The organism is Spirillospora sp. NPDC029432 (genome assembly GCF_040703975.1).
Taxonomy (GTDB): domain Bacteria; phylum Actinomycetota; class Actinomycetes; order Streptosporangiales; family Streptosporangiaceae; genus Spirillospora.
Map to the genome: position 1 here is coordinate 1 of NZ_JBEZWH010000052.1, position 55996 is coordinate 55996.

The 55996-nt window shown below is 71.3% G+C and carries 57 protein-coding genes and 1 pseudogene (1 of these 58 cut by a window edge); 23 read left to right on the forward strand and 35 right to left on the reverse strand.

The annotated features are described in order from the left end of the window. The 3 genes and pseudogenes from AB0881_RS30495 to AB0881_RS30505 form a co-directional block, all read left to right on the forward strand. A pseudogene (locus AB0881_RS30495) lies at positions 1–528 on the forward strand (2-oxoglutarate ferredoxin oxidoreductase subunit alpha); the annotation flags it as partial. Next, on the forward strand, positions 521–1603 hold the full coding sequence (locus tag AB0881_RS30500) for a 2-oxoacid:ferredoxin oxidoreductase subunit beta (protein WP_366622411.1): 1083 nt from the start codon (positions 521–523) through the stop codon (positions 1601–1603). The pseudogene AB0881_RS30495 and the gene AB0881_RS30500, both read left to right, overlap by 8 nt. Positions 1604–1730: 127 nt before the next feature. Next, on the forward strand, positions 1731–2495 hold the full coding sequence (locus AB0881_RS30505; protein WP_366622515.1) for a hypothetical protein: 765 nt from the start codon (positions 1731–1733) through the stop codon (positions 2493–2495). Positions 2496–2594: 99 nt separating this feature from the next. Here AB0881_RS30505 and AB0881_RS30510 read toward each other — a convergent pair whose 3' ends face one another. Together AB0881_RS30510 and AB0881_RS30515 are read right to left on the reverse strand one after the other, a co-directional pair. Continuing rightward, positions 2595–3422: a YceI family protein gene (locus tag AB0881_RS30510; RefSeq protein ID WP_366622413.1), complete on the reverse strand. Its 828-nt coding sequence runs from the start codon at positions 3420–3422 to the stop codon at positions 2595–2597. Positions 3423–3448: 26 nt separating this feature from the next. Then, complete coding sequence (locus AB0881_RS30515) at positions 3449–6046, reverse strand: MFS transporter (RefSeq protein WP_366622415.1); 2598 nt, start codon at positions 6044–6046, stop codon at positions 3449–3451. Positions 6047–6151: 105 nt separating this feature from the next. Here AB0881_RS30515 and AB0881_RS30520 point away from each other — a divergent pair, with 105 nt between their 5' ends. The 3 genes from AB0881_RS30520 to AB0881_RS30530 all read left to right on the forward strand — a co-directional run bounded on the left by AB0881_RS30520 (position 6152) and on the right by AB0881_RS30530 (position 10330). After that, complete coding sequence (locus AB0881_RS30520) at positions 6152–6787, forward strand: TetR family transcriptional regulator (protein ID WP_366622417.1); 636 nt, start codon at positions 6152–6154, stop codon at positions 6785–6787. Between the two features lie 121 nt (positions 6788–6908). Then, positions 6909–9455 carry an alpha/beta fold hydrolase gene (locus AB0881_RS30525; RefSeq protein WP_366622419.1) on the forward strand — a complete coding sequence of 849 codons (2547 nt, stop codon included), beginning with the start codon at positions 6909–6911 and terminating at the stop codon, positions 9453–9455. Continuing rightward, the gene (locus tag AB0881_RS30530; RefSeq protein ID WP_366622421.1) at positions 9452–10330 is read left to right on the forward strand and encodes an ABC transporter permease subunit; all 879 of its coding nucleotides are present in this window, start codon (positions 9452–9454) and stop codon (positions 10328–10330) included. Before AB0881_RS30525 ends, AB0881_RS30530 begins: the two co-directional genes overlap by 4 nt. A gap of 423 nt (positions 10331–10753) precedes the next feature. Here AB0881_RS30530 and AB0881_RS30535 read toward each other — a convergent pair whose 3' ends face one another. Next, positions 10754–11992: an aromatic acid/H+ symport family MFS transporter gene (locus tag AB0881_RS30535; RefSeq protein ID WP_366622423.1), complete on the reverse strand. Its 1239-nt coding sequence runs from the start codon at positions 11990–11992 to the stop codon at positions 10754–10756. A 112-nt stretch (positions 11993–12104) separates the two neighbouring features. On the opposite strand from AB0881_RS30535, the gene AB0881_RS30540 reads away from it, so the two are divergent. Further along, positions 12105–12617 (forward strand): GNAT family N-acetyltransferase, encoded by a 513-nt coding sequence (locus AB0881_RS30540; RefSeq protein ID WP_366622425.1) that lies wholly within the window; start codon positions 12105–12107, stop codon positions 12615–12617. Here AB0881_RS30540 and AB0881_RS30545 read toward each other — a convergent pair. After that, a complete protein-coding gene (locus AB0881_RS30545; RefSeq protein ID WP_366622427.1) occupies positions 12598–12990 on the reverse strand; it encodes a hotdog domain-containing protein in 393 nt (130 codons plus the stop codon). The two genes, AB0881_RS30540 and AB0881_RS30545, sit on opposite strands and share 20 nt — an antisense overlap. 267 nt (positions 12991–13257) lie before the next feature. On the opposite strand from AB0881_RS30545, the gene AB0881_RS30550 reads away from it, so the two are divergent. Beyond that, positions 13258–13863: a hypothetical protein gene (locus AB0881_RS30550; RefSeq protein WP_366622429.1), complete on the forward strand. Its 606-nt coding sequence runs from the start codon at positions 13258–13260 to the stop codon at positions 13861–13863. On the opposite strand, the gene AB0881_RS30555 is transcribed toward AB0881_RS30550, so the two are convergent. From AB0881_RS30555 to AB0881_RS30565, 3 genes are all read right to left on the reverse strand, one after another. Further along, positions 13836–14243 carry a DUF397 domain-containing protein gene (locus tag AB0881_RS30555; RefSeq protein ID WP_366622431.1) on the reverse strand — a complete coding sequence of 136 codons (408 nt, stop codon included), beginning with the start codon at positions 14241–14243 and terminating at the stop codon, positions 13836–13838. The two genes, AB0881_RS30550 and AB0881_RS30555, sit on opposite strands and share 28 nt — an antisense overlap. 50 nt (positions 14244–14293) lie before the next feature. Further along, positions 14294–15145: a helix-turn-helix transcriptional regulator gene (locus AB0881_RS30560; RefSeq protein ID WP_366622516.1), complete on the reverse strand. Its 852-nt coding sequence runs from the start codon at positions 15143–15145 to the stop codon at positions 14294–14296. 294 nt (positions 15146–15439) lie between these two features. Then, entirely contained in the window at positions 15440–15661 is a 222-nt protein-coding gene (locus AB0881_RS30565; RefSeq protein WP_366622433.1) for a hypothetical protein, read from the reverse strand. Positions 15662–15743: 82 nt separating this feature from the next. Here AB0881_RS30565 and AB0881_RS30570 point away from each other — a divergent pair, with 82 nt between their 5' ends. Next, positions 15744–16175, forward strand: coding sequence for a hypothetical protein (locus tag AB0881_RS30570; RefSeq protein ID WP_366622435.1), 432 nt, complete (start codon positions 15744–15746; stop codon positions 16173–16175). Further along, the gene (locus AB0881_RS30575; RefSeq protein ID WP_366622437.1) at positions 16172–16489 is read left to right on the forward strand and encodes a transcriptional regulator; all 318 of its coding nucleotides are present in this window, start codon (positions 16172–16174) and stop codon (positions 16487–16489) included. Before AB0881_RS30570 ends, AB0881_RS30575 begins: the two co-directional genes overlap by 4 nt. 34 nt (positions 16490–16523) lie before the next feature. Here AB0881_RS30575 and AB0881_RS30580 read toward each other — a convergent pair whose 3' ends face one another. Genes AB0881_RS30580 through AB0881_RS30590 form a run of 3 tightly spaced genes read right to left on the reverse strand, consistent with a single transcriptional unit; the run spans position 16524 to position 17566 of the window. Further along, positions 16524–16940, reverse strand: coding sequence for a PIN domain-containing protein (locus AB0881_RS30580; protein WP_366622439.1), 417 nt, complete (start codon positions 16938–16940; stop codon positions 16524–16526). Further along, a complete protein-coding gene (locus AB0881_RS30585; protein WP_366622441.1) occupies positions 16916–17227 on the reverse strand; it encodes a hypothetical protein in 312 nt (103 codons plus the stop codon). The genes AB0881_RS30580 and AB0881_RS30585 overlap by 25 nt, the downstream gene beginning before the upstream one ends. Positions 17228–17239: 12 nt before the next feature. Then, a complete protein-coding gene (locus AB0881_RS30590; protein ID WP_366622443.1) occupies positions 17240–17566 on the reverse strand; it encodes a hypothetical protein in 327 nt (108 codons plus the stop codon). Positions 17567–17637: 71 nt separating this feature from the next. Here AB0881_RS30590 and AB0881_RS30595 point away from each other — a divergent pair, with 71 nt between their 5' ends. Both AB0881_RS30595 and AB0881_RS30600 read left to right on the forward strand, forming a co-directional pair. Beyond that, the gene (locus AB0881_RS30595; protein WP_366622445.1) at positions 17638–18018 is read left to right on the forward strand and encodes a hypothetical protein; all 381 of its coding nucleotides are present in this window, start codon (positions 17638–17640) and stop codon (positions 18016–18018) included. Beyond that, complete coding sequence (locus AB0881_RS30600) at positions 18015–18449, forward strand: hypothetical protein (protein ID WP_366622447.1); 435 nt, start codon at positions 18015–18017, stop codon at positions 18447–18449. Before AB0881_RS30595 ends, AB0881_RS30600 begins: the two co-directional genes overlap by 4 nt. Before the next feature lie 134 nt (positions 18450–18583). Here AB0881_RS30600 and msrA read toward each other — a convergent pair whose 3' ends face one another. After that, the gene (gene msrA / locus AB0881_RS30605; RefSeq protein WP_366622449.1) at positions 18584–19231 is read right to left on the reverse strand and encodes a peptide-methionine (S)-S-oxide reductase MsrA; all 648 of its coding nucleotides are present in this window, start codon (positions 19229–19231) and stop codon (positions 18584–18586) included. A gap of 76 nt (positions 19232–19307) precedes the next feature. Between msrA and rarD the strand changes: the two genes are divergently transcribed. The 9 genes from rarD (at position 19308) to AB0881_RS30650 (ending at position 29480) form a co-directional block, all read left to right on the forward strand. After that, positions 19308–20204 (forward strand): EamA family transporter RarD, encoded by an 897-nt coding sequence (rarD, locus tag AB0881_RS30610; protein WP_366622451.1) that lies wholly within the window; start codon positions 19308–19310, stop codon positions 20202–20204. 38 nt (positions 20205–20242) lie between these two features. Next, a complete protein-coding gene (locus AB0881_RS30615; RefSeq protein ID WP_366622453.1) occupies positions 20243–20620 on the forward strand; it encodes a hypothetical protein in 378 nt (125 codons plus the stop codon). Positions 20621–21048: 428 nt separating this feature from the next. Beyond that, positions 21049–22419, forward strand: a complete 1371-nt coding sequence (locus tag AB0881_RS30620; RefSeq protein WP_366622455.1) for a cytochrome P450 — start codon at positions 21049–21051, stop codon at positions 22417–22419. Further along, on the forward strand, positions 22416–23315 hold the full coding sequence (locus tag AB0881_RS30625) for a terpene synthase family protein (RefSeq protein WP_366622457.1): 900 nt from the start codon (positions 22416–22418) through the stop codon (positions 23313–23315). Before AB0881_RS30620 ends, AB0881_RS30625 begins: the two co-directional genes overlap by 4 nt. Before the next feature lie 91 nt (positions 23316–23406). After that, positions 23407–25101 (forward strand): prenyltransferase/squalene oxidase repeat-containing protein, encoded by a 1695-nt coding sequence (locus AB0881_RS30630; protein WP_366622459.1) that lies wholly within the window; start codon positions 23407–23409, stop codon positions 25099–25101. A 213-nt stretch (positions 25102–25314) separates the two neighbouring features. Further along, entirely contained in the window at positions 25315–28050 is a 2736-nt protein-coding gene (locus AB0881_RS30635; RefSeq protein ID WP_366622461.1) for a nitrate- and nitrite sensing domain-containing protein, read from the forward strand. Next, positions 28050–28472 (forward strand): roadblock/LC7 domain-containing protein, encoded by a 423-nt coding sequence (locus tag AB0881_RS30640; RefSeq protein ID WP_366622463.1) that lies wholly within the window; start codon positions 28050–28052, stop codon positions 28470–28472. The genes AB0881_RS30635 and AB0881_RS30640 overlap by 1 nt, the downstream gene beginning before the upstream one ends. Beyond that, positions 28472–28891, forward strand: coding sequence for a DUF742 domain-containing protein (locus AB0881_RS30645; protein WP_366622465.1), 420 nt, complete (start codon positions 28472–28474; stop codon positions 28889–28891). Before AB0881_RS30640 ends, AB0881_RS30645 begins: the two co-directional genes overlap by 1 nt. Beyond that, on the forward strand, positions 28872–29480 hold the full coding sequence (locus AB0881_RS30650) for an ATP/GTP-binding protein (protein WP_366622467.1): 609 nt from the start codon (positions 28872–28874) through the stop codon (positions 29478–29480). Before AB0881_RS30645 ends, AB0881_RS30650 begins: the two co-directional genes overlap by 20 nt. A gap of 64 nt (positions 29481–29544) precedes the next feature. Here the strand turns inward: AB0881_RS30650 and AB0881_RS30655 are convergent, their stop codons facing one another. From AB0881_RS30655 to AB0881_RS30745, 19 genes are all read right to left on the reverse strand, one after another. Further along, complete coding sequence (locus tag AB0881_RS30655; protein WP_366622518.1) at positions 29545–30522, reverse strand: polyprenyl synthetase family protein; 978 nt, start codon at positions 30520–30522, stop codon at positions 29545–29547. A gap of 87 nt (positions 30523–30609) precedes the next feature. Next, positions 30610–32211: an NADH-quinone oxidoreductase subunit NuoN gene (gene nuoN, locus AB0881_RS30660; RefSeq protein WP_366622469.1), complete on the reverse strand. Its 1602-nt coding sequence runs from the start codon at positions 32209–32211 to the stop codon at positions 30610–30612. Beyond that, positions 32208–33788 carry an NADH-quinone oxidoreductase subunit M gene (locus AB0881_RS30665; protein ID WP_366622471.1) on the reverse strand — a complete coding sequence of 527 codons (1581 nt, stop codon included), beginning with the start codon at positions 33786–33788 and terminating at the stop codon, positions 32208–32210. The genes nuoN and AB0881_RS30665 overlap by 4 nt, the downstream gene beginning before the upstream one ends. Next, positions 33788–35701: an NADH-quinone oxidoreductase subunit L gene (gene nuoL / locus AB0881_RS30670; protein ID WP_366622473.1), complete on the reverse strand. Its 1914-nt coding sequence runs from the start codon at positions 35699–35701 to the stop codon at positions 33788–33790. The genes AB0881_RS30665 and nuoL overlap by 1 nt, the downstream gene beginning before the upstream one ends. 10 nt (positions 35702–35711) lie before the next feature. Continuing rightward, positions 35712–36011 carry an NADH-quinone oxidoreductase subunit NuoK gene (nuoK, locus tag AB0881_RS30675; RefSeq protein ID WP_366622475.1) on the reverse strand — a complete coding sequence of 100 codons (300 nt, stop codon included), beginning with the start codon at positions 36009–36011 and terminating at the stop codon, positions 35712–35714. Next, entirely contained in the window at positions 36008–36928 is a 921-nt protein-coding gene (locus AB0881_RS30680; protein ID WP_366622477.1) for an NADH-quinone oxidoreductase subunit J, read from the reverse strand. Before AB0881_RS30680 ends, nuoK begins: the two co-directional genes overlap by 4 nt. Next, the gene (gene nuoI, locus AB0881_RS30685) at positions 36925–37488 is read right to left on the reverse strand and encodes an NADH-quinone oxidoreductase subunit NuoI (RefSeq protein ID WP_366622479.1); all 564 of its coding nucleotides are present in this window, start codon (positions 37486–37488) and stop codon (positions 36925–36927) included. The genes AB0881_RS30680 and nuoI overlap by 4 nt, the downstream gene beginning before the upstream one ends. Then, on the reverse strand, positions 37475–38827 hold the full coding sequence (nuoH, locus tag AB0881_RS30690) for an NADH-quinone oxidoreductase subunit NuoH (protein WP_366622519.1): 1353 nt from the start codon (positions 38825–38827) through the stop codon (positions 37475–37477). The genes nuoI and nuoH overlap by 14 nt, the downstream gene beginning before the upstream one ends. A 2-nt stretch (positions 38828–38829) precedes the next feature. Beyond that, a complete protein-coding gene (locus AB0881_RS30695; RefSeq protein ID WP_366622481.1) occupies positions 38830–41319 on the reverse strand; it encodes an NADH-quinone oxidoreductase subunit G in 2490 nt (829 codons plus the stop codon). Further along, on the reverse strand, positions 41316–42614 hold the full coding sequence (nuoF, locus tag AB0881_RS30700) for an NADH-quinone oxidoreductase subunit NuoF (RefSeq protein WP_366622483.1): 1299 nt from the start codon (positions 42612–42614) through the stop codon (positions 41316–41318). Before nuoF ends, AB0881_RS30695 begins: the two co-directional genes overlap by 4 nt. Then, positions 42611–43456, reverse strand: coding sequence for an NADH-quinone oxidoreductase subunit NuoE (nuoE, locus tag AB0881_RS30705; protein WP_366622485.1), 846 nt, complete (start codon positions 43454–43456; stop codon positions 42611–42613). The genes nuoF and nuoE overlap by 4 nt, the downstream gene beginning before the upstream one ends. Further along, complete coding sequence (locus AB0881_RS30710; RefSeq protein ID WP_366622487.1) at positions 43453–44802, reverse strand: NADH-quinone oxidoreductase subunit D; 1350 nt, start codon at positions 44800–44802, stop codon at positions 43453–43455. Before AB0881_RS30710 ends, nuoE begins: the two co-directional genes overlap by 4 nt. Before the next feature lie 142 nt (positions 44803–44944). Further along, entirely contained in the window at positions 44945–45691 is a 747-nt protein-coding gene (locus tag AB0881_RS30715) for an NADH-quinone oxidoreductase subunit C (RefSeq protein WP_366622488.1), read from the reverse strand. Continuing rightward, the gene (locus tag AB0881_RS30720) at positions 45688–46242 is read right to left on the reverse strand and encodes an NADH-quinone oxidoreductase subunit B family protein (RefSeq protein WP_366622490.1); all 555 of its coding nucleotides are present in this window, start codon (positions 46240–46242) and stop codon (positions 45688–45690) included. The genes AB0881_RS30715 and AB0881_RS30720 overlap by 4 nt, the downstream gene beginning before the upstream one ends. Continuing rightward, complete coding sequence (locus AB0881_RS30725) at positions 46242–46601, reverse strand: NADH-quinone oxidoreductase subunit A (protein ID WP_366622492.1); 360 nt, start codon at positions 46599–46601, stop codon at positions 46242–46244. The genes AB0881_RS30720 and AB0881_RS30725 overlap by 1 nt, the downstream gene beginning before the upstream one ends. A 276-nt stretch (positions 46602–46877) precedes the next feature. Further along, complete coding sequence (locus tag AB0881_RS30730; protein ID WP_366622494.1) at positions 46878–48134, reverse strand: geranylgeranyl reductase family protein; 1257 nt, start codon at positions 48132–48134, stop codon at positions 46878–46880. Positions 48135–48282: 148 nt separating this feature from the next. Continuing rightward, entirely contained in the window at positions 48283–48984 is a 702-nt protein-coding gene (locus AB0881_RS30735; RefSeq protein WP_366622496.1) for a demethylmenaquinone methyltransferase, read from the reverse strand. Between the two features lie 41 nt (positions 48985–49025). Then, positions 49026–49265: a DUF4229 domain-containing protein gene (locus tag AB0881_RS30740; RefSeq protein WP_366622498.1), complete on the reverse strand. Its 240-nt coding sequence runs from the start codon at positions 49263–49265 to the stop codon at positions 49026–49028. A gap of 12 nt (positions 49266–49277) precedes the next feature. Beyond that, positions 49278–50264 carry a threonine/serine dehydratase gene (locus AB0881_RS30745; protein ID WP_366622500.1) on the reverse strand — a complete coding sequence of 329 codons (987 nt, stop codon included), beginning with the start codon at positions 50262–50264 and terminating at the stop codon, positions 49278–49280. Between the two features lie 255 nt (positions 50265–50519). Between AB0881_RS30745 and AB0881_RS30750 the strand changes: the two genes are divergently transcribed. Next, entirely contained in the window at positions 50520–50723 is a 204-nt protein-coding gene (locus AB0881_RS30750) for a BldC family transcriptional regulator (RefSeq protein ID WP_021593176.1), read from the forward strand. A gap of 190 nt (positions 50724–50913) precedes the next feature. Here AB0881_RS30750 and AB0881_RS30755 read toward each other — a convergent pair whose 3' ends face one another. Both AB0881_RS30755 and AB0881_RS30760 read right to left on the reverse strand, forming a co-directional pair. After that, complete coding sequence (locus tag AB0881_RS30755; RefSeq protein ID WP_366622503.1) at positions 50914–51186, reverse strand: hypothetical protein; 273 nt, start codon at positions 51184–51186, stop codon at positions 50914–50916. Positions 51187–51221: 35 nt separating this feature from the next. Further along, on the reverse strand, positions 51222–52217 hold the full coding sequence (locus AB0881_RS30760; protein ID WP_366622505.1) for a hypothetical protein: 996 nt from the start codon (positions 52215–52217) through the stop codon (positions 51222–51224). A 113-nt stretch (positions 52218–52330) separates the two neighbouring features. On the opposite strand from AB0881_RS30760, the gene AB0881_RS30765 reads away from it, so the two are divergent. After that, on the forward strand, positions 52331–52630 hold the full coding sequence (locus AB0881_RS30765; RefSeq protein ID WP_366622507.1) for a PLDc N-terminal domain-containing protein: 300 nt from the start codon (positions 52331–52333) through the stop codon (positions 52628–52630). A 12-nt stretch (positions 52631–52642) separates the two neighbouring features. Here AB0881_RS30765 and ccsB read toward each other — a convergent pair whose 3' ends face one another. The 3 genes in view from ccsB to AB0881_RS30780 are tightly spaced (at most 5 nt apart) and all read right to left on the reverse strand, a layout consistent with a single transcriptional unit that may run on beyond the window. After that, complete coding sequence (gene ccsB / locus AB0881_RS30770) at positions 52643–53689, reverse strand: c-type cytochrome biogenesis protein CcsB (protein WP_366622509.1); 1047 nt, start codon at positions 53687–53689, stop codon at positions 52643–52645. A 5-nt stretch (positions 53690–53694) separates the two neighbouring features. Next, entirely contained in the window at positions 53695–55404 is a 1710-nt protein-coding gene (locus tag AB0881_RS30775) for a cytochrome c biogenesis protein ResB (protein ID WP_366622511.1), read from the reverse strand. 2 nt (positions 55405–55406) lie between these two features. Then, a protein-coding gene (locus AB0881_RS30780) for a cytochrome c biogenesis protein CcdA (RefSeq protein ID WP_366622513.1) crosses the window boundary here: on the reverse strand, positions 55407–55996 show its 3' portion. 151 nt of this gene lie beyond the right edge of the window; 590 of the gene's 741 nt are visible here — the last part of the coding sequence; its start codon lies off the right edge, out of view; it ends in the stop codon at positions 55407–55409.

Consider the following 55996-nt stretch of genomic DNA (forward strand, 5'->3'; position numbering starts at 1 on the left):
TTCAAGCGCGACCCCGACACCCTCGCCCGCCCCTGGGCGGTCCCGGGCACGCCGGGGCTGGAGCACCGCATCGGCGGCCTGGAGAAGGCCGACGGCTCGGGCAACATCTCCTACGACCCGGCCAACCACGACCGGATGGTCCGGCTGCGCCAGGCCAAGGTCGACGGGATCGCGAACGACATCGCGCCGCTGGAGGTCGAGGACCCGTCCGGCGCCGCCCGGGTGCTGGTGCTGGGCTGGGGCGGCACGTACGGGGCGATCTCCGCCGCCGCGCGCCGCGTCCGCCGCAACGGCCACCAGGTCGCGCAGGCCCACCTGCGCCACCTCAACCCGTTCCCGGCGAACCTGGAGCAGGTGCTCCGCTCGTACGACAAGGTCATCGTGCCGGAGATCAACCTGGGCCAGCTCGCGCTGCTGCTGCGCGGCCGGTTCCTCGTCGACGTCATCGGCTACAACCAGGTCCGCGGCCTGCCCTTCAAGGCCGAGGAGCTGGAGAGCGTCATCCAGGATGTGATCGACAGTGAGTGAGAACGGCGTGAACGGCGCCAACGGCAACGGCAACGGCCGCACCGCCCTGTCGCTGGTGCCCAAGACCGACCAGAAGCAGACGCTGAAGGACTTCAAGACCGACCAGGAGGTGCGCTGGTGCCCCGGCTGCGGGGACTACGCGATCCTGGCGGCCGTCCAGTCGTTCCTGCCCGAGCTGGGGCTGCGCCGGGAGAACATCACGTTCGTCTCCGGCATCGGCTGCTCGTCGCGGTTCCCGTACTACATGAACACCTACGGGTTCCACTCGATCCACGGCCGCGCGCCGGCGATCGCGACCGGGCTTGCCTCGTCCCGGCCCGACCTGTCGGTGTGGGTGGTGACCGGGGACGGGGACGCGCTGTCGATCGGCGGCAACCACCTGATCCACGCGCTGCGCCGCAACGTCAACCTGAAGATCCTCCTGTTCAACAACCGGATCTACGGGCTGACCAAGGGCCAGTACTCGCCCACCTCCGAGGTCGGCAAGATCACCAAGTCGACGCCGATGGGGTCGCTGGACTCCCCGTTCAACCCGATCTCGCTGGCGCTCGGCGCCGAGGGCACGTTCGTCGCCCGGACGATCGACTCCGACCGCAAGCACCTCCAGTCGGTGCTGCGCGAGGCCGCCCAGCACAACGGCACCGCGCTGGTGGAGATCTACCAGAACTGCAACATCTTCAACGACGGCGCGTTCGAGCCGCTGAAGGACGCGTCGGTGCGCGACGACATCACGGTGCGGCTTGAGCACGGGAAGCCGATCGTGTTCGGCGCCGAGGGGCAGAAGGCGCTGCGCCGGACGCCGTCCGGCTCGTTCGAGGTGGTGAACACCGCCGACGTGTCCACCGCCGACATCGCGGTGCACGACGCGCACAACGAGGACCCGTCGCTGGCGTTCGCGCTGTCGCGGCTGGACTCGCCCGCGTTCGAGCACACCCCGATCGGCATCTTCCGGCAGGTCGAGCGTCCCTCGTACGACGAGCTGATGCGCGCCCAGGTGGAGGAGGCCGTCGAGAGCCAGGGCAGGGGCGACCTGGCCGCCCTGCTCGGCAGCGGCGACACCTGGCGCATCGACTGACCCGTCACGCACGGAAGGCCCGGCCCTCACAGGGGGCCGGGCTTTCGGCATGCCCGAAAACGTGTCAACGCTGCGGGGGCCTTCCGCGTCCTGAAAGACTGGGAGATCATGCTGCCGGGAGGTGACGATGCGGGTCATGCCGCGCCGCAACAAGGTCCGTGCGGGTACGGGAGGCACCGGGGTCCCGGAGCAGGGCCCGCCGCGCGTCACCAGGCCGCTGCCGCCCGTCGGCATCGACACCGCCCAGCTCGGCCCGGGGCCTGACGAGGAGACCAGGCGCCGCCGCGCCCGCGCCGCCGAGCGCCGCCGCGCCGCTGCCGAGGCCAAGGCCAGCCGCACGCTGAAGCGGCAGAACGCCGCCCGCCGGGACAAGGCCGCCCGGGAGCACCGCTCCTCGCTCCTCGTCATGATCGTCATGCTGGGGCTGCTGATCGCCACCGTCGCCGTCACCGGCGGGCTGATCGCGTCCTCGATGCACACCCGGCCGGTCGCGCTGGCCGCGCCCCTGCACATCTACCCGGTCACGGCGACCGTCCCGGGGCAGTGCCCGGCCGGTACGCAGGGCATCACCGGGCAGACGTCGTCCGGGATGGCCTGCTACCAGCTCAGCCAGGGCATCGCCATCCGCAAGGTCGCCGACCTGCGCGTCCAGCGGGCCCGCACGCGCGGCGCGTACGACGTCGCGGTGACGCTGCGCACCAACGACCGGCGCGCGTTCGCCACCCTGACCCGCGCGACGCTGAACCGCGACCTCGCCTTCGTCGTACGCGAGCGCCTGGTCACGGTGCCCCGCGTGGACACGCCGATCCTGGACGGCAAGGTCGTCATCACCGGCTCCTCGAACCGCGCGGAGGCCAACCGCCTCGTCCGCAGCCTCAAGGGCGGCCGCTGAGCCCTGGCCCCCCGGATGGAGACCGACGAGCAGGCCCGCGCGTCGGCGCCGCCGGCGCAGGCGCACGCGATCGGCAGAGCGCGATCCACGAGTTGACGCTCAGCCCTCCGGGAGGGATTCGCCCTGGACGGCCTGGATCTCCATCTCGACCTTGAGGCTCTCGCCCACGGCCGAGACGCCCGCCTCCAGGATCTGGCTGTAGCGGATCCCGAAGTCGCGGCGGTTCAGCTCCGTGGCGGCGCGGAACGCCGCCCGGGTGCCGCCCCACGGGTCCGGGCCCGTGCCCAGGTACGTCAGGTCGAGGTCGACCGGGCAGGTGTGGCCGTTCAGGGTGAGCCGGCCGTGCACCGTCCACCGGTCGGGGCCGGTCTCGGTGAGGCCGTCGCCCTCGTACGTGATCACCGGGTGGGCGTCCACGTGCAGGAAGTCCGGCGAGCGCAGGTGGTCGTCGCGCATCTTGTTGCCGGTGTCGATGGACGCGGCGTCGATCCGCGCCGCGACCCGGGAGCGCTCCACCCGGTCACCGATCTCGATCCGGCCCTCGAACGCGCCGAACCGGCCCCGCACGCTGGACAGGCCCAGGTGCTGGGCGACCGCGCCGACGCTGGAGTGCACCGGGTCGATCGTCCAGATACCGGGCGGCGGCAGCTCCGCGCCGCCGGCCCGGGACAGCACCACCGTCCCGAGGTCGGCCGCGCCCTGGCTGGACACGATCAGGGTGGACGCGGCGGGCTCGTAGCCCAGCGCCGTCACGATCACCGTGTAGGTGCCGCCGGGCAGCGGGTCGCCCGCCACCCGGCCGTCCTCGCCGGCCTGGAACCGGGCGGTCTGCCGGCCCATCAGGTCGGTGACGGTGACGATGGCGTTGCGCACCGCCCAGCCGTCCTTGGTACGCACGCTGCCGCGCAGCCCGCGAGCGTCGTCCATGGTCCTCGTCTCCTCGCGCGGGTCGCTCACTCGTCCGGGTACCCGAGCTTCATGTCGTGCTCGTCGCGGCCGCTGCCCGACAGCGACACCGACGTCGCGACCGGCGGGTAGCCGGAGGCGATCACGGTGTACTGGCCGCCGACCAGGTCGGCGAAGGCGTACTCGCCGTCCGGGCCGGTGACGACCATCGCCACGACGTTGCCGGCGGCGTCCACCAGCGTCACCCGGGCGTCGCCGATCGGCTCGCCCGCAGCGTTGCGGATCGTGCCGCGGACGTGCGCGCCGGGCGGCAGGTCGACGTCCTGGACGGTCCGGCCGTTGCCGGTGACCTCGGCCTGGACCGCGATCGGCCGGTGCGCGGCGGCGCTGACCGCGAGGGTGTACGCCCCCGCGACGACGTCCTTGAACAGGTAGCCGCCGTCGTTGCCGGTGCGGCCGGTGCCGACCACCTCGCCGCGCACGTCGGTCACCACGACCATCGCGCCCTCGATCGGGACGCCGTTGGCGCCGCGGACCGTGCCGGCCAGGCCCCCGCTGCCGGCCATGCGCAGGTCGAAGTCCACCGGCCGGTCGCCGACCACGAGGGTCGCGGCCTGCGGCTCGTGCTCCCCGGTGGCCGCGATCAGCACGTACGTGCCGGGGCCGGGGGCGGCGATCGTGTACGACCCGTCCGGCCCGGTGAAGCCGCGGCCGAGCTGCTGCCCGCCCGCGTCGATCAGGGTGAGCGCCACCGACGGGACGGGCGCGCCGTCGCCGTCGCGGGCGTACCCGCGGATCGCCAGGCCGCCGCCATCCCGCGGCTGCTGGGGCTCGGCCGACGCGAGGACCGGCGGCATCGCCGTCTCGGCCTGGACGAGCGGCCGGGTGCCGTTCATGGACGGCGCCGTGCCGTTTCCGTTGGGTGACATGCCTTCTGGCACAGGGGCACCTACCGTGACGAGTTCGTCCTGGCGGCCACGGGCGTGGCGGCCGGGCTGGGCGGTGGCAGCGGCCGTGGCGGCCGCGGAGGCCGCGGCGGGCGCGTCCACCGGGGCGGGGCCGCCGGCGGCGGGCGCCGCGGCGCCGCGGCCCGACGAGCCGCGCAGCGGGATCTCCTTCAGGGCCAGCACGGCGATCAGGCCGAGCACGGCGATCGGCATGCCGACGAGGAAGACCATCTCCAGCGCCTTGGTGAACGACTCCAGCACGATCCCCTGGAACGGCTGGGGCAGCGCGTGGATCTGGTCGGGCGAGCCGAGCGCGCCGGAGTCGCCGGGCGGGGCCTTGACGCCCGCGGCGGACAGCCGGTCCTCCATCTCGGCGGCGAGCCGGTTGCTGAGGATCGCCCCGTACGCGGCCACGCCCATCGCGCCGCCGAGGTTCCGGAAGAACGAGACGCCGGAGGTGGTGGCGGCCAGGTCCGCGGGCGCGGCGGCGTTCTGCGCGGCCAGGATCAGGATCTGCAGGGTCAGGCCCATGCCGAAGCCGAGCACGGCCATGTCCACGCCGATGACGAGGTTGCTGGAGTCGGTGTGCAGCCGCGACAGCATGAAGAGCGCGACGGCGACGCAGGCCAGCCCGACGACCGGGAAGATCTTCCACCGGCCGGTACGGGTCACCAGCTGCCCGGAGACGGTCGAGGTGACGAACATCGCGCCGACCAGCGGCAGCGTCATCAGCCCGGACTCGGTCGGGCTCATCCCCTTGACGATCTGCAGGAACTGCGGCAGGTAGATCATCGCGCCGAACATCGCGATGCCGATGCACAGCGACCCGAACGAGGTCAGCAGGAAGGTCGGGTTGCGGAACAGCCGGGGCGGCAGGATCGGGTCGCGCGCCCCGCGCTCGGCGAAGACCGCCAGGATCACCAGCACGACCGCGCCGGCGATCATCCCGTACGTCCACGCGGAGTTCCACTCGAACTCCTTGCCGCCCAGCGACAGCAGCAGCATCACGAGGCTGGCGGCACCGGTGATGGTGAACGCGCCGAAGACGTCCAGCCGGGTGTCCCGCTTGACCCTGGGCAGCTTGAGGACCTTCTGGATCACGATGAACGCGATCACGGCGAGCGGGACGCAGACGTAGAAGCACCAGCGCCAGCCGAGGCTGTCCGCGTCCACGAGGAAGCCGCCGAGCAGCGGCCCGGCGACGGTGGAGATGCCGAAGACGGCACCCATGTAGCCGGCGTACCGGCCGCGCTGCCGGGGCTCGACGACGTCGCCGATGATGACCTGCGCCAGCGCGGACAGCCCGCCGACGCCCAGGCCCTGGAACGCGCGGGCGGTGATCAGCTGGCCGATGTCCTGCGACGCTCCGGCGGCGACCGAGGCCAGCACGAAGATCAGCAGCGCGCTCTGGAACATCAGCTTGCGCCCGAAGATGTCGGACAGCTTGCCCCAGAGCGGCGTGGAGGCGGTCATGGTCAGCAGCGTGGCGCTGGCCACCCAGGACAGCTGGTCCTGGCCGCCGAGTTCCCCGACGATCGTCGGCAGTGCGGTGCCGACCACCGACGTCGAGATCATCGAGGTCAGCATGGCCATCATCAGGCCGGCCAGGATCTCCATGATCTGGCGGTGCGTATATCGCGGTGGCGCCTGTTCCGGCGCCGGCGTCGCGGGCGGTGCCGCCGCGCTCGTCCGAGCCACTCTGCCCCCTGCTTTCAGTCCCCGGAAGGCTCATTGATTATCTGTGTTCTGCATGTATCTTATGTAGTCGGGCGTTTACTTGCAAGTTGGGGGGATACTGGAGCCGTGCTGGATCAGGTGGACACCACGACCGGGCGGGCAGCGTCCCAGGAACCGGAATCCCAGGTCAGGGCCAGGCCCAAGCGGGACCGGGAGGCGACCGAAGGGCGCCTGCTGGAGGCGGCCCGGGAGCTGTTCGGCGAGCACGGCTTCGACGGCGTCACGGTGCGTGAGATCGCGGCCGCCGCAGATGCCAACGTCGCGCTGGTGCATCGTTATTTCGGGTCGAAGGCGGCTCTTTTCGGCGCCGTCCTGGAGGGCGAGTACGTCCTGAAGCGCGTCATCCTCGGCGAGGACGACCCCGCGCCCCTCCACCTCCGGCTGGCCCGGCACTTCGTCCGGCAGGCGTACCGCGGCCCCGCCAGCCCCGTACCGCGGATGCTCGACCGCTCCGTCGGCAACCCCGAGGTGCAGGCGATCCTGAGCGAGCACATGGAACGGCTCGTCATCGGGCCGCTGGTCGAGCAGCTCGGCGGCGGCACCGAGGCCCGCGCCCGCGCCACCCTGGCCACGACGATCATCATGGGCGGCGGCCCGATCCGCCGGGTGGCCGGCTTCGACCCCGTCCTCGCCACCGATCCGGAGCGGCTCACCGAGCGCGTCGCGGCGATGTTCGAGGCCGCGCTCGCCCCGTTCGGCTGAGCCCCTACTCCCCCGGGTGTAAGCGACGGGCGGCGCATACGGCGGCGGGCGCAGCGGGGACCGCCGAAGATCGACTCAACGGCGGAGGGGCGGGGCGCCCCGTACCCATAGGCTTGCCGGCATGAGGCTGGGGGGAGCGCGACGGCTCCGGGAACGGTGGGACGGGACCCGTGCCGCCACGCGCTGGACGGCGGTCGCGGGCACGGTGGTGGTCCTGGCGGGCGGCGGCCTGCTGTGGGGCGCCGGCGCGGACGGCGAGGAGCCCGTCCGGTCGGCGGCGCAGCGGATCGACGTGGTCGACGGGCCCGCGAACGACCGGAAGGTGAGCCTGGACACCACCTTCTACTCCCCGGTCGGGGAGAGGAAGGCGCCGGTGGTCCTGCTCGGGCACGGGTTCGGCGGTTCCAAGGACGACGTGAGGCAGGAGGCCGAGGAGCTCGCCCGCGCCGGGTACGGCGTGCTGGCCTGGTCGGCGCGCGGCTTCGGCCGCTCCACCGGGGAGATCGCGCTCAACTCGCCCGACTACGAGGTCAAGGACGTCCGGCAGCTGATCGACTGGCTGGCGAAGCGGCCCGACGTCCAGCTGGACGGGCCCGGCGACCCGCGCGTCGGCATGGCGGGCGAGTCGTACGGCGGCGCGATCGCGCTGATGACCGCCGGGCACGACCCGCGGGTGGACGCCATCGCCCCGCAGATCACCTGGCACAGCCTCCCCGACGCCCTCTTCCCGAACGGCACGGGCGAGGGCGCCGACGCGGGCGTCTTCAAGAAGCTGTGGGCCGGGATCTTCTTCACCAGCGGCGCCGGGGAGAACGGCAGCTCCGCGTGCGGGCGCTTCCTCCCGTCCCTGTGCGAGATGTACCAGGAGATCGCGGAGACCGGCCGGCCGACGAAGGAGGCCGTCGAGACGCTGCGGCGCTCCAGCCCCGAACTCGTCGCCGACCGGATCAAGGCGCCCGCGCTGATCGTCCAGGGGCAGGCCGACTCGCTCTTCCCGCTCGACCACGCCGACGCCAACGCGCGCGCCATCTCCCGCAACGGCACGCCCGTCTCGGTCGTCTGGTTCCAGGGCGGGCACGACGGCGGCGACCCCGAGACCGAGCGGATCCGCGGCCTGGTGCGCGGCTGGTTCGACGAGCGGCTGCGCGGGCGTACCCCCGAAGCCGAGGAGGAGCGGCCCGCCGCGTTCACCGTGACCCGCGCCGGCGGGATCGACTCCTCCACGCAGGAGGTCATCGTCGAGCCCGCCAGGACCGGCACGTACCCCGGGCTGAACGCGAACCCGCGGACGCTGCCGCTCACCGGGCGCGAGCAGACCGTCCACAACCCGGCCGGCGGCACCCCGGCGTCCATCTCCGCGCTGCCCGGCCTCGGCGCCCTCGGCAGCGCCGGCGATCTCGGCGCGGCGGGCGCGGTCGAGGGGCAGCTCGCGGTCGACATGCCGGGCCAGTCCGCCACCTTCGACACCGCGCCGCTGCGCGAGCCGCTCCGGCTGACCGGCGCCGCCACCGTGCGGATCAAGGTGACCGGCGAGGGCGACGTGCCGCTGTTCGCCAAGCTGTACGACGTCGGGCCCGCCTCCCGGCAGGGCTCCCCCGCCCGCCGGATCGCCGCGCCGCTGACCGTCAAGGACGCCGCGGACGGCCGCGAGGCCACGGTCACGCTGCCCGCCATGGACTACCGCTTCGACCGCGGCCACCGGCTGCGGCTCGTCGTGTCGACCACCGACATGGGCTTCGCCACACCGGCCAAGCCCGCCTCGTACAAGATCTCCGCGGTGTCCGGGCTGACCGTGCCGACCGTCCCCGGGCTGACCGCCGCCCCGGCGCCGGTGCCCGGCTGGGTCTGGGGCATGCCGGCCGCCGCGCTCGCCATCGCCGCCGGGCTGCTGATCGGCGTGCGGCGCCGCCGTTCCAAGGACGACCTCTCGCCCGAGCTGGCCGGCGTGCCGCTCCAGATCGACAGGCTGACCAAGGCGTACAAGAACGGCCACCTCGCGGTCGCCGACCTGTCGTTCCGCGTCGAGAAGGGCCAGGTGCTCGGCCTCCTCGGGCCGAACGGCGCGGGCAAGACGACCACGCTGCGGATGCTGATGGGCCTCATCCACCCGGACTCCGGCGAGATCCGCATCTTCGGCGAGCGCGTCACGCCCGGGGCGCCGGTGCTGTCGCGGCTGGGCTCGTTCGTCGAAGGCCCCGGCTTCCTGCCGCACCTGTCCGGGCGCGACAACCTCGACCTCTACTGGCGCGCCACCGGCCGCCCCGCCGGCGAGGCGCACCTGGAGGAGGCGCTGGCGATCGCCGACCTCGGCTCCGCGCTGGACCGCGCCGTCCGCACGTACTCGCAGGGCATGCGGCAGCGGCTCGCGATCGCCCAGGCGATGCTCGGCCTGCCCGACCTGCTCGTGCTGGACGAGCCCACCAACGGGCTCGACCCGCCCCAGATCCGCGAGATGCGCGAGGTGCTCGTCCGGTACGCGGCGGCCGGCCGAACCGTGATCGTCTCCAGCCACCTGCTCGCCGAGGTCGAGCAGACCTGCACCCACGCGGTCGTCATGTCGCGGGGCCGGCGGGTGGCCGCCGGCCCGGTCGCGGAGATCGTCGGCTCCTCCGGCCGCCGCCTGGAGGACGCCTTCCTGGAGATCATCGGTACGGGGGACCCGGCATGAGCGAGACCGCGACCACTCCGGCACGGGCCGCCGCCGAACGGAGCACCGGATACAAGGTGCGGCGGACGCTGCCGCTGCGGGTGGAGTTCGTGCGGCAGTTCCGGCGCCGCCGCACGCTGGTGGCGTTCGGGATCCTGCTGGTGCTGCCCTGGGTGCTGGTGGCCGCGTTCCAGATCGGCGGCGACGAGATGGGCCCGGACGGCATGCCGAGCCTGGTCGACGTCGCCACCGCCGGCGCGCTGAACTTCGCGCTGTTCGCCCTGTTCGTGGCGACCGGGTTCCTGCTGGTGGTGGCGGTCGCGCTGTTCTGCGGCGACACCGTGGCCAGCGAGGCGGGCTGGTCGTCGCTGCGATACCTGCTGGCCGCGCCCGTCCCCCGGGCCCGGCTGCTGCGCCAGAAGCTGATCGTCTCGCTCTCGTACGCGGCGGCGGCCGTGCTCGTGCTGCCGCTGATGTCGCTGGTCGCGGGCGCGGTCGTGTTCGGCTGGGGACCGGTCGAGCTGCCCACCGGCGGCTCCGTCCCGGTCGGCACGGCCCTGGAACGGATGGCGATCATCGTCGGCTACTCGCTGATCGTCCAGCTGGTGGTGGCGTCGCTGGCGTTCCTGCTGTCGGTCGTCACCGACTCGCCGCTGGGCGCGGTCGGCGGCGCGGTCGGGCTGGTGATCGTCTCCAACATCCTGGACGCCGTCACCGCGCTCGGCGGCTGGCGAGACTTCCTCCCGAGCCACTGGATGTGGGCCTGGATGGACGCCCTCCAGCCGCAGATCCAGTGGAGCGGAATGGCCAAGGGGACGGCCGTCTCGGTGGCCTATTCGGTCGTCCTGCTGGCGCTGGCGTTCCGCCGTTTCCAGCGCAAGGACGTGGTGTCCTGAGCCGCACCCGGTGTCCGGATCCGGCCATGCCATCGCCCCTATTCCTCACTGAACGCGCCGTTGCGGCTACGTTCCGCAAGAGAATCCTTCCGTTAAATCGGTCGAAAGGACAGAGGCGGTGACATAAGCTCGGCGAACCTTTCCCGCGGCGCGCGCGTCGTACGAAAGGAGCGCGACATCGGCTCGATCGACGGGTTAACACCCGGCCCGGCGGGGGAGATGATCACCATGGCACGGCAGCAGCTCGTCAAGCGCCCGAAACCTCCACGTCAACCGAGCCCGCTCGACCTCCGGACCCCTACCGGCCGCCTACTGCCGTACTAGACCGCGAGCCCTTGTGGGGGACACCCTCCACATCCCCCGGCAAAGGCCAGGAAATACGCAGGGCCCCGCCATCAGGCGAGGCCCTGCTCATGTATCCGGTCAGGCTCGCGCGCCCTGCGGCACGTCCACCGCCTCCGCCGGCTCGGTCCCGGGCCGGCTCGCGACCATCGTGACCGCCACCGCGCCCAGCGCGCCCACGACCGCGAACGCGTAGAAGCCCCACGGGTACGCGATCCCCGCCGACAGCAGCGAGCCGCCCAGCAGCGGGCCGCAGATCGCCCCGATCCGTCCCACACCGGCGACGGCGCCCATAGCGGTCGCCCGGCCCGCCGCCGGGTACGCCCGGCCGACGTAGGCGTAAACAAGCACCTGGGCGCTGAACACGAAGCAGCCCGCCAGGAACACCGCGGCGTACAGGCCGGCGCTCGGCAGCTTGACGCTCAGCAGCGCCAGGAACACCGCCGCCGCCCCGAACCAGGTGATCGTGGACGGGCGGATGCCCCGGCGGTCCGCCACGTACCCGGCCACGACCAGGCCGACCACGGCGCCCACGTTCAGCGTCAGCAGCAGGCTCAGCGCCGCGCCGAGCGGGTAGCCCGCCTGCCGCATGATCTCCGGCAGCCAGGTGTTCAGGCCGTACACCAGCAGCAGGCCCATGAACGAGGCGATCCAGAACGCCAGCGTCGTCCGGACGAGCCCGCCCGCGAACAGCGTCCGCACGCCCGACTTCGGCGCCGCCGACCGCTCGGCCGCCAGGAACGACTCCGACTCCGGCAGGAACTTGATCATCAGCGGTACCAGGACCAGCGCGGGCGCCGCGCCGATCAGGAACATCGCGCGCCAGCCCAGCGCCGGGATCACCGCGATGCCCAGCAGCGCGGTCACCACCGCGCCGACGTGGTACCCGGTCATGATCGTCGTGGTGGCGCTGCCGCTGCGGCCGCGCTTCGCGTACTCGCCGACCAGGGTGATCGCGGTCGGCAGGCAGCCGCCCAGGCCGAGCCCGGCCAGGAAGCGCAGCAGCCCGAAGACCGCCGCCGACGGCGCCACCGCGCACAGCGCGGTGAACACCGAGAACGAGATGACGGCGATGATCAGCGCCTTGCGCCGGCCGATCACATCGGTGACCGCGCCGATGACCAGCGCGCCGATCATCATGCCGACCAGCCCGGCGGTGGTCACCGCCGAGGCCGTGCCCGGCGTCAGGTCCCAGACGTGCTCGCGCAGCAGCACGGGCAGCACCGTGCCGAGCACCACGAGGTCGAAGCCGTCCAGCAGGACGGCCGCCCAGCAGAGCGGGAGCACCCAGGCACGGGCGGGTGGGGTTCGGGTCGCCATCGGCGGCCTCCAGTGCACTAGGTCACGTTGAGCAATGGCTCATGTTCGATGAGAATTCACCCACTGACCTGCGGAAACTTCCGCTGGCCGGAAACTCCGCCAGAATGCGTCCATGCTGGAGACAGAACGACTCGTCCTGCGCCCCCTCACCGGCGCCGACTTCGACGACTTCGCGGCGATGCTGACCCCCGAGGTCACCGCCGGCCTCGCCGAGACGGTGGGCGACTCCCCCGCCGACGCCTGGCGCAGCCTCGCCACGTACATCGGCCACCACCAGATCCGCGGCTACTCCCACTGGGCCGTCATCGAGAAGGCCACCGGCGCCTTCGCCGGCCACGCGGGCCCCTGGCGGCCGCACGGCTTCCCCGGCCTCGGCGTCGGCTGGTGCCTGGCCCGCGACCACTGGGGCAAGGGCTACGCCACCGAGGCCGCCCAGGCGTCCCTCGCGTACTGCTTCAGCGCGCTGGACGCCGAGGACGTCATCTCCGTCATCCTCCCGGGCAACCACCGCTCCATCGCCGTCGCCGAACGCATCGGCCACACGCACCTGCACGACACCGAGTACCGGGGCCGCAAGGTCCACATCTACGGCCAGAAGAGGAAGGTCACCCCAGCCGGGCCATGAACCGCTCCCGGTCGACGACGGCGCGCTCGACCCGTCCCCGCCCGACCTCCGTGCCGTCCTGATCGGTCGCCCGAACACCGAACACCAGCCGCCGCCCCGCCACCTCCGCCAGCTCCGCGACCACCGCGACGCGCGCTCCCACGGGGCTGGCGGCGAGGTGCTCCAGCTCGACCCGCGTACCGACGGACGTCCGCCCGTCCCCGAGCCGCCCCTGAACGGCCCGGACGGTCGCCTCCTCCATGACGGCGAGCAGCCGCGGCGTCCCCAGAACGGGCAGGTCCCCGCTCCCGACCCGTTCCGCGGTGTCCTCGGGCCCCACCACCAGCTCGACTTCCCCCAGATCACCGATCTCCACGACACTCCCTCCGGTCACGCCGAACGTACTCCCTATCCCTCCGGCCACTGCTCGGGGAAGCAGGCGTTCCGCCACACACCTCAGCGCCACCATCCTTGATGACATATGTCATCATGCGACCAAGCTTCTAGATCAAACACGTTGTCCCAGGTCACAGCACCAGAGCCACTGCCACAATTGCTATCGGCAAAGAGCCATATGTCTAACCGCTGTAGGCTTAGGCCCGCATCGCACCCCACATAGGGCAGAATCGGTAGCAATCACCTCACCATCGAGGACAGGCTTATGGTGCGATTGCGAACCCGCAGGCGACCGGAGTCCGGGCTCGCCTACCGCCTGTTCCTAAGGCTCGACGTCGAGAAGTACAGCCGCCTCGACACGCGGCAGCAGGTCGAGGCGCAGGAGGACCTGCGCCGGCTGGTCGACGAGTCCGCGCGCCTCACCGGGCTCATGACCGACGACTGGTACCGCCAGGGCGCCGGCGACGGCGAACTGGTGGCGTTTCCCGCCGACATCGACATCCTCCGGACGGTCGGCACGTTCACCCACCGCCTTCAAAGCGGACTCCAGCGGCTGAACCTGAACCGGAACCCGGACCTGCGGCTGCGGGTGGCGTTCCACCACGGAACGATGGCGCCGGGCCCCCTCGGCCCCGCGGGCGACGGCCCGATCGTCGTCTCCCGGCTACTGGACGCCGACCCGCTCCGCGCCTACCTCACCGAGCACCCCGACCTGGCCCTCGCCCTGGCGGTCTCCGAGTCGCTCTACAACGACGTGATCCGCACCGGCCTCTGCGAACTGGCCCCGGAAAGGTTCATCCCGCTCGAAGTGGAGGTCAAGCAGGTCGTCTACCGCGGCTACATCTACGACGGCAACGGCTCGCCCGCATGAACCGCGCGCACGAGAGCGTTCCACTCCGTGGGCGAGAGCGCCAGGGCCGGCCCGCCGAGATCCTTGGAGTCCCTGATGAGAACGGACGCGCCGCAGCGCGCGACCTCCACGCAGCCGCTGCCGCCGCTCCACCGGCTCTTCCGCCAATCCAGCCGAGGCCTTTCCAACGTCCGCACGCCCCTCTCCGATGGCCGAGCCCCCGTAACAGGGGTCGAGCATCGCGCGGATATCCCTGCCTTTCGGCTCACGGAATACCCGGAGCGACGGGCATTGCCGCACAGACGGCGACCGTCGGCACCCCTGCTCTCTCCCGAACCGAATGCAGAGTCCACCACAACGCCGTGTCGCACCCTGTCAAGGTCAGAGTGTAGGCGCTGCACAAAGATCAGACCATAGGGTGATCAGTACGTCCGGCCCGAATGGCGGGATGTCAGAGCTTTTCGGCGAGACCGCTGAGCAATACGGCCGAGCCCTCCGGCCCGAGCGACATACCGCGCAGCAGTTCGAAGCGTTCCCGGTACCGCACGACGTCCTCCCGGAAGTCGCGGCCGACGATCTCTCCCTGCACTCCTTCCAGATAAAGCACAGGGTCATCTTCGGGCGCCGCGAAATCGAGCATCTGGAAAGAACCCGAGAGTCCCGCATGGGCGCCCGCATTGAACGGCACGACCTCGATCGTCACGTTCGGCCGCTTGGCCATCTCGAGGAGATGGGCGAGCTGGGCGCGCATCATCGCCGTACCACCGACCAGCCGGTGCACCGCCGATTCGTCCAGCACGAAGAAGAACTGCGGCGGATCCGGCCTCTCGAAGAGCTCCTGGCGACGCATCCGGACCTCGACGAGGTCGTCGATGTCGGCACCGGAATCGGATCCACGCAGCTGGAAGAGGATTTCCCGCGCGTACGCGCTCGTCTGCAGGAGGCCCGGGACGAGCAGCGGCTCGAACTGGCGAATGACCTTGGCCGCCGACTCGTAGCCGATCAGATCGAGCAACTGCTGGCTGAGTATCTTGCGATAGGCGTTCCACCAGCCCTGCTCGCGCGCGGCACGGGCCAGGGTCAGGATGTCGTTCACCCGCTCCCCGGCGACGCCGTACATCTGCAACAGGATCCTGACATCGGTCACGGCCACCCTGACCGTACCGCCCTCAATCCGAATGATCTTGGAGAGGGACCACTCCAACTCCTGGGCTGCCTGCTCCTGGGTCAGCCCGGCGGCCTCCCGCGCCGCGCGCAGTTCAGCCCGAAGACGACGCTGATGAACGGTCGGACTGTCCGCCATGCCCACCCTGCCCTGATCATACTGCCATAAAGCACGAAGCGATGTTGCACGGTGCCTAGGGCGTTCAGACTAGTGCATGCAGGAACCTTTTATGCCCTCGCGCGGCCATATCGATGGACACTTTTGGCACCCCACCCTGACCGAAGCAGGACAGGCAGCACCATTCAGGCAGACAAGCTCCACCAACCCGCCACGTCACCCCCACCACCCGCGAAGCCATGCACCCATGCCTCACCAACCACCAAAGTCAGCAGGCGAGGCAAGAGCACTTCCAAGTGGTCCACGAAACGCCCCTCACTCGACACCCGGTGCCACCTCATAGCGGGCGAATACCGACAGCAACAGCCCGATCGGCTCCCGAAGCCGCGCATCGAACGGCTCACCGAAGCGCACGCAGACCACCCGGGTCCCCACGTCATGAGCGAGCCGCACTTCGACCTGCCGCCGCCCCACCAGCGGGTAGGAGTACCAGCCATCGGCCCGTTCCGCGTCGGTGGCGCCGAGCGCACCTACCACGCCGCTTGCCTCCGCGACCGTTGCGCCAGCGCCTCAAGTACTTTAGCCTCACTAAAACGGTTGAGGAGAGGGGATGTACTCCATGGGTACCGAAGAGGACGGGCGGGTGTCGGCTCGGGCGGTTCTGGACGAGGCCGCGCGGGTGCGCGAGCAGGCCAGGCGTTCGGGGCGCTGGCACAGCGGCTTCCTCGCGGCGTTCGGGGCAGTGGCGATCGCGTGGATCGTGCTGCTGGAGTCGGTGTGGCCGCATGGCGCGGCCCGCGCCTACGTCACCGCCGGAGGCGTGCTGGTCGTGGGGGCGGCCAACTGGTGGGCCGAGCGCCGCCAGGTCCTGCCCGCCGGCGCCTCACGGCGGCTCGCCGTCGCCGGGGTCGCCTGGTTCGCGCTGTACCTGGTCGCGATCGGGCCGGTGGCCCGCTGGAAGCTGGAGGAGTCGCTGCCGGGATGGACGGCGGCCGCGACCGTGATGGCACTGCCGTTCTTCATAGCGGCCTGGGCGGGACGGCGGGCATGAGCCATCCCCGCCACGAACTGGACCCGGTGATCCACTCCCCGGCGCGCTTCTCGATCATGGCGCTGCTGTCCTCGGTGGAACGGGCCGACTTCCGGTTCGTCCGCGACACGGTCCAGGTCAGCGACTCGGGCCTGTCCCAGCACCTCACGACGCTGGACAAGGCCGGCTACATCGAGATCCGCAAGGGCCAGGCCGGCCGCCGGACCACCACCTGGCTCACCGCAACCGCCGCGGGCAAAGCCGCGTTCACCGCCCACCTGGAAACACTCAACCGCATCGCCGCCACCCCCGCACCCGAAGAGACCCGCCCCTGAAGCGTGCGCGAATTCTCGATCGGCGGTCTACGGGTCAGACCGCGACGGCGCGAACGGCCTTCCCGCAGAGCGTGGTCATGTCGTCCTCATCGGAGGTGAGGAGAACGACGGGCTTGGGTGCCTGGAGTGCCGTGGCGGCGACGACCGCGTCGATCGCGTACTTATGGCCGTGCAGCCGATGAGCACGCAGAAGGTCCACCGCGGCGTTGCTGATCTCTTCGGTGACCGGCTCGATCCGGAGTCTGGACAGGAACCAGCGCAGCCTGTCCGGCCTGGTCCGTACGTCCTGGGCTTCAACCGGCGTGAGGGCACTGATCACCACACGGAAGTCGTTGTCCTGAGCCTCCCGCACCAGGGCGGTGACACGTTGATCGGCCTGGCACCACTTGGCCAGGCCCTCGCAGTCCAGGACCAGCGTGCCCGCGCTCAGCCTGCTTCGTGCCCGGCCCACTCGGCGCCCTCCTGCAACTCGGGCGCCGCCTTGACCGCGCGGAACAGCTCCGCGGCCTCATCACGGAACTCCTGCGGTATCGGGCCCGACGCCTCCTCGTTGGCCCGCAACGCCTCTTCGAGCAGGTCGCGTTCGATCTGGCGCTCCACGGCGGCGTCGACGTAGGCGGAGAACCCCCGGCTTCCGACCCGCTCGCGGACGGCACGGATGTTCCCCGCCCTCAGCGAGACACTGGCCTTCACAGCCGGGCCCTCACCCAGCCCGAACTCCTTCTCCGGCACGGACATGACCGCAGTTTACTACTCGAAGTGGCAATGCGTGCGGGCCGCGTCTGCGGCGATTCGTTCGGCCACCTGGAGGAGACGGCTCACGTAGTCGGCGTCTTCGCCGCCCAATTGCGGGAGGACGCCACCGAGCTGCTCGGCACAGGCCCGGAGAGTCCTGTATCTCTGCGTGTCGAGGGTGCCCGTACTCAGGTAGGCCGTGATGCAGCCGGCCATGTAGGCGTCAAGAGCCGCCACTGATTCGCCGGTCGGCGCGTCCAGTCCGCGCAGGCCGTCCGGGAACGGCAGGGCCGAGTGCCCTGCCCAGAGGGTGGTGAGCTCGTCGGGCGTCGTTCGGGTCACTCGGTCGAGGCGAGGCCGATCGGGCAGGAGCCTTCCAGCAACTATCCCACTTTTAGTAGTATAGTTAACTCATGGCTGATGTTCGCGAACCTGAGAAGGTCGCCGCAGACAGGCCCCGCACGCAGCGTGGCAAGCGAGGCCGCCGCTCGTCCGCCACCCCGGTCGAGGGGCGTCGAGCCGACACCCCACCGGCGACGACTCGACGCAATCCAGGCTCGGGCGAACGCTACGGCAAGACGGTTAAGAAGTCCGTCACTCTGCGCGAAACCGTCGTGGAACAGATCGAGGCCCGTACGGGCGCGCGAGGCTTCTCCGAGTTTCTGGATGCCGCGGCTGAGCGCCATCTTGCATTGCTCAAGGCACAGGACATCGTCGACGATCACGTAGCGCGACATGGAGAGTTCACGCAGGAGGAACTGGCAGAGGCAGAGGCCGCGTGGCGCGGCGAGTGACCAGCCCGACTCCTCTGGTCGGTCCGGCATTCGTGTTGGACGCTCAAGGTCTGTCGCTTCTCGCCGACGATGACCGGCGCATGGCAGCGAGGTTGGAGCTTGCGGTGCGAGAGGAGTTCGTGCCCGTGATCAGCACTGTCACCATCGCTGAACAGCGTCGTGACGGGAAGGCCGGCAGGCGGCTGGCCTGGCTTCGGTCCAGGCTCACCGTCATCCCGGTGAGCGAGGACATCGCTGACGCGGCTGCCGCCCTACTGGACTCCATCGGCCTATCCGGCCACGACTGTGTGGTGGATGCCTTGGTAGTGGCCACCGCCGCCAGCGCCACCGGCCCTGCGAAGGTCGTGTCCAGCGACGGCTCTCACATTCCAGCACTCTGCAAGGAAGCCAGTGCCAACCGCCCTTCGCCAGTGGACTGGCTCCGCGTCTGACCGCTGGGGCACTTGGCCGGTCGAACCGGCCGGGCAGGAAAAACTGCCACCACCTGCTCGTCCATCCCGCAGTTCACCGAGCGTGACCGCCGACCGAGACGGCCAACCGCTGGACGGCAGGTGGTGGCAAAACGTCACTCGGCGGAGGCCAGGCCGATCGGGCAGGAGAGGCCGGTGCCGGCTATGCCGCAGTAGCCGTTCGGGTTCTTGTGGAGGTACTGCTGGTGGTAGTCCTCGGCGAAGTAGAAGTCGGTCGCACGGGTCACCTCGGTGGTGATGGGGCCGTGGCCGGCGGCGGTGAGGACGTTCTGGTACGTGGCGCGGGAGGCTTCGGCGAGCTTGTGCTGGGGTTCGTCGCGGTAGAAGACGGCCGAGCGGTACTGGGTGCCGACGTCGTTGCCCTGGCGCATCCCCTGGGTGGGGTCGTGGGCCTCCCAGAAGACGCGGAGGAGGTCCTCGTAGGTGACCTGGGACGGGTCGTAGACGACGCGGACGGTCTCGGTGTGGCCGGTCAGGCCGCTGCAGACCTCTTCGTACGTGGGGTTGGGCGTGTAGCCGCCCTCGTAGCCGGCGGCGGTGGAGAGGACGCCGGGGGTCTGCCAGAACTTGCGTTCGGCGCCCCAGAAGCAGCCGAGGGCGAACTCGGCGATCTCGGCGCCGGCCGGGTACGGCGGGGCGAGGGGGGCGTCGAGGACCTCGTGCCGGGGCGGGACCGGGATGGGCTCCGCGCGGCCGGGCAGGGCCTGCTCCGGAGACACCATCTGCGCCTTCGCGAAGAACATGCCCTCAGGGTACGCGCCGGAGCCTGACATCAGCGTGGAGCGGGTTGGGTGATTACGGCCTGCTACGGTGACCGGCGTGAATCGTCAGGGGCTGCTGTTCGGGGCCGGGGCCTACGTGATCTGGGGGCTCTTCCCGCTGTACTGGCCGCTGCTCAAGCCGTCCGGGCCGGTGGAGATCCTGGCGCACCGGATCATGTGGTCGCTGCTCGCGGTGCTGGTGATGCTGGCGTTCGCGCGGCGGTGGGTGCGGGTGACGTGGCGGCAGGCGGGACTGCTGGCCGTCGCGGCGACGGTGATCACGATCAACTGGGGCGTGTACATCTACGCCGTCAACTCCGGGCACACGCTGGACGCGGCGCTCGGGTACTTCGTCAATCCGCTGATCAGCGTGCTGTTCGGGGTGCTGATCTTCCGGGAGCGGTTGCGGAGGTGGCAGTGGGCCGCGGTGGGACTCGGCGTGGTGGCCGTGGTGGTGCTGAGCGTCGACTACGGGCGGCCGCCGTGGATCGCGCTGGTGCTGGCGATGGCGTTCGGCGTCTACGGGCTGGTGAAGAAGTTCGCGAACATGCCGTCGCTGGAGAGCCTGGCGGTGGAGACGGCGGTGATGTTCCTGCCGGCGCTGGGGTTCGCGCTGTTCCTCGAAGGGCAGGGGGACGCGGCGTTCGGGCATGCCGGGGCCGGGCACGCGGTGCTGATCGTGGTGAGCGGGTTCGTCACCGCGGTGCCGCTGCTGCTGTTCAACGGGGCGGCGGTCCGGCTGCCGCTGAGCGTGATCGGGATGCTCCAGTACCTGACGCCGGTGCTGCAGTTCGTCATCGGGCTGCTGGTGCACCACGAGTCGATGCCGGCCGGGCGATGGGCCGGGTTCGTCCTGGTTTGGTCGGCTCTATGCGTGCTGACCTGGGACGGGGTGCGCGCACAGAGATCGCCGGGTTTCGCCGCTTCCCTGGAGGAGAGAGCCTCCAAGCACTAAAGTGCCGGACGTCACATCGCTCGTCCCGAGGAGTCCGGTTGCGCCTGCTGAGCTTCACCGTGGTGGGAGCGGCCGTCATCGCGGCGGGCCTGGCGGCCCCCGCGTCCGGCGCGGAGGACGTCCCGGGCGACGGGATGACCGTCACCCCGGGCGTCGCGCGGCCCGGCGAGCGGGTACGGGTCAGCACCCCCGGGTGCAAGGGGCGGGCCGAGTCGATCGCGTTCACCGAGGGGGCCCGGCTCGGCGGCCGCGGTACGGCGCGGCTGAAGCGCAGCATCGGCGCGGGCACCTACACGGTGGTGGCCGAATGCGGCGGGCGCCAGGTGAGCGCGCGGCTCACCGTGTCGACGGAACGGTCCTGGCCGTCGCTGCTGCCGGGCGCGCTCAACCCGCAGATGGCCCGCGCCACCGGCTGAGCCATTCGCGCCATTTCGCTGAACGCGCGAGATTTTACCGCCGGCACGGACCACAACGGCACGGTCCACGACCGGCACCGGGATGCTCCGGACTTCCTTTCCACGGCTAAGTAAGCCATTTCCACCGGATGATCACAGAGAGTGATCATTTCTGGCGTATCGTCACGGCGGGTGCCCTGACAAGCTGCGTCACCTTAACTGACAATTCTTGGGAAAGTGATGAAGGTCACTGCAACCTTCACACATTTCCTACCATCTGGGGCCTTGATCTCGTTATTTGATCATGTGATACTTCCCCAGAAACGAACATAACTGACAAGCTTCGCAGATACGTAGAGAACGCCCGGCGATCCACACTCGTGCCGCCATCGACGCGCCCGGGGGCGGCCCTTCACAACGCTGACAGCGCACCTGAGAGGCAGTGGGGAATGACCGTTGACGTCGCGCCGAACACGGCACAAAAGGCCAGGTCCTTTCCGCTTTATCGAACATTCTCTCGATTTGTTCGGGACCCGCTGCGGGAACTGGAGCGCATCAGCCGGACGGCCGACGGCGAGATCGCGCGGCTCGATCTCGGGGCGTCGCACCCCTACGTGGTGACCCATCCCGACCACGTGCAGCAGGTGCTCAAGAGCCAGGCGCAGAACTTCGTCCGGGACGGGACGTTCTGGCGCCCCCTGCACACCCTCTTCGGCAGCAGCATCATGTCCGAGGGCGAGGAGTGGGAGGTCAGCAAGCGCGTGCTGCAGCCGGTCTTCTCCACCAAGAACGTCCGGGCGCTGACCGAGAGCATGGCCGCGGCGATCAACCAGGCCGTTGACACGTTCGAGGAGCCGGCCCGCGCCGGACGGCCGATCAGCGTGCTGCCCGAGATGGGCCGCATCGTCAACGAGACCGTCATCAAGGTCCTGTTCGGCGACAAGATCAGGCAGGCGGAGGCGGAGCGGCTCGGGCCGGCGATGGAGCAGGTCGCGACGTCGATCGCGTTCCGGTTCCTGCTGCCGTTCGTACCGCGGCGGATCCCGCTGCCCGGCGACCGGGCGTTCGGCGAGGCCGCCAAGGTCATGGACGAGACGCTGTACGAGCTGGTCGACCGCTTCCGGGACGACCCGGGCGAGGGCTTCGACATCTTCACGGCGCTGTGCCGGGCGCGGATGACCGAGGGCAGCGGACTCGACGACGCGTGGATCCGCGACAACCTGCTGGCCATGTGGGCGACCAGCACCGAGACCACCACCGTGGCGCTGACCTGGATCTGGCCGATCCTCGACCGGCACCCGGAGGTCGCCGCGCGGCTGACGGCCGAGATCGACGCGGTGGTCGGGACCGACCGCGTCCGCCCCGACCACCTGCACCGCCTGCCGTACGTCAAGCAGGTCATCCAGGAGCTGCTGCGGCTCTACCCGATCGGCTGGATCTTCCCGCGGATCGCGCGGGAGGCGACCGACCTCGGCGGCGTCCCGATCAAGGCCGGGCAGACCGTGCTGATCAGCCCGTACCTCACCCACCGGCTGGAGTCGGTGTGGGAGCGGCCGCTGGAGTTCGACCCCGAGCGGTTCGCGCCGGAGCGGGCGCGCACCCACCACCGGTACGCGTACTTCCCGTTCGGCGGCGGCCCGCACATGTGCATCGGCCGGCACGTCTTCAACTTCGAGGCCGAGCTGATCCTGACGAGCATCCTCAGCCGGTTCCGGCCGCGGCTGTCGGAGTCGATCCCGATCGAGCCGAAGATCGGCGCGACGATCCGGCCCCGGTACGACATCGAGATGACGCTCGTCCCCGCGCGGGAGACGGCGTGACGCTGCCGGGCGCCGTCCGGACCGCCGACGCGGTACGGGCGGCGGCCGAGCACGGGAAGATCTGCGCGCTGGCCGCCCGCGCCCAGCGCGACCTGCAGGGGTGCGCGGACCGGCACCCCGAGCTGTTCGCCGCCCGGCCGTTCGACGGCGCGCTGTTCGGTACGGTCTCGCTCGCGAACGCGTTCGGCTCGCCGGACGACTCGGCCGCCCAGATCGAGATCGCCAACCGCACCTCGCTGTGGATCTTCGCCCTCGACTGGCTGGTCGACTACAAGGCACGCTCGCGCGCGGAGGTCGAGGAGGTCCTGGCCGGGTGCCGGGCCGTCGGCGACGGCGGCGACCCCGTTCCGGGGCGGCCGCTGACGGCGTTCCTGGCGGAGATCCGGGACCGGCTGGCGGAGGCGCCGGGGTTCGCGGAGCTGCGCCCGGTGTGGCGGGACGAGCTGGAGCGCATGCTGCGCTCGATGGCGCTGGAGTGGGAGTGGAAGTCCGCCGGCGCCGCCGGCCGCCCCACCTTCGAGGAGTACCTCGACAACGCCGACAACTTCGGCTCCACCTGGGTCAACATCGCGCACTGGATCTCCACCGGGGGCCCGTCCTGGACGGACCACCTGGACGATCTGCGCGCGGCGAGCCGGGAGGTGCAGCGCGTCCTGCGGCTGCTGAACGATCTCGCGACGTACGAGCGGGACGTCGAGTGGGGCGACCTGAACGCGCTGCTGCTGGGCACCGGCCGGGAGGCCGTGACCGAGCGGATCGCCGTGCTCGTCGAGCGGTGCCGCGAGCTCATCGGGGCCCTGCACGGCCCCTGCCCCCGCGAGGCCGTCTATCTGGAGCGCCAGATCGGCTACAGCATTGGCTTCTACGGGGCGACGGACTACTGGGGCGCGCTCTGATGGGCGCTCCCTTCACCGGGGCGGGGCCGCGCGGACGCCCCCGCCCGCCATCGGGGGCCATCCGGTCGGTATCGCGGCTCAGGAGGTCGATGTGACGGAAGCGCCCCCCGCGCCCCATCCGCGAGGCACGCGGCGGCTCGCCGTCGCGGCGGACGTGGCGGCGGACGCACAGGAGCTGATCGCGGGGATCGTGGCCGCCCCGTGGGGCCAGGTGTCCCCGTCGGTGTACGAGACGGGCCGGCTGGTGACGCTCGCGCCCTGGCTGACCGGGCACGGCCGGCGGATCGCGTTCCTGCTGGACGCGCAGCGGCCCGACGGCGGCTGGGGCCCGCCGGACGACGGGTACGCGCTCGTCCCGACCCTGAGCGCGACCGAGGCGCTGCTCGCGGTGCTCGGGGACGGGACCGTCCCCGCGGGCGCCGGGCTCGACGGCGCGGCGATCGCGGCCGCGGCGGGGCGCGGGCTGCGCTTCCTCGGCCGGCTGCTGCCCGGCCCGCTGGACCTGCCGGACATGCCGGCGATCGAGCTGATCTCGCCCGCCCTGATCATCCGGCTCAACCGGTGGCTGGAGGCGGCGCGCGAGCACCCGTGCGCGGGTTCGGAGGGCTGGCCCGCCGGCGGCCTGCCGCTGCCCGCCGGGATGGGCGACACCAAGCTGACGCTGGTCCGGGAGCTGCTGCTGTCGGGCGCGGACGTCCCGCAGAAGCTGCTGCACGCCCTGGAGATCGCCGGGGACGCGGCGTGCGGGCTGCCGCGGATCCGGCCCGAGTCGACCGGGACGATCGGCGCCTCGCCGGCGGCCACCGCCGCCTGGCTGGGCGACCGGACGCCGGCCGATCCGAGCAATCCGGCGCGCTGGCACCTGGAGACGGTGTCCGCGCAGCACGGCGGCCCGGTCCCGGTCGGGTTCCCGCTCACGGTGTTCGAGCGGGCCTGGGTCATGAGCTGGCTGGTGCGCGCGGGCGTGCCGGTCACGGCGCCGCCCGAGCTGGTGCTGAGCCTCACCGCGCCGCTCGGCCCGCACGGGACGCCGGCCGCGGACGGCCTGCCCGCCGACGCCGACACCACCTCGGGCGCCCTGTACGCGCTCGCCCTGCTCGGCGCACCGCACCGGCCCGATCCCCTGTGGGAGTACGAGAACGACACGCACTTCTCCACGTGGCGCGGTGAGGACGGCTCGTCCATCACGACCAACACCCACGTGCTGGAGGCGTTCGGGCAGTACCTCGCGCAGGCCGGGGAGGACCTGGCCGATCCCGGGTCGGTGCGCCGGTACGCGGCGACCGTGGCGAAGGTGGCCGGCTGGCTGCGCGGGCAGCAGGGGCCGGACGGCGCCTGGACCGACCGCTGGCACGCGTCGCCGTACTACGCCACGTCCTGCTGCGCGATCGCGCTGGACCGCTTCGACGGCGAGCGGTCGGCGGACGCGGTGGCCCGCGCGCGCCGGTGGGTCCTGGAGACCCAGCGTCCGGACGGGTCGTGGGGTCGCTGGCAGGGGACCGCCGAGGAGACGGCGTACGCGGTCCAGCTGCTGCTCCTGACCGGCGGCGGCCCGGACGGGAAGCGGGACGGGCAGCGGGACGGACAGCGGGACGAGGAAATCGTCCGCGCGGCGACCCGCGGACGTGGCATCCTGGAAGGTTATCTTCAGCGAGCGGGCGACGCCCGTATGGATCCTCCCCTCTGGCACGACAAGGACCTTTACCATCCGACCGCCATCGTGCGCGCCGGGGTTCTGGCCGCGCTCCACCTCATACGAACGGGATGGCCGAATTCCCTGAAGTGAATTACGACACAAGGTAAACGCTAGGTAAAAGTAGGATGTGTCATGGAGTTGCGCGTTCGCCTTGAGTGGGTTTGGCGGCGTTGCTAAGGTTCTGCGCTGTACGGAAGGGCCCCCGCCGGAACCTCCGCACTTCATCACATCAAGAGTTCCGCGACCGCGAAATCGACGGCTACCGTCTGCGGACTCTGCTTACATATTGTTGGGTCGGTCGTAATGCGCTTCCGCAACTCCCGTCTGCGGACCAAGGTCACAGCCCTGCTGGTTTCGCTCACCGCTCTCTGGATCTTCGCGGCCTGGGTGACACTGCGCGAGGGCGTGAACCTGCTGTTCGTCACCACCTACGACTCGCAGCTCGCCTCGCCGACCGACCCGCTCATCGCCGAGTTGCAGCGCGAGCGCCGGCTCACGGTCATCCGGCTGGCCGACCCGGCCACGCCGCGGGCCGAGCTGACGCGGCAGCGGGACCGTACCGACAAGGTCCGCGCCGATGTGGTGCGCAAGGCCAACAGCGGGAGCCTGCGGCGGTCGGCCGGCGACATCCTGGAACGCCGGGTGAACGAGATGCTCGCCCGGCTGAAGTCGCTGGACGCGGCCCGGCAGCAGATCGACGCCGGTTCCAGCAGCCGCCCGGCGGCGGTCGGCCACTACTCCGAAACCATCGAGTCGATTTTCCGTACTTACGATGAGATTTCGGGTCTGGACGACAAACAGATCGCCAAGGACACCCGGACCCTGCTGCAGCTCAACCGGATGTGGGAACTGCTTTCGCAGGAGGACGCGCTGGTCGTCGGCGCCCTCACCACCGGCCGCATCAGTCCGGCCGAACAGCTGCAGTTCACCCAGCTGGCCGGCGCGCGCCGGCTCAACACCTCGCGCGCCCTCACCGAATTGCAGCCGTCCGACCAGGTCCTCTACAACAGCCTCTCGAAAAGCGCGAGGATCGCGCAGGTGCAGCGGCTGGAAGACCAGGTCATGCAGGCTCGCAAGACCATCCCCGGCAGCCGTACCGCGATCCGCCCCCCGATGAGCGCCCAGCAGTGGAGCGCCGCGACCGAGGGCACGCTGACCGAGATGCGCACGACCATCCAGGCGGCCGGTGACCGGCTCATCGAGCGCTCCACCCCGGTCGCGATCGGCGTCGTCCTGCGGCTGCTCCTCGCCGGCGGTCTCGGCCTCCTCGCGGTCATCGCGTCCATCATCGTGTCCATCACCACCGCCCGCGCCCTGGTCCGGCAGCTGGAGAAGCTGCGCGGCGCCGCCTGGGAGCTGGCCGAGCAGCGGCTGCCCAGCGTCGTGGAACGGCTGGGGCACGGCGAGAAGGTGGACGTCGAGACCGAGGCGCCGCCGCTGCGGTTCGGCAACGACGAGATCGGCGAGGTGGGCCGCGCGTTCAACTACGTGCAGGAGACCGCCATCCGCACGGCCGTCGAGCAGGCCGAGCTGCGCCGCGGCATCCGCGACGTCCTGCTCAGCCTGGCCCGCCGCACCCAGACGCTCGTGCACCGGCAGCTGAGCATGCTCGACACGATGGAGCGCCGCCGCGACATCGACCCCAAGGACCTGGAAGAGCTGTTCCGGCTCGACCACCTGGCCACCCGCATGCGGCGCAACGCCGAGAACCTCATCGTCCTCTCCGGCGCCATCCCGGCCCGCGGCTGGCGCCGCTCCGTCCCGATGGTGGACGTCGTCCGCGCCGCGGTCGGCGAGGTCGAGGACTACACCCGGGTGCAGGTGCTGCCGTTCGGCCCGATCGAGCTGACCGGCCGCGCCGTCGGTGACGTCACCCACCTGCTGGCCGAGCTGATCGAGAACGCGGTGTCGTTCTCGCCGCCGGACACCGTCGTGCAGATCGGCGGTCACCTGGTCGCCAGCGGCTTCGCCATCGACATCGAGGACCGCGGCCTCGGCCTCACCGACGAGAAGCTGGCCGACGTGAACGCGCGGATCGCCGACCCGCCCGAGTTCAACCTGCAGAGCTCCGTCCAGCTGGGCCTGTTCGTGGTCGGCAAGCTCGCCGAGCGCTACGGCCTCCAGGTCATGCTCAAGCGGTCGGCGTACGGCGGCACCACCGCCGTCGTGGTCATCCCCCGCGAACTGGTGATCGAGGACCCGGCGGCCGCGGCCCGCACCCCGGCGGCGCCGGCGGTCACCGCCCCGGCGGAGGACGGGGCCGAGAGCGGCGCCGCGCAGGCCGGGCCGCGCCCGGTGCCCGCCGGCGCCACCACGGAGAACGGCCTGGCCGTCCGCCAGCCGACGATGGTCGGCGCCTCCGACCCCGCCGCCCCGCAGGGCCGGGCGGGCGCCGGGCGGCAGGCCGCCCCGTCCCTCGTGGCGGTCCCCAACCCGCCCAACCCGCGCGACGCGGCGGCCGGCGAGGACGCCTCCCGTCCCGGTGACCCGACCACAACGGGCCCCGTGCCCGGCGGCTCCCACACCACCGGTCCCGCGCCCGCCCAGCCCGGCCCGAACGCGCCCGGAACCGGCACCCCCGGCCCCGACGTGACCGGACCGAATGCGACCGGACCGCTCGATACCCCCGCGACCCCCGCGACACCCACGACACCCGCGACCGCCTCGCCTCCCGCGCCCCCCGCCGCACCGGGCGCCGACCCCGCCCCGGTCCCCGGCCGGGTGATCGATCCGAACGACGCCGGAGCCGAGGGTGCCGCGCGTCCCGAGACCGCGACCCCGGAGGATCTGCCGCCCGTGCCCGACATCGATAGCACCCCCTCCGGCCTGCCCGTCCGCGTCCCGCAGGCGAACCTGGCGCCGCCGCTGCGCACGGACGAGCCGCTCACCGAGCCGGAGCCAGAGCCGGAGCCCGACCAGGGCCGCTCGCCCGAGGACATCCTGCGGATCATGGGTTCCTACCAACGCGGCACCCGCCGCGGCCGGTCCGAGGCCGCGCGGCCCGGGACCGACAACGCTGAAGGCGAGGACGATCAGTAATGCAGAAGACCGGTTCTTCGGCCGACCTGAGCTGGTTGCTGGACGACCTGGTGGGCCGGCTCCCCCACGCCCAGCACGCCATCGTGCTCTCGGCGGACGGGCTTCTGATGGCCTCGTCGCGCGGGTTCACCCAGGACGACGGCGAGCACCTCGCCGCCGTCGCCGCCGGGATCCAGAGCCTCGCCAAGGGTGCCGGGACGCGGTTCGGCGGCGGCCCCGTCCGGCAGACGATCATCGAGATGCAGTCGGCGTTCCTGCTGGTCTCGGTGGCCGGCAAGGGCGCCTGCCTCGCGGTGCTGAGCGACGAGGACGCCGACGTCGGCCTGATCGCCTACGAGATGGCGATGCTGGTCACCGCGATGGGGCACCACCTGAGCACCCCGTCGCGCTCGGACGTCGCGCGGGAAGGCCAGGCCAACTGATGATGCCTCCCGAGGATCCGGCCGAGGAGCAGCGGCAACCCGAGGATCTCTACACCGCCGAGCGGCTGCTGGACGACCGCGCCGGGCCGATGGTGCGCCCGTACGTGATGACCAGCGGCCGGCTCGAACCGACCCGCGGCGACTTCGACCTCATCACGCTGGTGGTCGCGATCGCCGGCAGCGGCGAGGCCGAGATCGGGCTCGGCCCCGAGCACCAGGCGATCCTGCAGCTCAGCCAGTCGGTGATCTCGGTGGCCGAGCTGACCGGCCATCTCAACCTCCCCGTCGCGACCGTGCGGGTCCTGCTGGGCGACCTCCTGGACAAGGGGTTCGTCACCATGCAGGAGCCCGAGCCGGAGGCGGACATGCACGACATCAGGCTCTACAAGGCGGTGATCGATGGTCTCCGGGCCCTCTAGCAGCGACACGAACGGCCGCCGGCTCCCCACCGCGGTCAAGATCGTGATCGCCGGTGGTTTCGGCGTCGGCAAGACCACCATGGTCGGCACCGTCTCCGAGACCCAGCCGCTGCGCACCGAGGAGATCCTCACCGACGAGAGCGTCGGCGTCGACGACGTCTCCGGGGTGGAGCGCAAGAACACCACGACCGTCGCGATGGACTTCGGCCGCATCACGATGCGCGACGAGTACGTCCTCTACCTGTTCGGCACCCCGGGCCAGGAGCGCTTCTGGTTCATGTGGGACGAGGTGGCGCTGGGCGCGCTCGGCGCCGTGGTGCTGGCCGACACCCGCCGGCTGTCGGACTGCTTCCCCTCGGTCGACTACTTCGAGCGCCGCGGCACCCCGTTCATCGTGGCGGTCAACTGCTTCGAGGGCGCCCGCCAGTACGACCTCGAAGAGATCGAGATGGCCCTCAACCTGGGCCCCAAGGTCCCGGTCATGCTGTGCGACGCCCGCAGCCTGGAGTCCTGCAAGAAGGTCCTCATCCACATGGTCCTGCACGCCATGAAGATGCGCGGCCTCGCCCCGGCCCCCCAGAACGCCTGACCGGCGGAGACCGGAACGCCCGCCCCGGAACGTTCGGGGCGGGCGTCGTTCGTCCTGGTCCAGGTCAGCCCGTACGGGAGACCACGTAGTCGCAGAGGCCGGTGAAGGCCGCCCGCGCGGGGATGTCGGGGAGGGTCAGCAGCTCGGCGCGGGCGTTCTCGGCCCACTCGCGGAGGTCGGCGCGGGCGCGGTCCATCGCGGGGTGGGCGCGCAGCAGCGCGAGCGCCTCGGCGTGCAGGGCGTCGTCGGTGAGGTCCTCGCCGAGCAGCGTCCGGAGCCGGGCGTCGTCGGGGCCCGAGCCGATACCGGCGAGAACGTGGTGCATCGGGAGGGTGCGGATGCCCTCGCGCAGGTCCGTGCCGGGGGTCTTGCCCGACTGCTCGGCCTCGGAGGCGATGTCGAGGATGTCGTCGGACAGCTGGAACGCGACGCCGATCTTCTCGCAGGCGCTGGTGATCGTCTCCACGATCCGCGGGTCGGCGCCCGCCAGCAGCGCGCCGAACTGGCCGGACACCGCGATCAGCGACGCGGTCTTGTCGGCGACGACGTCCAGGTAGTGCGCCAGCGGGTCGGCCTCGGGGGCGGCGCCGACGGTCTCCTGGATCTGGCCGCGGACGAGCCGGGCGAACGCGCGGGCCTGGATCCGGACCGCCTCCGGGCCGAGGTCGGCCAGCAGGTCCGAGGCGCGGGCGAACAGGTAGTCGCCGGTGAGGATGGCGACCGTGTTGGTCCAGCGGGAGTTGGCCGAGGGCTCGCCGCGCCGCACGGTCGCCTCGTCCATCACGTCGTCGTGGTACAGGGTCGCGAGATGCGTCAGCTCGACGACCACCGCGGCCGGGACCACGCCGGCCGCGGCCGGGTCGCCGAAGTGGGAGGCCAGCAGCACCAGCATCGGCCGGAACCGCTTGCCTCCCGCCTCGACCAGGTGCTTGGAGGCCTGGGCGAGCAGCGGGTCGTCGCTGTGGACCGCGTCCAGCAGGACGTTCTCGACGGCGGCGAGCCGCTCCTGCACGTCCGTCGCGAGACCCGCGTCAACGGGCAGGCCGAACGGCCCTGCTCCCTGGGGGGACGGCGCACCCCCGGGGCCCCCGCCGAAAACTTCACTCACCCAAGACCCCCTAGCGGACCGCTACCGGACGAACATCTGTGTCGCGGCATGCCCCGCAAGGTCCAGCATCGGCTGTGGGAGCACACCGAGTACCACAGTAGCCGTCAGGCCGAGCGCGACCGCCGCCGCGGTCGCCGGTCCGGCGACGACCGAGGGGCCGTCCGCCTCCGGCTCGCTGAAGAACATCACGACTATGACGCGGACGTAGAAGAACGCCGCGATCGCCGACGACAGCACGCCGACCACGACCAGCGGGGTGGCGCCCTCCTCGACGGCCGCCTTGAACACCGCGAACTTGCCGGTGAACCCGCTGGTGAGCGGGATGCCGGCGAACGCCAGCAGGAAGAACGCGAACACTCCCGCCACCACCGGCGAGCGCTTGCCGAGCCCGGCCCAGCGGGACAGGTGCCCCGCCTCGCCGCCCGCGTCCCGCACCATCGTGACCACCGCGAACGCGCCGACCGTGGTGAAGCCGTACGCGGCCAGGTAGAACAGCGTGCCCGACAGGCCGTTCGGGGACGTCGCGATGACGCCCATGAGCAGGAAGCCCGCGTGCGCGACCGAGGAGTAGGCCAGCATCCGCTTGATGTCGGTCTGGGTGATCGCGATCACCGCGCCCGCCACCATTGTGAGAATGGCCACGCCCCACATCGCCGGGCGCCAGTCCCAGCGCAGCTGCTCCAGCGCCACGTAGTAGACCCGCAGCATCGCGCCGAACGCCGACACCAGCGTGCAGGACGCCATCAGCGCGGTGATCGGCGTCGGGGCGCCCTGGTAGACGTCCGGCTTCCACATGTGGAACGGCACCGCGCCGAGCTTGAACAGCAGCCCGACCGACAGCAGCGCGACACCGGCCAGCAGCAGCGTCTCGCTGCCGGCGCCCTTCTCCAGCTGCGCGCCGATGACCGACAGCCGGACCGAGCCGGAGTAGCCGTACAGCAGCGCGGCGCCGTACAGGAAGAACGCCGAGGAGAACGCGCCGAGCAGGAAGTACTTGAGCGCGGCCTCCTGCGACAGCAGCCGCCGCCGGCGGGCAAGCCCGCACAGCAGGTACAGCGGCAGCGACAGGATCTCCAGGGCGACGAACATGGTGAGCAGGTCGTTGGACGCCGGGAACATCATCATCCCGGCGACCGCGAAGCTCATCAGCGGGAACACCTCGGTCTGGGTGATCCCGGCCGACATCGTCTCCTGCTCGGCCTCGCTGCCCGGCAGCGCCGCGGCCTGCGCCGCGAAGTGGCCCTGCTTGCGCTCGACGATGAGCAGCAGGCTGATCAGGGCCAGCACCAGGATGGTGCCCTGCAGGAACAGCGTGGGTCCGTCCACCGCGAGGGCGCCCTCGGCGGCGACGTGGAACGGCTCGTCGCGGACGGCCAGCACGACCGTCCAGACGAGCGCGCCGATCATCGCGGCGGCCGCCACGACGACCTGGGACGGGAACCGCCACGACCGCCGGAGGAACGCCTCGATCAGCACGCCGACGATCGCCGCGCCGAAGACCAGCAGGAGCGGCGCGAGCTGCCCGTACTCGATGTGCGGCGCCGGGATCGGCGAGCCGTCGGCGAGGGCGACGCCGTTCGCGTCGAGCGCGGTGATCGCCGCGCTCACCTGGCTGGGGGTCATGGACGGGCTCCGTTCTCAGCGACGTTGCCGGTGATCTCCGGCGCCGGATCGCGCTGGTCCACCCGGACCAGCGTCTTCTCCACCGACGGGTTGATCACGTTCAGGAGCGGCTGCGGGAAGAAGCCCAGCGCGATGATGATCGCGATGATCGGGCCGATCGCGAGCTTCTCCCGGCCGGACAGATCCTTCATCCCCTTGGCACCCTCGGCGACCGGACCGCCCATCGTCCGCTGGTACATCCACAAGATGTAGATGGCGGCGAGCACGATGGCGATCGTGGCGATCACCGCGGGCACCTTGTAGCGGGAGAAGGTCCCGGTGAAGACCAGGAACTCCGACACGAACGGCGACAGCCCCGGCAGCGACAGCCCGGACAGGCCCGCCACCAGGAACGTCCCGGCCAGCACCGGCGCGACCTTCTGGACGCCGCCGTAGTCGCCGATCCGGGCCGACCGCCGCCGTACGATCATGAAGCCGACCAGCAGGAACAGCGCCCCGGTCGAGAACCCGTGGTTCACCATGTAGAGCGCGGCGCCGGACTGCGCCGCGGTGGTCATCGCGAAGATGCCCAGCACGATGAACCCGAAGTGGGAGATCGACGTGTAGGCGACCAGCCGCTTCAGGTCGACCTGGCCGATGGCCAGCACCGCGCCGTAGACGATGCTGAGCACCGCGAAGCCGAGCACCACCGGTGTGGCCCACTTGGACGCGCCGGGGAACAGCTCCAGGCAGAACCGCAGCATGCCGTACGTGCCGACCTTGTCGAGCACGCCGACGATCAGCACCAGCGCGCCGGCCGGGGCCTGCTGCGCGGCGTCCGGCAGCCAGGTGTGCACCGGCACCATCGGCGCCTTGATCGCGAACGCGATGAAGAACCCGAGGAACAGCCACTTGGCCGTCGTCGGGTCGATGTCCATCGTGCTCAGCTCGCTGAAGAGGAACGTCCCGTGCCCCAGGCCGCCCTCACTCGTCGGCTTCGCCGACAGCGGGTAGAGCCACAGGACCGCGACGAGCATCAGCAGCCCGCCGAACAGCGAGTACAGCAGGAACTTCACCGCGGCGTACGAGCGCTGCGCGCCGCCGTAGGACCCGATGAGGAAGTACACCGGGATCAGCATCGCCTCGAAGAAGACGTAGAAGAGGAAGACGTCGGTCGCCGCGAAGACGCCGATCATCATCGCTTCCAGCGCCAGCAGCAGCGCGAAGTACGTCTTCACCGACCGCTTGGCGGGCACGTCCACGCCGCCGGACCGGTCGGCCTCGTTCCAGGAGGCCAGGATGACCAGCGGGACGAGGATCACCGACAGCAGCACCAGCACCAGCGCGACGCCGTCGACGCCGACCGCCCAGTGCACGCCGAACTGCGGGATCCAGTCGTACTTCTCCTCGAACTGGAACCGCGGCCCCGCGGTGTCGAACGCCGTCGCCATCGCCACGGTGCCCGCGGCGACCAGCAGCGAGACACCGAGCGCGACCTGCTTGACCAGCGCCTCGCCCGCCCGCGGCAGCACGCCCACCAGCAGCGCGCCCAGCGCGGGGAGCGCGATGAGGACGCTCAGCCAGGGAAAGTCTTCCATTAGACGTTCACCACCAGGAGCGCGCCGACGACGATGGCCGCGCCCAAGAACATTGAGAGTGCGTACGAGCGGACGAAGCCGGTCTGGATGCGCCGGACGCGTCCGGAGCTGCCGCCGACGCCGGCCGCCAGGCCGTTGACCAGGCCGTCGACGCCCCGGCCGTCGAACCAGACCGCGAGCCGGGTCAGCCACTGGCCGGGGCGCATGAGCAGCGACTCGTTCAGGGCGTCACCGTAGAGGTCCTTGCGGGCCGCGACCGTGACGAACGAGCCCTTGGGCTGCTCGCGCGGGACCTTGCGGGCGCCGTACTGCCGCCAGGCGATCGCGACGCCGGCGACCATCAGCGCCAGCGCGATCAGGCCGGGCACCGCGACCGGGTTGAAGGCGTGGTGCTCCTCGGGGTGGCCGACGACGGGCTCCAGGAAGTCGGAGAAGCCGCCGAGCACCAGGAAGCCGCCGGCGCCGATGGAGCCGACGGCCAGCAGGATCAGCGGCACGGTCATCACCTTGGGCGACTCGTGCGGATGCACGTCCTCGTCCCAGCGCTTCTCCCCGTAGAAGGTCATGAACATGACCCGGGACATGTAGTACGCGGTGATGCCCGCGCCGAGCAGCGCGCAGGAGCCGAGGATCAGCCCGGAGGTGCCCTCCTTGGCGAAGGCCGCCTCGATGATGCCGTCCTTGGTGAAGTAGCCGGAGAACGGCGGGAACCCGATGATCGCCAGGAAGCCCAGCCCGAAGGTGGCCCAGGTGACGACCATCATCCCGCGCAGCGCGCCGTAGTGGCGCATGTTCACGTCGTCCTTCATGCCGTGCATGACGGAGCCGGCGCCGAGGAACAGGCCCGCCTTGAAGAAGCCGTGCGCGATCAGGTGCGCGATGGCGATGGCGTACCCGGCCTTGCCGAGCCCGGCGGCGAGGTGCATGTAGCCGATCTGCGACATCGTCGAGCCGGCCAGCGCCTTCTTGATGTCGTCCTTGCCGGTACCGATGATCGCACCGGCCAGCAGGGTGGCCGCGCCGACGATCGTCACGACCAGCTGCGCGGTCTCCGACATCTCGAAGATCGGCGCGGACCGGACGATCAGGTAGACGCCCGCGGTCACCATCGTGGCGGCGTGGATCAGGGCCGACACCGGGGTCGGGCCCTCCATCGCGTCCAGCAGCCAGGACTGGAGCGGCAGCTGCGCCGACTTGCCGCAGGCGCCGAGCAGGAGCAGCAGCCCCAGCGCGGTCGCGGTGCCGGTGCTCAGCTGCGAGGCCAGCCCGACGTGCTCGGCGCCCTCGCCCAGGATCTGCTCGAACCCGACCGTCCCGAACGTGCCGAACATCAGCATGATCGCGGTCAGGAAGCCGATGTCGCCGACCCGGTTGACGACGAACGCCTTCTTCGCCGCCGTCGCCGCGGACGGCTTGTACTGCCAGAACCCGATCAGCAGGTACGACGCGAGGCCGACGCCCTCCCAGCCGATGAACATCGCCAGGTAGTTGTCGCCCAGGACGAGCAGCAGCATCGCCGCGACGAACAGGTTCAGGTACGCGAAGAACCGGCGCCGGTCGGGGTCGTCGGCCATGTAGCCGATGGAGTAGATGTGGATCAGCGAGCCCACACCGGTGATCAGCAGCACGAAGCTGATGGACAGCGGGTCCACCAGCAGCCCCATGTCGGCCTTGAACGAGCCGGCGTGGAAGAACTCCCACAGGTGGACGGTGCGCCGCCGCTCCTCCGGGCCGTACCCGAGCATCTGGACGAACATCGCCGCGCCGACCGCGAAGGCGGCCAGCGACATCGTGACCCCGAGCAGGTGCCCCCACTTGTCGGTTCGGCGCCCGCCCAGGAGCAGGATCGCCGCGCCGGCCAGCGGGAGCGCGATCAGGAGCCAGGCCAGGGCCTGGATGCCTTCCGCTTTCATCCCTGGCCTCTCAGTACTTCAGCAGGTTCGCGTCGTCGACCGACGAGGACCTGCGGGTCCGGAAGATGGTCATGATGATCGCCAGGCCCACCACGACCTCCGCCGCGGCCACCACCATCACGAAGAACGCGATGATCTGGCCGTCGAGGTTGCCGTGCATCCGGGCGAACGAGACGAACGCCAGGTTGGTCGCGTTGAGCATGAGCTCAATGCACATGAAGACCACGATCGCGTTGCGGCGCACGAGCACGCCGAGGGCGCCGATGGTGAACAGGATCGCCGAGAGCGCCAGGTAGTGCCCGGGACTCATTGACCAGCCTCGCCTTCGCTAGGAGCGGTCGCGCCGCCCGCCGCGGGCGTCCCGGCCTTGACCTCGCGGCCCTCGGCGCCGGCGGCGGCGTCCTCGGTGTCGCCGGTCACGGCCTTGACGGCGGCCACGTCCTGCTCGACCGCCTGCTCCTCGGTGTCGCCGTACAGGTCGGCGTGCCGCTCGGCGGTGTCGGTACGGGCCGCGATGACCGGGTTGATCGACAGTTCGGAGACCGAGCCGTCGGGCAGCAGCGCCGGCATGTCGACGGCGTTGTGCCGCGCGTACGTGCCGGGCCCCGGCAGCGGGCCCGGGTGGGCGCCGCTCGCGAACCGCTTCTCGGCGAGGTCGCGCTGGGTCGGCTTGGGCGTGGTGCGCTCGCGGTGCGCCAGCACCATCGCGCCCAGCGCCGCGGTGATCAGCAGCGCGCTGGTCGCCTCGAACGCGAACACGTACTTGCCGAAGATGAGCCGGGCCAGCGCGACAACGTTGCCGCCGTCGCTGTTCTGCGCGGTGACTCCGGCCGCGTCGGACAGGGCCGCGTCGCCGAAGCCGAGGCCCAGCAGCACCAGGAAGCCGAGGGCGGCGACCGCCGCCCAGATCCGCTGCGCCCGGATCGTCTCCACCAGCGAGTCGGTGGAGCTGACCCCGACCAGCATCAGCACGAACAGGAAGAGCATCAGCACCGCGCCCGTGTAGACGATCACCTGCACGAACGCCAGGAACGGGGCGTCCTGCACCGCGTACAGGACGGCCAGCGACAGCATCACGGCCGCCAGCAGCAGCGCCGAGTGCACCGCCCGCCGCATGAAGATCATGCCGAGGGCGGCGCAGACCGACACGACGGCCAGCAGCCAGAAGATGAACGGCTCTCCCGGCTGGGCGTCGGCGACCTGCGCCGCGACCACGTCGGGACTCACTTGGACTCACTCCTCTCCGCGGCGCCCGGCCCCTTCTCCGCGGACTCGTCGGACTGGAGACCGAGGCGGTAGTAGTCCTCCTCGGTCTCGCCCAGGCGCATCTCGTGCGGCGGCTGCTCCATGCCCTCGCGCAGCGGCGCCAGCAGCATGTCCTTGGTGTAGATCAGGCTCTCGCGGCTGTCGTCGGCGAGCTCGTACTCGTTGGTCATCGTGAGCGCCCGGGTCGGGCACGCCTCGATGCACAGCCCGCACAGGATGCAGCGCAGGTAGTTGATCTGGTAGACGCGGCCGTACCGCTCGCCCGGGGAGTAGCGCTCCTCGGCGGAGTTGTCGGCGCCCTCCACGTAGATCGCGTCGGCCGGGCAGGCCCACGCGCACAGCTCGCAGCCGATGCACTTCTCCAGCCCGTCCGGCCACCGGTTGAGCTGGTGCCGGCCGTGGAAGCGCGGCGCGGTCGGCTTCTTCACCTCGGGATACTGGACGGTCTCGCTCTTCATGAACATCTGATGGAACGAGACCCCGAACCCCTTGACCGGGTTCAGGAAGTCAGTGAGTCCCACTTCCGACCTCCTCACGCGTGGTCGTGACCGGCTGCGACGCCTGCGCGCTGCGGCCGTGGTAGTGCGGGGCGTCCATCGGCGGGACGGGGAAGGCCGGCGCGGCCTCGCCCGTGCCCGTGCCGGAGCCGGAGCCCGCGCCCGGGACGATCTCCTTCGCCGCGTCGCCGTCGCCGCGCATCGTCTCCCACAGGATCGTGGCGATCAGCACCACGCCCGCGGCGACCGCGCCGTACAGCATGATCTGGCGCATGTCGTAGCCCTCCAGCTGGAGGGCGCGGACGGTCGCGACCAGCATGATCCAGCCGAGCGAGACCGGCATCAGGACCTTCCAGCCGAGCTTCATCAGCTGGTCGTACCGGACCCGCGGCAGCGAGCCGCGCAGCCAGATGAAGAAGAAGATGAACAGCCCCATCTTCGCGATGAACCACAGCACCGGCCACCAGCCGGTGTTGGCGCCCTCCCAGACCATGGTGATCGGCGCGGGGGCGCGCCAGCCGCCCAGGAACAGCGTGGTCGCCAGCGCCGACAGCGTCGCCAGGTTGATGTACTCCGCGAGGAAGAACATCGCGAACTTCAGCGACGAGTACTCGGTGTGGAAGCCGCCGACCAGCTCGCCCTCGCCCTCGGGGAGGTCGAACGGGATCCGGTTGGACTCGCCCATCATCGTGACCACGTAGATCACGAACGACGGGAGCAGCAGCAGCACGAACCACCGGTCGGCCTGCGCGTTGACGATCTCGGTGGTGGACATCGAGCCGGCGAACAGGAACACCGCCACGAACGACAGCCCCATCGCGATCTCGTACGAGATCACCTGCGCGGACGAGCGCAGCCCGCCCAGCAGCGAGTACGGCGACATCGACGACCAGCCGGCCAGCACGATCCCGTACACGCCCATCGACGACATCGCCAGCACCAGCAGCACCGCCACCGGCAGGTCCGTGCCCTGCAGCGGGGTGTGGTGCCCGAAGATCGACACCGTCGGCCCGAACGGGATGATGATGAACGAGATGAACGCCGGCACCGCCGACATGATCGGCGCCAGGATGAAGACGACCTTGTCGACGTTCCGGGGGACGATGTCCTCCTTCAGCGCCAGCTTGACGCCGTCGGCGAGGCCCTGGAGCAGGCCGAAGGGCCCGGCCCGGTTGGGGCCGACGCGCAGCTGCATGCGGCCGATGACGCGGCGCTCGATCCACATCGTCAGCAGCACGGTCACCACGAGGAAGACGAAGACGGCCAGCACCTTGCCGCCGATCAGCCACCACGGGTCGCGGCCGAACGAGGCCTCCAGGGTGGGGTCGGGCGGCGCTGCCGCGAGTACGGACGACACCCTCACGCTCATGACGCGCCTCCGGTGGAGATCTTGACCACGCTGCCGGCGGTCACGCCCAGGTCGCGGTACAGCGAGCAGCCCGCGGAGTCGCCCGGCAGCCAGACCACGCGGTCCGGCAGGTCCGGGGTGATCTCCAGCGGGAGCGTCACCGCGCCGCGCGCCGCGGTGACCGTGACGGTGACCGTCCCGGTCGTGACGGTCGCGACCGTTCCGGTGTCGCCGGCGCCCGTCCCGACGGCGCCGATCTCGCGGGCCGTGGCGGGCGAGAGCCGGGCCACCGCGGGCTTGGCCGTGCCGGCCAGGTAGGGCTCGCCGTCCTGCATCCGGCCGCGGTCGAGCAGCAGCCGCCAGCTGGCCAGCAGCGCCTCGCCGCTGCCCGGCTGCGGCGTGGCGCCCAGCGTCGCGCTCGGCGCCGCGGGACGCTCGCCCCGGTACGCGCCCAGGTCGGACAGCTCGCGCTTGGCGGCCTCCGGCCCCGGCAGGCCCAGGTGCACGTCCAGCTCGCCGGCCAGCGCGTTCAGCACCCGCAGGTCGGACATCGTCCCGGCGGACTTCAGCACGGTGTCGAACGGGCGGCCGCGGCCCTCCCAGTCGACGAACGTCCCGGACTTCTCCGCGACGGCCGCGACCGGCAGCACCACGTCGGCGCGGTCGGTGACCGCGCTGACCCGCTGCTCCAGGCTCACCACGAACGGGGTGGCCTCCAGCGCCGCCAGCATCGCCTCGGGGTCGGGCAGGTCGTACGGGTCGACACCGCCGACCAGCAGCGCGCCGAGCTCGCCGGCGGCACCGGCCGCGACGATCGCGGCGCCGTCCCGGCCGGGGGCGGCGGGCAGGTCGGACACCGCCCAGGCGCGGGCGACCTCGGCGCGGGCGGCGGGGTCGGCGACCGGGCGGCCGATCGGCAGCAGCCCGGGCAGCGCCCCGGCCTCGATCGCGCCGCGCTCCCCGGCCCGGCGCGGCACCCAGGCCAGCCGGGCGCCGGTGACCTGCGCCAGCCGGACCGCGCTGGACAGCGCGCCGGGGCTGCCGGCCAGCCGCTCGCCGACCAGGATCACCGCCCCGGACGACTCCAGCGCCTCGCGCGCGGGCGTCCGCGCGCCGTCGGCGACCAGCGAGCCGAGCGCCTCGGCCTCGGCCCCCGGCAGCGACGGGATGAGCGTGCCGCCCATCTTCTCCAGGCCCCGGGTGGCGAACGGCGCCACCGAGAAGACCTTCAGGCCCTTCTTGCGGTACGCCTTGCGCAGCCGCAGGAAGACGATCGCCGACTCCTCCTCCGGCTCCAGGCCGGCGAGCAGCACCGCGGGCGCCTTCTCCAGGTCGGAGTAGGTGACCTCGATCGGGCGGCCCGCCACCGACGAGGCGAGGAACTCGGCCTCCTCGGCCGAGTGGGCCCGCGCCCGGAAGTCGATGTCGTTGGTGCCGAGCGCGATCCGGGCGAACTTGGCGTACGCGTACGCGTCCTCCAGCGTCACCCGGCCGCCGGTCAGCACCCCGGCGCCCTTCGCCTTGCCGCGGGCCAGGCCGCGGGCGGCGATGGTCAGCGCCTCGGGCCAGGACGCGGTCTCCAGGACGCCGTCCTCGTTCCGGACGAGCGGGTGCGTCAGCCGGTCGGGCTGGGTGGCGTAGGTGAACGCCCACCGGCCCTTGTCGCAGTTCCACTCCTCGTTCACCTGCGGGTCGTCGCCGGCCAGCCGCCGGGTGACCCGGCCGCGCCGGTGGTCGGTGCGGAGCGCGCAGCCGCCCGCGCAGTGCTCGCACGTGCTCGGCGTCGAGATCAGGTCGAACGGCCGCGACCGGAACCGGTACGCCGCGCCGGTCAGCGCGCCGACCGGGCAGATCTGCACCGTGTTGCCGGAGAAGTAGGACTGGAACGGCTTGCCGTCCGCAGCGCCGACCTGCTCCTTGGCGCCGCGCTCGAACAGGTCGATGAACGCGTCACCGGCGATCTGGTCGGAGAACCGGGTACAGCGGGCGCACTGGATGCAGCGCTCGCGGTCGAGCAGCACCTGGCTGGACAGCGGGATCGGCTTGGGGAACGTCCGCTTGGCCTCGGTGAACCGGGACTCGCCCTGGCCGTTCGACATCGCCTGGTTCTGCAGCGGGCACTCGCCGCCCTTGTCGCAGACCGGGCAGTCCAGCGGGTGGTTGATCAGCAGCAGCTCCATCACGCCGTGCTGCGCCTTGTCGGCGACCGGCGAGGTGAGCTGGGTCTTGATCACCATGCCGGGCATCACGGTCGTGGTGCAGGACGCCTGCGGCTTGGGCATCCCGCGGCCGTTCCCGGCGTCGGGGATCTCCACCAGGCACTGCCGGCAGGCCCCGATCGGGTCGAGCAGCGGGTGGTCGCAGAACCGCGGGATCTGGATGCCCAGCAGCTCGGCGGCCCGGATGATCAGTGTGCCCTTCGGGACCTCGATCTCGAAGCCGTCGATGGTCACCTGGACCATGTCCTCGCGCTTCTCGACGGGCGCCTCGGGCTTGGTCGCGGTCACTTGCTCCCACCTCCCCAGAGGGTGGAGGCGGCCGGGTCGAACGGACAGCCGCCCTGCTCGAAGTGCTGGAGGTACTCGTCGCGGAAGAGCTTGATGGACGAGACCACCGGGCTCGTCGCACCGTCGCCGAGCGCGCAGAACGACCGGCCGAGGATGTTGTCGGACAGGTCCAGGAGGGTCTCCAGGTCCTTCTCCTCGCCCTGCCCGGCCTCCAGCCGCTTGAGCATCTGCTTGTACCAGTACGTGCCTTCGCGGCACGGCGTGCACTTGCCGCACGACTCGTGCGCGTAGAACTCCGACCAGCGCAGCACCGCGCGGACGACGCAGGTCGTCTCGTCGAAGATCTGGAGGGCACGGGTGCCGAGCATGGACCCGGCCGCCCCCACCGACTCGAAGTCCAGCGGAACGTCCAGGTGCTCGTCGGTGAAGATCGGGGTGGACGAGCCGCCCGGCGTCCAGAACTTCAGCCGGTGCCCGCTCCGGATCCCGCCCGCCATGTCGAGCAGCTCGCGCAGCGTGATGCCCAGCGGCGCCTCGTACTGCCCCGGCTTGGTCACGTGCCCGGACAGCGAGAAGATCCCGTACCCCTGGGACTTCTCGGTGCCCATCGCCGCGAACCAGTCGGCGCCGTTCTCGACGATCGAGGGAACCGAGGAGATCGACTCGACGTTGTTGATGACAGTGGGCCCGCCGTACAGGCCCGCGACGGCAGGGAAGGGAGGCTTCAGCCTCGGTTGGCCGCGATACCCCTCCAGCGAGTCGAGGAGGGCGGTCTCCTCGCCGCAGATGTACGCGCCGGCGCCGCTGTGCACGACCAGCTCCAGGTCGAAGCCGGAGCCGAGGATGTCGCGGCCCAGGTAGCCGGCCTCGTACGCCTCGGCGACCGCCTGCTGGAGCCGGCGGATGACGTGCAGCACCTCGCCGCGCACGTAGATGAACGCGTGGTTGGCGCGGATCGCGAACGAGCTGATGACGATGCCCTCGATGAGCACGTGCGGGTTGGCCATCATCAGCGGGATGTCCTTGCACGTGCCCGGCTCGGACTCGTCGGCGTTCACCACCAGGTAGTGCGGCTTGCCGTCCTGCGGGATGAAGCCCCACTTCATGCCGGTGGGGAAGCCCGCGCCGCCGCGGCCGCGGAGGCCGGAGTCCTTGACGGCCTGGATGATGTCGTCCGGCGGCATGGCCAGCGCCGTGCGCAGGGCGCGGTAGCCGCCCGCGCGCTCGTACCCCTCGCGGGTGAACGAGTCGGCCTTGTCCCATTCCTTCGTCAGGATGGGGGTGAGCGTGGTCATTGGTTGCGGCCCTCCTGCGTACCGGGCTTGACCTGGCCGCCGATGGGCTTGCCGGGCTCGTTCGGCGGCGGGTCGGTGACCTCTCCCGGCTTCACCGGCTCGTGCGGCGCCGGACGGTCGGCGTCCGTGGCGGGCGCCTCCCAGCCGCGCTGCTTGGCCAGCTCCAGGCCGACGAGCGACTGCGGCCCCGCCTGGAGGCCCTCGTGCGCGCGCCCGTCGGGGAATCCGGCCAGCACGCGGCTGGCGTCCTTCCACGAGCACAGCGACGACGGGCCCCGCGAAGGAAGCACTTGCTTACCGGCGCGGAGGTCGTCCACCAGCGCCCTGGCCTTCTCGGGAGTCATGTCGTCGAAGAACTCCCAGTTGACCGTCATCACCGGCGCGAAGTCGCACGCCGCGTTGCACTCGATCCGCTCCAGGCTGACCTTGCCGTCCGGGGTCGCCTCGTCGTGGCCGACGCCCAGATGGTCGCTCAGCTCGCTCCAGATCTGGTCGCCGCCCATGACGGCGCAGAGCGTGTTGATGCAGACGCCGACGTGGTACTCGCCGACCGGCTCGCGCTTGTACATCGTGTAGAACGTCGCGACGCCCGTGACCTGCGCGGACGTGATGCCCAGCTGCTCGGCGCAGAAGTCGATCCCGCGCTGCGAGACGTACCCGTCCTCGGACTGCACCAGGTGCAGCATCGGCAGCAGCGCCGAGCGCGGCTTGGGATAGCGGGCGATGATCTCCTTGGCGTCCCGCTCCAGCCGCTCGCGCACCGCCGGGTCGAAGGGTTCGACCTTCTCCGGGACCACCGGCGCGGCCACCGGCACCTGCCTGTTCGTGTCCGGAACCGTCATCGGTCCACACCCCCCATCACCGGGTCGAGACTCGCGACCGCCGCGATCACGTCGGCGATCATCCCGCCCTCGCACATCGCCGGCACGGCCTGCAGGTTCGTGAACGACGGGTCGCGGAAGTGCACCCGGAACGGGCGCGTCCCGCCGTCGCTCACCACGTGCGCCGCCATCTCGCCGCGCGGCGACTCGATCGGCACGTACGCCTGCCCGGCCGGCACCCGGAAGCCCTCGGTCACCAGCTTGAAGTGGTGGATCAGGGCCTCCATCGAGGTGCCCATGATGTGCGCGATGTGCCGGGGCGAGTTGCCCATGCCGTCCGCGCCGATCGCCAGCTGCGCCGGCCAGCCGATCTTCTTGTCCTCGATCATCACCGGGCCCTTGGACCCGCGCAGCCGGTCCACGCACTGCCGGACGATCTTCAGCGACTCCTCCATCTCCGTCATGCGGACGAGATAGCGGGCGTACACGTCGCTGCCGGTCTCGGTGGCGGTCTCGAAGTCGTACGTCTCGTAACCGCAGTAGGGCTGTGACTTGCGCAGGTCCCACGGGATGCCGGTCGCGCGCAGCACCGGGCCGGTGATGCCCAGCGCCATGCAGCCGGTCAGGTCCAGGTACGCGACGTCCTTCGTCCGCGCCAGGTAGACCGGGTTGGCGTCCATCAGCTTGCGCAGCGCCTGGAGGCGCTTCGGCATCCGCTCCAGATAGTCCTCGATCTTGCTGATCGCGCCGCTCGGCAGGTCCTGCGCGACACCGCCCGGCCGGACGTACGCCATGTTCATCCGCAGGCCGGTGATCTCCTCGAACAGGTCGAGGGTGTACTCGCGCTCGATGAAGCCGTTCAGCATCACCGTGGTCGCGCCCAGCTCGAGGCCGAACGTGGCGATCGCGACCAGGTGCGAGGAGATCCGGTTGAGCTCCATCATCATCACGCGGATGATCTGGGCCCGCTCCGGGATCCGGTCCTCGATCCCCAGCAGCCGCTCCACGCCCAGGCAGTACGCCGTCTCGTTGAAGATCGGCGCCAGGTAGTCCATCCGGGTGCAGAACGTGGTGCCCTGGGTCCAGGTCCGGAACTCCATGTTCTTCTCGATGCCGGTGTGCAGGTAGCCGATGCCCACGCGGGCCTCGTTCACCGTCTCGCCGTCGAGCGTCAGGATGATCCGGAGCACGCCGTGCGTGGACGGGTGCTGCGGCCCCATGTTGACGACCAGCCGCTCGTCGCCGAGGTCCTCGGCGCCCGCGACGACCTGGTCCCAGTCCTGGCCGGAGACGTCGAAGACCTTGCCCTCCGCCGCCTCGTCGGCCGCGTACGCGTCGTACTCGGTGTACTTCGTCGATGGGCTCACGCTGTGCTCCTCGGGCTCGCTCCGCTCGCCGGTTCGCGGCCGCTTTCACGCGACGGCTTCCCTCGTCGCTCCGGTCGCGAGCTCCCTGCGCTCCTCGGTCCAGCCGCCGCGCGGCCGCTCACGGTGCACCTTGCTCCAGGGCTCACGTGTACGACCTCCTTTCGTCCGGCGGCGGGATCTCGGCGCCGCGGTACTCGACGGGGATGCCGCCGAGGGGGTAGTCCTTGCGCTGCGGATGGCCGACCCAGTCGTCGGGCATCTCGATCCGGGTCAGCGCCGGGTGCCCGTCGAACACGATCCCGAAGAAGTCGTAGGTCTCCCGCTCGTGCCAGTCGGCGGTCGGGTACACCGCGACGACCGACGGGATGTGCGGATCGGCGTCGGGGGCGGTGGTCTCCAGCCGCACCCGCCGGTTGTGGGTGATCGACAGCAGGTGGTAGACGGCGTGCAGCTCGGCGCCCGCGTCCTGCGGGTAGTGCACGCCGGACACGCCGCTGAGCAGCTCGAAGCGCAGCTTCGGGTCGTCCCGCATGGTGCGGGCGACCGTCTCGATGCGCTCCCGCTTGACGAAGAACGTCATCTCGCCGCGGTCGACCACGACCCGCTCGATCGCGTCGCCGAAGTCGGGCAGCGCCCGCTCCAGCTGGTTCGCGACCTCGTCGAACGGGCCCTCCTCGGCGGTGCCCTCGGGACCGCCGTACGGGCGCGGAGAGGACACCTTGGGGCTCTGCCGCACCACCAGTCCGCCGTAACCGGAGGTGTCGCCGGTCGTCTTGGCGCCGAACATGCCCGTCCGCGCGATCGGCTGCTCCTTGCGCTCCTCCTCGGAGTGCGCGGGCAGCTGGTCGGCGGCCTGCTCGGCCTTCTGCTCGGGATGCTGCGAGCTCACGCGACACCTCCCGGCTGGCCGAGCAGCGGCAGCTGCCGGCGCTTGGCCTCCTCCAGCTCGGCGATCTGCGCCTTGCGCTGCGGGCCGAGCTTGGTGTTCTGGATCTTGTCGTGCAGCTTCAGGATCGCGTCCAGCAGCATCTCCGGCCGCGGCGGGCAGCCGGGCAGGTAGATGTCCACGGGGACGATGTGGTCGACGCCCTGCACGATCGCGTAGTTGTTGAACATGCCGCCCGACGAGGCGCACACGCCCATCGCGATGACCCACTTGGGCTCGGTCATCTGGTCGTAGATCTGCCGCAGGACGGGGGCCATCTTCTGGCTCACCCGGCCCGCGACGATCATCAGGTCGGCCTGCCGGGGGGTGGCCGAGGCGCGTTCCATCCCCCAGCGGGAGAAGTCGTGCCGCGGGTCGCCGGTCGCCATCATCTCGATGGCGCAGCACGCCAGCCCGAACGTGGCTGGCCAGACCGAGCTCTTGCGCGCCCATCCGGCGACCTGCTCGACCGTGGTCAGCAGGAAGCCGCTGGGGAGTTTCTCCTCAAGACCCATTAGTCCCACTCCAGACCACCGCGCCGCCAGATGTAGGCGTACGCCACCAGCACGGTGAGGATGAACAGGACCATCTCCACAAGCCCGAAGAGCCCCATCCGGTCGAAGGCGACGGCCCAGGGGTAAAGGAAGATGATCTCAATGTCGAAGACGATGAAGAGCATCGCCGTCAGGTAGTACTTCACGGGGAAGCGCCCGCCGCCCACCGGCTGCGGCGTCGGCTCGATACCGCATTCGTAGGCGTCGAGGCGCGCCCGGTTCCACCGCTTGGGCCCCGTGAGCGCGGCCATGGCCACCGACCCGGCCGCGAAGACGAAGGCGAGCACCCCCAGCACGATGATCGGAACATAGAGATCCATGTCTCTACTGCCTCTCCTCGGAACGTACGACGCTGTACGGAGCGCGCCCGGGCACGCGCCGCGCGGGGCGGTGCGCGGCGCCGGACGGGCGCGCCACGGCGGCGTGACCCTTTACACGCTCGTGACTTCTGTCACGAGCACGGGTCGCCACCCTAGCCAAGGTGACCAAATGCACTCCCCTCGGGGGGTAAAGAGGTGCCCCCGCTTGCCTTCAGGGCGCCCTGAGACGCCCCCTTCCCACGTCTCGCATGACCACGAGGCCGGTCTCGCTCACCCTCATGCCGCAGGCGCCACCTTCTGCATCGCGTTGATGACGCGGTCCATCGCGTCGCCGCCGCGGCGGTCGGTGAGGTTGGCCAGCAGCTTGAGGGTGAAGCGCATCAGCGTCGGGTGCGGCAGGCCGTGCGCGGTGAGGAACTTCATCACCCGCGGGTCGCCGATGGCCTGCACGAAGACGCGGGCGAGGGTGAAGTAGCCGCCGTGCTCGTCCTTGAGGATGCGCGGGTACTCGTACAGCGTCCGCTCGCGCTGCGCCGGGGTGCGGCGGCCGAGCGCCTGGATCATGATCTCGGCGGCCAGCTTCCCGGACTCCAGGGCGTAGTCGATGCCCTCGCCGTTGAACGGGTTGATCATGCCGCCGGAGTCGCCGACGAGCAGCATGCCGCGGGTGTAGTGCGGCTGCCGGTTGAAGCCCATGGGGAGCGCCGCGCCGCGGATGGGGCCGGTCGCGTGGTCCTCGTCGAACCGCCACTCCTCGGGCATGTTCGCGCACCAGCCCTTGAGCATCCCGCGGTAGTCGACGTTCTGGAACGCCTTGCTGGTGTTGAGCAGGCCGAGGCCGACGTTGGAGGTGCCGTCGCCGACCGGGAAGACCCAGCCGTACCCGGGGAGCAGGCGCTGCCCGTCCCAGAGTTCGAGCCAGGCCTCCATGTACTCGTCGTCGTGGCGCGGGGTCTCGAAGTAGCGGCGGACGGCAACGCCCATCGGCCGGTCCTCGCGCCGGCGCAGGCCCATGGCCAGCGAGAGGCGGGAGGAGTTGCCGTCGCAGGCGACCACGAGCGGGGCGCGGAACTCGACGTCCTCGCCCTGGTACCGCGCCTGGACGCCGACGATGCGGTCGGTGCGCTCGTCGAGGATGGGGGCGGTGACGTTGCAGCCCTGGAGGAGTTCGGCGCCGGCCTTGGCGGCGTGCTCGGCGAGCAGCCGGTCGAGGTCCATGCGGGTGCGGACCAGGCCGTAGTCGGGGAAGCTCGCCAGCTCGGGCCAGGGCAGCTCGACCTTCACGCCGCCGCCGTAGATGCGCAGGCCCTTGTTGCGGGCCCAGCCGGGCGCGTTGATGTCGACGCCCATGCCGATCAGGGCACGGACGGCGCGCGGGGTCAGCCCGTCGCCACAGATCTTGTCGCGCGGGAACGTGGCCTTTTCCAGCAGCAGCACGTCAAGGCCGGACTGGGCCAGCCAGTACGCGGTGGAGGCCCCGGCGGGTCCGGCCCCGACGACGATGACATCTGCCTGCCGGGTGGTGTCGCTCACTGCTTTCCTCTTTAGCTCGTTCGCTTGTGAAGTACTTCACAAGGATCCGGAGGGAGTCTATTCCTTCTTGGCGGTCGCTGTGTACCTCTGGACCGCCTCGGATTTGGACCGGTCCGAAACAGCGATCTTGTCCGGACCGGCTTGGGGGTCAGCCCGGGTTGACGGCGTGGTGCATCGCCGCGACCCCGAACGTGAGGTCGCGCCAGCGCACCCTGCTCCAGCCCGCGGCCTGGATCAGCCGCGCCAGCGCCGCCTGGTCGGGCCAGGCGAGCGTCGACTCGGCGAGATAGGTGTAGGAGTCGGGATTGGAACTGAACCGCGCCAGCGCCGGCAGCCCCACCTTCAGATGGGTGCGGTGCCCGAAACGCAGCAGCCGGTTGGGGGGATGGCTGACCTCGCAGACCAGCAGCCGGCCGCCGGGCTTGGCGACGCGCCGCAGCTCACGCAGCGCGGCCCCGGTGTCGGCCACGTTCCGCAGCCCGAAGGAGATGGTCACCGCGTCGAACGAGCCGTCCGCGAAAGGCAGCCGCAGCGCGTCCCCGGCGACGAAGTGCAGTCCCCGGACGCCCTGCTGCCTGCGCACCCCGACCCGCAGCATGCCGAGGGAGAAGTCGCAGGCCACGGTGGCGGCGCCGGCCTCGGCGAACGGCACCGACGAGGTGCCCGTACCGGCCGCGAGATCGAGGATCCGCTCCCCCGGCCGGGCGTCCACGGCCCGGACCACCGCCCGCCGCCAGCGCCGGTCCTGCCCCCCGGTCATGAGGCTGTTGAGCAGGTCGTAGCGGTCGGCGGTGCGGTCGAACATGGCCGCCACGTCGGCGGGCTGCTTGTCGAGATCAGCGCGGGTCATGCCTCCACCCTAAGAGTCGGGTGAAGGGCCCGCTTCAGGGGCTAACCGTCTTCTTTGGTGCGCGCCTGGTCGAACTTGCGGCGGCGCTCCCGTACCCCGGAGACGACCGCGGTCGACATCGCGTCGCGCTGCCCCGACAGCAGGACGAAGCTGACGATGCCGCTGATCAGCACGGCCAGCCCGAGCAGGAGCAGCCCGCGGGCGCCGAACAGGAAGAGGATCCCGGCCGTGACCAGGAAGACCATGAACCGCGCGGCGGTGTAGAAGAGTACGGAGCGCATGACGCCTCCAGGCTACCCGGCGGTCTGCGCCGCCAGGATCCGGGCCAGGACGGACGGCTCCACGTTCCCTCCGGACAGCACGGAGACGTACGTGCGCGCGGGCGGCAGTTCGGCGCCCCGGTAGAGGAACGCGGCGGTGGCGACGGCGCCGCCGGGCTCGGCGATCAGGCGGGCCTCGCGGGCCAGCCGGCCCATGGCGGCCTCGATCTCGTCCTCGCTCACCGCGACGATGCCGTCCACCAGCTCGCGGATGTGCGCGAACGTGAGGTCGCCGACCCGCTGGGCGCGCAGCGCGTCCGCGCCGGTCCGCGCGGTGTCCTCGGCGGGCCAGGCGACCGGGCGGCCGGCCAGCAGCGAGGCGCGGGCGTCGGCGGCCAGCTCGGGCTCCACCCCGATCACCTTGGCCAGCGGGCTGATCCGCTTGACCGCGGCGGCGATCCCGGCGATGAGCCCGCCGCCGCCGACCGGGACGAGGATCACCTCGGTGTCCGGGCGGTCCTGGACGATCTCCAGCCCGGTGGTGCCCTGCCCGGCGATGATCCGCGGGTCGTCGAACGGCGGGACGAGCGTGAAGCCGTGCGCCTCGGCGAGCTTCTCCGCGGTGCCGGCGCGGGCCTCCATCGTGGGCTCCACGTACACGATCTCAGCGCCGAGCGCGATGCACGCGTCCACCTTCACCGCGGGCGTGGTGTGCGGGACGACCAGGACGGCGCGGACGCCGAGCGCGCGGGCCGTCCACGCGACCGCCTGCGCGTGGTTGCCGCTGGAGTGCGCGACGACGCCGCGGGCGCGGACCTCCGGGGGCAGCGCCGAGATCGTCGCGTACGCGCCGCGCAGCTTGAACGCGCCGATCGGCTGCAGCGACTCGGCCTTGACCAGCAGCTGCGGCTCGCGCTCGGGGTCCGCCTGGGGGAAGGGCACCAACGGGGTGCGGACCGCCACGCCGGCGAGCCGTTCGGCCGCCTTCTCGATCTCCGCGAGCGACACAAGATCCGGCATGTTCCGAGCCTATGCGGTGGTATCGGAGGGTGGCGCCGGGAGGGCCGGGGGGCGCCGTACCGCGGGGGCTGAAGATCGCTCCTGGGGCCGATGTGACGGATGCGACGCATTCCGTGTTAACTTCCCGTGATCTCCCCTGTTCACGGCACTACCGTGGGTGATCTTTTGCGAAAACAAGGGAGAAATCGGTCTTGACCCGCCACACTAGGAAACAGTCCACCCGCACCGAGAGCGGGACAAAGGGGGAGAGAAAACGTGGAAAGCACCAGCGAGCGCCTGCTGACTCCCGGAGAGGTCGCCGCCCTCTTCCGGGTCGATCCGAAGACGGTCACGCGATGGGCGGCGGCCGGCCGGATCAGCAGCATTCGCACGCCCGGCGGGCACCGCCGCTTCCGCGAGTCCGAGGTGCACGCGCTGCTGCGCGGCGAAGAGCCGGTCGCCGAGCACTCCGCCCGCTGACGGCCCCGCCGACGGTCTCCCGTCGGCCCGCCGGCCCGCCGGCCCGCACCGCGAACTCGCCGGACGCCCGGTCCCCCTATCCGGACCGTTCGCGCGGGCGGCCGCGCCCCCAGCCCGGCGCGGCTCCCCGCCCGCCCCGCTCCACTCGGCCGGCCCCCACTCGCCCGGCCCCACTCGGCCTCACCTGGTCTCACTCGTCGGCGCGGCCGGCCTTCCACTCCTCGAACACGCGCCCCAGCTCCGCGTCCTCGTCACGCCAGCGCCGCCGCGTGTCCTCCATCTCCTCCTCCGTGACGGACCCGTCCAGGAAGCGCTCGTAGTCCGGGTCTCCGGGACGCAGCTCCACGTAGGCCTGGGCGATGATCCGCCCTTCGTCCGCGTCCTCGTCCGTATCCTCCGCGGAGCCGGCCAGGACGCTGTGGGGGACCCGGAGCGTCCCGTCGGGTAGCCGGATCACGTACATCGTCGATCACCTTCGGTGCTGGTCGTCCGGGTGCATCAGATCCCGTATCTGCGGTTGAAGAAGAGCATGACGTCGAGCGCGACCCGGATGTCGCCGGCGAGCATATCGACCAGCGCGGGCCGCTGCCGGGAGGAGATCGCGGCGAACGCGTCGGCGAAGAACTCGCGGCGGCCGAGCGCGTCGGGCTGCCGGTGGAACTCGCTGGCCAGGTGGGGCTTGCACCGCTCGTACAGCTCCTGGAACGCGGCGCCGTCGGACCGCCAGCCGGCGTCCCCGCCGTCGATGTCGTCGAGCGCGTGCCCGACCTCGTGCATCATCACGTCCGGCGTCGGCGACGGCCGGTCGCCCACCACGATCTTGCCGTCGCCGTACGCGCCGGCGCAGATGTCCCAGGTCGCCCGGCCCGACGGCAGCGGCCGGTCGCGCAGGTGCCCCATGTCGTCGAGCTGCGGCACGCCGCCGGGCCCGACGTAGATCCCCTCCAGCCCGCCCGCGAGCAGCTCCTTGAGCCGGTCCGGCAGCGCGGCCAGGCTGTCGACGGCGCGCACCACCTCCGGCGTGGGCGGGCCCTGCCGGTCGTCCCACTGGCGGTGCAGGACGTTCTCCAGGACGCCGCAGTGCCGCCGCCCGTCCGCCCGGTACGGCGACTCGGGCGGGCGCGGCGCCACGCGGAGCGGGGGCGCGTCGGCGAACCCGCCCGCCCCGTCGAACCCGTCCGCCTCGTCGAATCCGTCGCCGTCGTCGAGCTCGAAGTCGCGCCAGGAGTGGTCGCGCGCACGCGGCACGGCGGCGACGGCGGGCCGGTGCCCGGAACCGGGAGGCTCGGGCGCGGCGTCGGTGCCCGGGACGAGGTCGCTGTCGCGCACCATCCGGCGGAACCGCCCGAACCGGTCGCGGGCCCGTCCGACCCGGGGCCGCAGCCACCGCCGCTCCGTGCGCCGCTCCGTGCGCCGCCCGCCCTCGGCCGGTGCGGGCGCGAGCGCGGCGTCCCTCGTCTCGCGCGGCCGGCGGTGGATGCCTTTGAAGCGCATCGGGCTCCTCTGTCAGCGGGCCCCCGTACCGTCAAGTCTCAGGACCCTCGCAGCAGAGTAAGCCGTCACCCGACACGGCGTCATCCCCGCCCGTCACCGTCTACGCTCGAGTCATGGCGTACGTGCTGCTCTCGCTCGTCCTGATCGGAGTGTGGCTCTTCGCGCTCTTCGACGTTCTCACCACCGACGAGGCCGGCGTCCGGCACCTGCCCAAGTTCGGCTGGTTCCTCGTGGTGCTGCTCGGGTTCGCGGCCGGCGCGCTGCTGTGGCTCGCGCTCGGCCGGGTGCGCGGCACCGCCGCCCGCGGCGGCCCGCCGGCCGGGCCGGGATCGCGCGCCGAGGCCCCGAAGGGCCCCGACGACGATCCCGAGTTCCTGCGCGACCTGGAACGCCGCCTCCAGGAGGACGACTAGGGCGCGCCCCCGCTACGCGTACGAGTGCAGGCCCGAGAACAGGTAGTTCACGCCGAAGAAGTTGAACATCAGCGCGGCGAAGCCGACCAGCGACAGGATCGCGGCCTTGCGGCCCTTCCAGCCGGCGGTGGCGCGGGCGTGCAGGTACGCGGCGTACACGATCCAGGTGATGAACGACCAGATCTCCTTGGGGTCCCAGCCCCAGTAGCGGCCCCAGGCCTCGTCCGCCCAGATGGCGCCCATGATGATGGCGGCCGTCCAGATCGGGAACGCGAACATCGTGACCCGCAGCGACAGCCGGTCGAGCGCGTCGGCGCCGGGAAGGTGCGACAGGAAGCCGGCGCCGCCCGCGGCCGCCCTGGCCTCCTGGCGCGCCTTGAGGAGGTAGAGGATCGTCGAGGCGCCGCCGACGGTGAACGCGCCGGTCGCGATGATGGCGGCCGAGACGTGGATGGCGATCCAGTACGAGTTCAGCGCCGGGACGACCGGGCCGATCCCGTCGTACAGCCAGATGTTGGCGACGCCGAGCGCGACGACGGCGGCGAGCATGACGAACGCGCCGAGGAACTGCGCCTTGTAGCGCCACATCACGAACAGGAACGCCGTCACCGCGGCCAGCGCGATCGCGGTGAGGAACTCGTACATGTTGGCCCACGGCCAGCGTTCGGCGGCCCACGCGCGCGACACCAGCGTGCCGATGTGCGCGGCCCAGCCGAGCACGGACAGCATGACCGCCAGCCGCGCCCACTCGACGCGCCGCCCGGTCTCCTCCGCGTCGCCGGAGCCGGCGCCGGCCTCGACGTCCTTGGACTCCTTGGACACGGTCCCGGACCCGGCGGCCGGGGCGTCCGCGGCGCCGGCGCCGACGAGCACCTTGGCCTCCGTCTTGGCCTCGGTCTTCGCCGCGGCCTCGGCGTCCGCCTTCTCCGCCGCTTCGGCGGCCGCGCGGCGCCGGCCGAAGCCGAGGTCGGCGGCGTACGAGACCATCGCGACGATGTACAGCACGACTGTCGTCAGCATGAGCTTGTCGCTCAGGTTCGCGAGGTCGGTGGCTCCCACCCTCGTCACTCCTTATTCTCGGTCGCCGGCGAGGCGCCTGCATCGGCCCCGTCGCGCTGCTCGGGCCGCTCGCCGGTCCCGGGCTCCTGCGGGCCGCGCAGCGCGGCCACGATGTCCTCGAACTCCGGGGTCGGGTGCCCGAGCGTGAGCCCCCCGACCTCGACCACGGTACGCCCGCCCTCGCCGGCCCGCGCACGGACCCAGACCCGGCGGCGCCGGACCATGAACGAGGCCACGATCCCGGCGACCGCGAGGATCGCCGCGACCAGCGCCGGCATCCGGCCCGGGTCGTGGTTGACCGACAGGGCCGCCCATTCGCGCATCCCGTCGAACGTGATGGATCCGGCGTTCCCCGGCAGCGTGAGCGTCTCGCCGGGCTCCAGCAGCTTCTGCCCGTCCTTGATCGGGTGCAGCGTCTTGCCGATGCCCTCCAGCTTGTAGACCGACTGCGGGGTGCCCTTGTCGAGCCCGATGTCGCCCTTGAACGAGGAGATCGTCACCATCGGCCGGATCGGCGCGGGGAACGCCGACACGATCTGCTTGCCGTCCTCGGACGCCACCGCGGTCGGCCACAGGATCGCGTAGAACGCGAGCTGGTCCGGTTCGGCGTCGGGCGCCTTGACGACGCCCTCGGAGGTGTAATTGCGCTGCTCCATCGGCAGGAACGGCACCGAGTCCTTGTAGGCGATGTCGCCCTTGGCGTCACGGACGGTGAAGACGGGCGCGTACCCGTGGTTGAGGAGGTAGACCTTGGCGCCGCCCACCATGAGCGGGTGGTTCACCTTGAGCCGGTACGACTTCTCCTTGGAGGTGGGCGTCTCCCGGAAGCGCATCCTGGCCTCGTAGTCGATCGCCTGCCCGCGCTGCTCGCCGGAGCTCTGGTACTTGGCGGTGAAGTCGTCCATCGTCAGCGTGAACGGCGGCAGGTCGTCGCTGTCGAAGGCCCGTCCGGGCTCGAACTGGTCGTAGTGCGCGAGCGAGTTGGCGAACGACTTGCCCTCGGTCATCAGCACGTCGCCGCGGTACCCGAAGAGGTTGCCCATCCCGAGCGCGAACAGCAGCGCCAGCAGCGCGAGGTGGAAGACGAGGTTGCCGGTCTCGCCGAGGTAGCCCTTCTCGGAGGCGACCGAGCCGTCGCCGGCGTCCACGCGGAAGCGGCGCTTGCGCAGCACCTCGCGGGCCTCGGCGAGCACCTCCTCGGGGGAGGCGTCGGTCTCGTACGAGGCGCTCTGCGGGAGCCGGCCGAGGTTGCGGGGCGCCGCCGGAGGACGGGCCCGCATCGCCTTGTAGTGGACGAACGCGCGCGGGATGACGCATCCGGCCAGCGACACGAACAGCAGGATGTAGATGGCCGCGAACCACGGCGCGGCGAACACGTCGAACAGCGAGAGCCTGTCGAACCAGGGCGCGAGCGTCTGGTGCTTCTCGAAGTACTCGGTGACCTTCTCGGGGGCCTGCCCGCGCTGCGGCAGCAGCGATCCGGGGACCGCGCCCAGCGCCACCAGGAACAGCAGGATCAGCGCGGTCCGCATCGTGGTGAGCTGCCGCCAGCCCCAGCGGAGCCAGCCCAGCGGGCCCATGCCCCTGGGCTTGGGCACCTCCTTCGGCGCCTGCCGCTCGGCGGGCGCCTCGGTCCCGGCCTCGGCGGCGGCCGCCGGGTCGTCCGCGGCCGCGTCGTTCTCCGCCGTCACGTCGGCGTCCGGCGTCTTCGCCATACTCAAATCACCGTCTCGAAGCCGCCGATCCACGACTTCATCTGGATGGTCAGGTCGCTCCACAGCCCGGTCACCAGCAGCACGCCGATGGCGACGAGCATCCCGCCGCCGACCCGCATGACCAGCCCGTAGTGCCGCTTCACCGCGCCGAACGCGCCGAGCGCGCGCCGGTAGGCCAGCGCGGTGGCGACGAACGGCAGGCCGAGCCCGGCGCAGTACGCCAGCGACAGCAGCGCGCCGCGCCCGGCGCTGGCCTCGCTGAACGACAGCGCCTGCACCGCCGCCAGCGTCGGGCCGATGCAGGGCGTCCAGCCGAGCCCGAACAGCACGCCCAGCAGTGGCGCACCGGCCATCCCGGCGGCCGGCAGCCGGCCCGACTTCAGGGTCCGCTGGAGCCCGGGGACGAGCCCCATGAACGCGAGCCCGAACACGATGGTCAGCGCGCCCAGCACCCGGGTGATCGGGTCCTGGTACTCCAGCAGCCACCGGCCGAGCCCGCCGAACGCCACCCCGGCCGTCACGAACACCGCGGTGAAGCCCGCGATGAACAGCGCCGCCCCCGCCAGCAGCCGGCCGCGCCGCTGCTCGGCCA

Excerpts from the sequence above, each read along its gene's own strand:
- AB0881_RS30505 (WP_366622515.1), top strand. The coding sequence starts at position 1,731 with ATGCGGGTCATGCCGCGCCGCAACAAGGTCCGTGCGGGTACGGGAGGC.
- AB0881_RS30510 (WP_366622413.1), bottom strand. The coding sequence starts at position 3,422 with ATGGACGACGCTCGCGGGCTGCGCGGCAGCGTGCGTACCAAGGACGGC.
- AB0881_RS30525 (WP_366622419.1), top strand. The coding sequence starts at position 6,909 with ATGAGGCTGGGGGGAGCGCGACGGCTCCGGGAACGGTGGGACGGGACC.
- AB0881_RS30530 (WP_366622421.1), top strand. The coding sequence starts at position 9,452 with ATGAGCGAGACCGCGACCACTCCGGCACGGGCCGCCGCCGAACGGAGC.
- AB0881_RS30535 (WP_366622423.1), bottom strand. The coding sequence starts at position 11,992 with ATGGCGACCCGAACCCCACCCGCCCGTGCCTGGGTGCTCCCGCTCTGC.
- AB0881_RS30540 (WP_366622425.1), top strand. The coding sequence starts at position 12,105 with ATGCTGGAGACAGAACGACTCGTCCTGCGCCCCCTCACCGGCGCCGAC.
- AB0881_RS30550 (WP_366622429.1), top strand. The coding sequence starts at position 13,258 with ATGGTGCGATTGCGAACCCGCAGGCGACCGGAGTCCGGGCTCGCCTAC.
- AB0881_RS30560 (WP_366622516.1), bottom strand. The coding sequence starts at position 15,145 with ATGGCGGACAGTCCGACCGTTCATCAGCGTCGTCTTCGGGCTGAACTG.
- AB0881_RS30570 (WP_366622435.1), top strand. The coding sequence starts at position 15,744 with ATGGGTACCGAAGAGGACGGGCGGGTGTCGGCTCGGGCGGTTCTGGAC.
- AB0881_RS30575 (WP_366622437.1), top strand. The coding sequence starts at position 16,172 with ATGAGCCATCCCCGCCACGAACTGGACCCGGTGATCCACTCCCCGGCG.
- AB0881_RS30585 (WP_366622441.1), bottom strand. The coding sequence starts at position 17,227 with ATGTCCGTGCCGGAGAAGGAGTTCGGGCTGGGTGAGGGCCCGGCTGTG.
- AB0881_RS30595 (WP_366622445.1), top strand. The coding sequence starts at position 17,638 with ATGGCTGATGTTCGCGAACCTGAGAAGGTCGCCGCAGACAGGCCCCGC.
- msrA (WP_366622449.1), bottom strand. The coding sequence starts at position 19,231 with ATGTTCTTCGCGAAGGCGCAGATGGTGTCTCCGGAGCAGGCCCTGCCC.
- AB0881_RS30620 (WP_366622455.1), top strand. The coding sequence starts at position 21,049 with ATGACCGTTGACGTCGCGCCGAACACGGCACAAAAGGCCAGGTCCTTT.
- AB0881_RS30635 (WP_366622461.1), top strand. The coding sequence starts at position 25,315 with ATGCGCTTCCGCAACTCCCGTCTGCGGACCAAGGTCACAGCCCTGCTG.
- AB0881_RS30640 (WP_366622463.1), top strand. The coding sequence starts at position 28,050 with ATGCAGAAGACCGGTTCTTCGGCCGACCTGAGCTGGTTGCTGGACGAC.
- AB0881_RS30645 (WP_366622465.1), top strand. The coding sequence starts at position 28,472 with ATGATGCCTCCCGAGGATCCGGCCGAGGAGCAGCGGCAACCCGAGGAT.
- AB0881_RS30650 (WP_366622467.1), top strand. The coding sequence starts at position 28,872 with ATGGTCTCCGGGCCCTCTAGCAGCGACACGAACGGCCGCCGGCTCCCC.
- nuoN (WP_366622469.1), bottom strand. The coding sequence starts at position 32,211 with ATGACCCCCAGCCAGGTGAGCGCGGCGATCACCGCGCTCGACGCGAAC.
- AB0881_RS30665 (WP_366622471.1), bottom strand. The coding sequence starts at position 33,788 with ATGGAAGACTTTCCCTGGCTGAGCGTCCTCATCGCGCTCCCCGCGCTG.
- nuoL (WP_366622473.1), bottom strand. The coding sequence starts at position 35,701 with ATGAAAGCGGAAGGCATCCAGGCCCTGGCCTGGCTCCTGATCGCGCTC.
- nuoK (WP_366622475.1), bottom strand. The coding sequence starts at position 36,011 with ATGAGTCCCGGGCACTACCTGGCGCTCTCGGCGATCCTGTTCACCATC.
- nuoF (WP_366622483.1), bottom strand. The coding sequence starts at position 42,614 with ATGACCACGCTCACCCCCATCCTGACGAAGGAATGGGACAAGGCCGAC.
- nuoE (WP_366622485.1), bottom strand. The coding sequence starts at position 43,456 with ATGACGGTTCCGGACACGAACAGGCAGGTGCCGGTGGCCGCGCCGGTG.
- AB0881_RS30720 (WP_366622490.1), bottom strand. The coding sequence starts at position 46,242 with ATGGGTCTTGAGGAGAAACTCCCCAGCGGCTTCCTGCTGACCACGGTC.
- AB0881_RS30725 (WP_366622492.1), bottom strand. The coding sequence starts at position 46,601 with ATGGATCTCTATGTTCCGATCATCGTGCTGGGGGTGCTCGCCTTCGTC.
- AB0881_RS30735 (WP_366622496.1), bottom strand. The coding sequence starts at position 48,984 with ATGACCCGCGCTGATCTCGACAAGCAGCCCGCCGACGTGGCGGCCATG.
- AB0881_RS30740 (WP_366622498.1), bottom strand. The coding sequence starts at position 49,265 with ATGCGCTCCGTACTCTTCTACACCGCCGCGCGGTTCATGGTCTTCCTG.
- AB0881_RS30745 (WP_366622500.1), bottom strand. The coding sequence starts at position 50,264 with ATGCCGGATCTTGTGTCGCTCGCGGAGATCGAGAAGGCGGCCGAACGG.
- AB0881_RS30755 (WP_366622503.1), bottom strand. The coding sequence starts at position 51,186 with ATGTACGTGATCCGGCTACCCGACGGGACGCTCCGGGTCCCCCACAGC.
- AB0881_RS30760 (WP_366622505.1), bottom strand. The coding sequence starts at position 52,217 with ATGCGCTTCAAAGGCATCCACCGCCGGCCGCGCGAGACGAGGGACGCC.
- AB0881_RS30765 (WP_366622507.1), top strand. The coding sequence starts at position 52,331 with ATGGCGTACGTGCTGCTCTCGCTCGTCCTGATCGGAGTGTGGCTCTTC.
- AB0881_RS30775 (WP_366622511.1), bottom strand. The coding sequence starts at position 55,404 with ATGGCGAAGACGCCGGACGCCGACGTGACGGCGGAGAACGACGCGGCC.